The organism is Microbacterium sp. 22303, assembly GCF_052045265.1.
Classification (GTDB): Bacteria; Actinomycetota; Actinomycetes; order Actinomycetales; family Microbacteriaceae; genus Microbacterium.
Map to the genome: position 1 here is coordinate 222,873 of NZ_JBQEOQ010000002.1, position 54,627 is coordinate 277,499.

Genomic DNA, 54,627 nt, shown 5'->3' on the forward strand with positions numbered 1-54,627 from the left:
GTCGTAGCGGCGGTAGCCGTTGGCGGCACGCGGAGCGAGTGGGAGCACCCCGAGGCGTTCGAGATCGCGCACCTGCTGCGGGGAGTATCCGGCGAGCCGCCCGACGTCCGCCGTCGACATCTGCTCTGGAGGGTTGACCGCGTTTCGCCCCGATGAATCCCCGCGTCCCGGATGCATGAGTCCACATAAGCACGTCAACCTCACGATGGAAGGATGGAGATGCAGCAGATCGTGGATCATGTCAGGACGTTCGAGGGCGTCCTCGTCCTCGCCCCGGAACCCGGAGGCCCTCATCCGGAGATCGCGTGGGGTGACGTGTTCTTCTACTACGCGCCCGATGGCGCCGTGCCGGAGCGCACCCAGCCTTACGGCACGATCGTCACGAAGGACTATCCCGAAGACCGGGCATCCGCGCTGGACGCGCCCGCTCGCTTCCGGGTCAACATCCAAGTCGGCAGGGAGCGTGCCGCGCAGCTCGCGCTCGGAGAGGATCCGGCCGCGAGCGACGCCCTCGCACCGCACCCGCAGTACGGCGATGCCGGCTGGGTGAGCGTGGTGAACCCCGGATCCCGGACGGCGGGGCTGGTCCTCACGCTGCTGCGCGAGGCGCACGATGCCGCTCGCGCCCGCACAGAGCGCCGAGATCGGGGCGGGCGATGAGCCGGGCACTCTCCGCACAGACGCTGTCCGAAGAGGACCGGCGCCTCCTCGCGGGGTGGGCCGCGACCTGCGCTGAGCATGTGCTGCCGCTCTTCGGGGCGGAGGCACCGGACGACGATCGCCCCCGTGACGCGATCGCACGCGCGCGGGCCTTCTCGCGCGGCGAGCTCGACGCCGCGGGAGAGATCCGGCGCCGGTTCGTCGCTGGCCGGGCAGCGCGCGCGGTCTCCTCGGTCGGGGCCGTGTCTGCCGCCCGGGCTGCGGCGCAGGCTGCGGGCGTCGCGCACATGGGAGCGCACGCCCTCGGCGCCGCGGCGTACGCCGCACGTGCGGCTGGTGCGGCTGAGGAGCGCGCGGGGGCGGTCGCGGCCGAACTCGCGTGGCAGTGCGACCGGATGTCTGCTGAGATCGCGGCCGCTCTGCGCCGGCTCCCTCCGGTCGGCAAAGACGGCGCAGGCCCGCTCGGACAGGGCCTGCTCGCCTCCGGAGAGCTCGGATCGATCATCCGCGAGCTCCAGGCGGCTCTCGGCTGAGGGCGCCGCCGGATCAGAGCCTGCCGAGCACGTCCGGCGGATCCGCGTCGAGCGCGAGCGTCTCGAGCACGCCGAGCAGCTGCCGTTCCTCGAAGGCGAAATGGCTCTCCATGATGGCGCCGACGCCGTCGAGGTGGCGATCGATGTCGTCCGGCGGCACCCCGCCGTCGACGGCCGTGCTCAGCGCTGTGAGCAGCACGTCGATCATGGCGTGATCCTCCGAGAGCTTGCGCAGTACCGGGGCGAGCTCGGGATGCGCGGCCTCGATCGCCGGGAACAGCGCACGATCCTCGCCGCGATGGTGCTGGTCGAGGGCGGTGCAGAATCCGCGGCAGTACAGCAGCAGATCCCGGGCCGGCCGCTGCGGATCCGGTCCGTGCACGCCGGCGCGCACGACCCCGAGGGCCTCTCGCAGCCGGGCGTGCGCCTGTCGGAGTTCATTGCTCCAGGCGATGAGCCTGGTCGTCTCGCGCTCAGTCACGCGAGAACGAAGGGTGGGACGAGAGCATCGTCACGCTCCTTCAATCCGGCGCCTCCATGCCTGACACGGTCTGCCACCAGCACGCGACGCTCGGGCCAGCATATCCGTCGGTCCCACCCTGTTCGCGCGGACAGCCGACGCTGTCGCCGGATCCGAGGAGCCTTACCGCCACGGGCCGTCGGGCGTAGGGTGACGGCGAAGCCCACGAATGCTGAGGAGACGTCATGTTCGGAGAGAAGCGACGCGAGGAGAAGCGCGAGGAGGCGGCGCTCGCAGAGGCGAAGGAGCAGGCTGCGGCCGCGGTCGAGGAGAGCGAGACGGACGACGCCTCGTTCGAATCCGACGAGCGGCTCGAGGAGCAGTTCGAGCCGGACAGCGGCGACGTCCGCAAGTAGGGACGCGTTCTGAAGGACCGACTCCGGCACCACGGTGGTCCTTGAGCGAGGCGAGGAAGTGAGACAAATGGCCCGCGGGTCGGGCGCTTCGAAGGCTTCCGCGACCGACGTCACCGACGGCTGGATCTTGTGATCTGTTCGTGATCTTTTCTGGATCTGATCTGGTCCTTTTCGGCCCTGGAATGTCGGTGCCCCCGGGTTGAATGGGAGGTATGACGAGCTCGACCAGCACGGTGGTGGATCCTGGGGTGGACCCGGTGGATCCGGCCGCCGTGCTGGCCGCGCTCGTGGACGGGTTGGCGACCACCGAGGCGACGATCACCCGCCTGCAGGCGTTGAAGGAAGCGCACCTCGCCGTCGCGCAGCGGCTCGCCGAGGACCTCGCCGCCGTGGACGGTGCGTCCGGGATACGGGGCGAGTCAGCCGATCTCGCATCACGATCCGTCGCCGCCGAGCTCGCGGCAGTGCTGCACATGTCAGACCGGGTCGTGCAGGGACGGATGGTGCGGGCCGCGGAACTGATGACGAAGTTCCCCGCCACGATGCAGGCATTCACCGACGCGCGGATCAACGCCGCCCACGTGCGCCTCATCCAGGACGCGGGGGCGCGGCTGGACGATGCGGTGCGGGCGGAGTTCGAACAGGCGGCGGTCGCCGCATGCGAGGGTGAGACGCCGCACCGGGCCAAGCGGGTCGTGGAACGCGTCGCCGAGCGGCTCGCCCCGCGGTCGTTGACGGACCGGCACCGGGAGGCGCAGGAGAAGCGCACCGTGTGGCGCGAAGAACTCCCCGACGGGCAGAAGATGCTCGGACTGATCCATGCGGCCGCCGTGATCGATGGGATCTACGACCGGCTCACCCAGCAGGCCCGGGCGGTGCAGGTCGCGAACACGGCAGCCGTGAAAGACGCCACTGCGGGACGGACACCGGATCCGGACGCTCTGGGCGATTCGGACGATGACCGCAGCATCGACCAGCTCCGCGCCGACCTCTGCGCCGACACCCTCCTCACCGGCGCCCCGTCAGGGCACGACACGACCGCGGGCCTGCTCGCCGCGATCCAGGCACGGGTCGAGGTCACGATCCCCGTGTTCACCGCGATGGCCGCCGACGTGGTTGGCGCACGCGAGCACAGGTCAGGGACGGGCGCAGGCACGGACACCACGGGTGCGAGCCTCGGAGCCGCGTTCGGTGTCCGCACCGAGCAACCCGGAGAGCTCGCCGGCGGACAACCCATCGACACGGACACCGCCCGGATCCTTGCCGGTAACGCCGTCGCTTGGGAACGCGTGCTCACGCATCCGATCACCGGGGCGATCCTCGCCGTCGACCACTACCGGCCCAACACCGACCTGCGACGGCTCCTGCACGCCCGCGACTCCCGCTGTCGATTCCCGACCTGCGGGCTCCCACCCGCCGCCCAGGACCTGGACCACACCATCGACGCCGCCTACGGCGGCGCGACCGAAGAAGGCAACCTCGGCGGACTCTGCCGACGTCACCACGTCCTCAAACACCAGACCGCGTGGAAAGTGAAGCAACGGGGAGCCGGGGTTCTGGAATGGACCAGCCCCGCCGGATCCACCTACATCGACAAACCACCCGCACCCGTCACCTTCACCACCGAAGACCCGGAACCGGATCCACCACTCATCGACGAAACCGCGCCGTTCTGATGCGGTCCTGAGTGTGTCGGCAGGATCCCGTGGCGGGGCGCTTCGACAAGCTCAGCGACAGACGGGCTCAGCGCCCCTCACCGGAGAATGACGCTGGCCTCGGACGTGTACGCCGAGAACGTCACCGACTCCTGCGCGTACAGCCGGATCCCGTCCGCGTCGTGTGAGAGGTAGCCGATCGCCACGTCCTGGCCGAGGGTGAGCCCGTAGTCGCCGCCGCGCATCGTGAGCACGATCGCACCGTCGAGCGCCGACGCGAACACGATGGTGCCGTCGTCACCGAGCAGCCGGCGCAGATGCTCGTGCACGGGGTAGCCGTGATCGACGGTCTCGGAGGCCGCGGTGTACAGCTCGGCCGAGAGCAGCAGCGCGTACGGGCCCTGCACACCGACAGTACGGAGCACCGTGAGCGCCCGCGCGACCGCCGCCGGCAGCTCGCGCGGATCCGCGGGCACCGGGATCGTCGCGTTCGAGCTGCTCGCGACGATGCCCTGCACGCCCGCCGCGTCGGAGCCGGCGAACACCAGGGTGTCCTCGGCGGTGGCAAGCGCCTCCACGGCATCCTTCACGGGCTGCCAGTCGGAGTCCTGCGCACCGCGGTCGACGTCGTCGACGGCGGCACGGGTGACGGTGAACTCTGCGCGCAGCTCGATCAGCGGCTGCACTCGCCGGCGCCGCGCCTGCACGGCGGGGGCGGGAGCGTCGATGGCCTCGAGGTGCCCCGTGCCGACGGCCGACAACGCGGTGCCACCCGGTTCCGGCACATCCACGACGCGGCGCCCCGCGATCCGCGTGATGAAGGTGCGCCGTGCCTCGTCGTCGATCTGGTCCCACGCGGCCGAGGAGATCGGCGCGAGCCTGCGGTGGAGGTTGTCCATGTCTGCGACCTTTCGCTGGGTGGGGGTCAGTGCGCGGCGGCGCTGCGGAGCCCGCCGATGCCCAGGTCCGCCTTCGCGTCGGCATCCGCCGGAGCGCCCACCGGAGCGACCGCCGGTTCGGCCTCCATCGTCGCCGATGCCGAACCGGGCCCGGGCGGCACGTCGTCGAGGAAGTCGAGGGTGGGCGTGAAGAACAGGGTGCCCGTGCGGGCGGTCGAGAAGTCCAGGATCCGGTCGGTGTTCCCGGGCGGGCTGCCCAGGAACATGTTGCGCAGCATCTGCTCGATCACTCCGGGATCCGCCGCGTAGCCGATGAAGTAGGTGCCGAACTCTTCGGTGCCGAGCCGGCCGAACGGCATGTTGTCGCGCAGGATCTGCCGCTGCACGCCGTCGGCGTCGATGACCGTGTTGAGGTGCACGTGGGAGTTGACCGGCTTGATCGCATCGGGCATCTCGACGTCCTCGAGCTTGCTGCGACCGATCACGCGTTCCTGCTGCTCGACCGACAGCTCTCCCCACGCCTCCAGGTCGTGCGTGTACTTCTGCACGATCACGTAGCTGCCGCCGGCGTATTCCGGATCCTCGTCGGCGACGAGCACGGCGGCCGGGGCGGCGGCGCCCTCGGGGTTCTCGGTGCCGTCAACGAAGCCGAGCAGATCGCGCTCGTCGAAGTACTTGAATCCGTGGGTCTCGTCGATGACCACGGCGTGGCCGCGCAGCCGGTCCATGACCTGCCGGGACAGTTCGAAGCAGATGTCCATGTGATGCGCGCGCACATGCAGCAGCAGATCCCCGGGCGTGGCCGGGGCGCGGTGGCGCGGGCCGTCCAGCGGCACGAACGGGTGCAGACCTCTCGGACGCGGCAGCGCGAACATCCGGTCCCAGAACTCGGCGCCGATACCGAGCACGCAGTTCAGCTGATCGTCGGGGATGCGGAACGACACCGATCGCGTGATGCTGGAGAGGTCGGCGAGCACGTCGCGCACGACCTCCTCGCTGCCCTCGTTCACCGTGAGCACGAGGAACAGCGCCGCGCGAGCGGGTGGTGCGACGAACTGCTGAGTGACCACCGGATCCGTCCCCTCCGCGCGCGTTCGCGACGCACGGTCAGCCTGTCACGGGCTCGCATCCGCTTCAAGCCGGTTGTCGCCTGCGTCAGGTGGCCTTGGTGCCTGTCACAGGGCGAGCGACGTGCGGAACCTCCCCCGGAAGCGTCCTCACCCGTCGCTTCCGGAGGGGGCCTTCTTCGCCGGCCGATAGCAGAGCGCGAGCTGGCCGAGACCGCCCGCCACCCCCAGTCCGGCGGCGATCGCCAGCGCGGGCCAGCCCGAGAGCAGCGGGGCCAGCGGGGTGTGCGCCAGCAGGAGGCCGTCCCCGCTGTAGCGGCCGGCCCCGATCGTCGCGATCGCGACCGGAGCGACGGCGAGCACGAGGTTGTACTCCCAGCCGTTGGTCGTGACGAAGAACCCCTTGCGCCCCTGCACCGTCCAGATCGCCACCAACATCAGGGCGACGAATCCGGCCGCCGGAAGCGGGGTGAGCACGCCCGCCGCGAGCCCGAGGCCCGCGAGCACCTCGAGCGATGCCGCCGCTCCGGCATTGAGCAGGCCGGGGCGCATGCCAACGCTCTCGAACCAGGCGGCCCGTCCACGGATCCCACCCTTGCCGAAGAACTTGTCGAGCCCGTGCGCGGTCAGCGTCAGGCCCAGCAGCAGCCGCAGGATCAGCACCCCCGCATCCACCGCCGTCGCGTCCCCGATCATCGGCCCCGCTCCCTCCGGTCTGCCCGGCCCGCAGATGTCACCGCTCGGCCTCGTCGTCCTCCGCTGCCCAGCGCTCGCTGTTGGCGCGGAGCACCTCGGGCGCGCGCTCGGCCTCCTCGCGTGTCGCGAAGGGGCCGACCCGCACCAGCGACGGGGACTCGAGGCCGTACTCCACGGCACCCGTGCGGGAGTTGTACCAGTACGAGTGCTCGCCATCGGGCATCCGCACGGTGTGCGCGGCGCCGGGATCCGCCGGGAACACGCTCCACTCGGGGCGCAGGAACGGCTCCGCCAGGTCGGCGCCGTCCACCTGGAAGAGGGCCTCGTCGTCGGTGAGGGTGCGCAGGAACACGGCGGCGTGGCGCGCCGCGCCGCTGCGCAGCTCGTAGGTGCGGTCGGCGACCAGGCTCGACCAGTCATGGATCTCGTTCGCGTCCGCAGACGTCGGTTCGGAAGTCATGCGGGAGATCCTAGGAGCGGATCGCCGGGCACGTCGAGGTAGCCCGCCCTCAGTTCGTCGCGCAGCGCCGGACGTGTCGTGCGCCAGCCCAGCCGATCCCTGGCGCGGTCGGCGTGTGCGTGCTGATCGAGCAGCAGCACCCCGGCGAGCGCCGCGCCGAGGCGCTCGGCCGTCTCCTCGGCGGACTCGGCGCGCACCGTCGCTCCGGCCGCGGACGCCGCCGCGGCGGCGAGCTCGGCGACCGTCTCGTCTGCCTCCGATGCCGCGATGTAGACGTCGTTCTGGTGCGATTCCGCGCCGATGATCCGCACGTACAGGTCGGCGAGGTCGTCGATGTGCACGGTGGCCCAATGCTGGGATCCGTCGCCGATCGACGGCAGCACCGGCTCCTGACCGCTGCGGTCGAGGTCGTCGACGAACCGGCGCGGGATGCCCTGACCGTGCCCGTAGACGATGCCCGGCGCGACCACGACCACCCGCATGCCCTCGCTGTCGTCGGAGAGGAGCCGGCGCGCGGTCTCGTCCATCCAGGCCACGGCGGCGGGCGGCGCAGCGGGCGACTCCTCGGTGAGGTCGAGTCCCGATCCGTACGTCCACAGACTGCTCGTGTAGACGAACGGCTTGTCGCTCGTGAGCAGGCCCGGCATCACTGCGGCGATGAAGTCCGCATCGTCCGCGCGCGAGGTCGCCGTATGGATCACCCCGTCCGACTCGAGCGCGAGCTCGGATATCGTGCGGGTGTCCTCCTCCGACGCGAGGAACGGATCCGCTCCCGCGGCGCGGACCTGATCCGCGTCGTCCTGGTCGTCGACCAGGGCGGTCACCCGGTAGCCCGCGGCGACGAGCGCCGTCAGGACCGCTTGCCCGATGAAACCGGTCGCGCCGGTCAGCAGCACGCTCATCGATCCTCCTCGTCATCCGATCCCGGATCCGCGGCGATGTCCTCGGGCACCTCGTAGGAGAGCACATACGAGAACAGCTGCCCCTCGCGCTCCTCCGGCTCGACCTCGTAGACCTTGATCCAGCGCCGGCCGTCCTGCTCCACGTGGCGACGGAGCACCTCGTCGGGTCGTCGCTCGATGAGGAGCAGTCCCTCGAGCCGCTCCACCACGGGGCCGAAGGGCCGGTCGCGCAACTCCGCGGTGTACGTCTCCGGGCTCATCATCGTCGTGTCGCGATGGTCATGGCAACCCCCTTGTGGCACGCCACGCTAGCCCGCCCGGCGCCCCCTCGGCAGGGGTCCGGCCACGGACCTGTCCGCGGGCACAAGAGGCCCTGTGCCGCGGACAGAGCTGACCGAACACGCCGCTCCCTCGGGGCGACCGGATCACGCGGACGGGCTCGCGGCGTAACCTCGCTGTCAGCGACGCGCTGAAGGCAGGACGGAAGCCGCGCAGGATCGACAGGAGTGGACATGACCGACCTCACGGCGGCGGACGCATCCGGCGCAGGGGTGCGATGAGCACGAGCGATCGCGACGAGGGAATCGCCTGGGTCGAACACCACCTGCCCGGCCTGATCGAGAGGGTCTACGCCCGCAGCGTCGAAACACTGGCCGTCTATCAGGACGAGAAGCACGTCTCCACCGGGGAGCTGCGGCGCTCCATCGAGGACAATCTGCGCTTCCTCGTGCACGCTCTTGGGCACCCGGAAGCTCCTCTCGACCCGACCGTGCCGAAGCAGACCGGACGGCGCAGGGCGCACCAGGGCGTGCCACTGCCCGAGGTGCTCCAGGTGTACCGGATCGGGTTCGGGATCCTGTGGGGAGCGCTGGTGGAGCGCGCCACGAAGGACCCGCGCACCGAGACGCTCACGCGCCTGCTGAGCACCTCGACGCGGATCTGGGACGTCGCCGAGGAGCACGCGACCGTCCTCACCGAGGCGTACCGGGCAGCGACCGCGGAGATCATCATCGCGCAGGAGCATCGCCGCGCCGCGTTGGTGGAAGTGCTGCTCACCGGGCATGTCAGCAGGGACGCCGGGCCGTGGGAGGCGGCTTCGCTGCTGGGCTTCCCCTCGGACGCCGACCTGATCGTGGTCGCCGCGCAGACCAACGAGGTGGCCGCGGAGTCGCTGCCGGGGATCGCCCGTCGGCTCGCCGAACAGGGCTGCGTCTCGGGGTGGCGGCTCACCCCGGCCCTGCAGCTCGGAGTGGTCGCCCTCACCCGGCCCGAGGCGCTCGAAGAGGTGCTCACCGTGCTGCGCAGCTACACGGGAGCTCGGGTGGGCGTGAGTCCGCCCTTCCCCGTGCGCACCGACGCGCCACGCGCACTGCGGCTCGCCCGTGCCGCGCTGTCGATGACGGCACGCGGCACGTCCGCCGTGCGCGTGTTCAGCCCGAGCCCGATCGCCGCGATGATCGCGGCGGATCCGCACGAGGCCGAACGCCTCACCGAGGATGTGCTCGGGCCGGTGCTGCACCTGCCCGAGGGCGACCGCGATGTCATCCTGGAGACGCTCGAGACCTACATCGACACCGGCGGATCGGCAGCAGACGCCGCGGCGCTGCTGCACTGCCACCCGAACACGGTGCGGTACCGGCTGCGGCGGATCGAGGAGCTCACCGGGCGCAGCTTCACGCGCCCGAGCGACATGGCCGAGCTCTCGGCCGCGTCGTACGGCCTCGAACTGACCCGCATCGCGCAGCACCGCGGAGCCTGAGCCGACGCGCCGTCGGGGTTACGGGCGATATGCCCGGGGCGGGTGCGGCGTGCGGGAGAATTGAGTCATCCCCTCTTCTCCCCCGACCGAGGATCTGCGTGAGCGACTCTTTGAACGCCTTGGGCCGCTATGTCCGCGCACGACGCGGGGTCGTGCTGCCCGAGGACGTCGGGTTGGTCCGACAGCCGGGGCGGAGAGTCACCGGGCTCCGCCGGCAGGAGGTCGCCGAGCTCGCCGGGATCAGCGCCGAGTACTATCTGCGGATCGAGCAGGGGCGCATCGGGCGCCCGTCGGAGCAGGTCCTCTCGGCCCTGGCCCGTGCGCTCCGCCTCGACGACGAGTCGATCGCGCACCTGCACCGGCTCGTCGCAGGACGGCCGCCCCAGCAGGTGGAGCCCGACCCCGCGGTCGCGGAGCGCCTCGCGCGCACGCTGTCCCGCTGGTACCGCACACCCGCGTACATCTCCGACCCGCACCGGGACATCGTCGCCGCCAACGCGCTGGCCACCGCGCTGGGGCACGGGGGACTCGCCGTGGGCTCCAATCAGATCGCCGGGCTCTTCAACGACCGCATGAAGAGCACCCTGGTGGAGTGGGAGGCCATGACGCGCTCAGCCGTCGCCACGCTCCGCCGGGACTCCCATCCTGACTCGCCGCGCCTGGCCGCGCTGGTGCGCGAGCTGTCCACGGATCCGGACTTCGTCCGCATCTGGGCGCGGCACGACGTCTCCGGACCGGAGGACACCACGTTCCACATCGTCATCGAGGGGTTCGGCGAGGTCGCCATCGATGCGCACAACTTCGCCGTGCGCAGCCTCCCGGGCTACCAGCTCACGGTGCTGTCCGCGGGCCCCGGAGGCAAGGCCGAGACGCTCTTCGCCGGAATCGCGGCGTCTGTGCCGCTCTCGACGGGGACGATCCCCTCAGCCCCTCCGACGAGCCCGATCCCTCCGGCGAGCGCGACGTCCGCCGGAGGGTAGTACTACGCGGGCCTCCCTCTCCGGTGCCGGCCGGGCCTAGCGTGTGTCTCGCGGCTGCGCGGCGATCCGTCGCCGTCCGCGTCGCGCCCCCTCCCCCAGGAAAGGACACACGATGCCCTACATCACCACGCCCGACGGCACCGAGATCTACTACACCGAGCTCGGCGAGGGCCGCCCCGTCATCTTCAGCCACGGCTGGCCGCTGAGCTCGGACGCCTGGCAGAAGGAGCTGAAGATCTTCGCCGACGCCGGGTACCGCGCGATCGCACACGACCGCCGCGGTCACGGCCGCTCCTCGCGCACCTACCGCGGCAACGACATGGACACCTACGTCGCCGACCTGGCCTCGCTCGTCGAGCAGCTCGACCTGCAGGACGTCCTTCTCGTGGGCCACTCCACCGGCGGCGGAGAGGTCGTCCGCTACGCCGCCACCCTCGGCGCAGGACGCGTGTCGAAGGTCGCGACGGCCGGTGCGGTCCCGCCGATCATGCTCCAGTCGGCCACGAACCCCGAGGGCACTCCGCTCGAGGTGTTCGACGGCATCCGCGCGGGCGTGCTCAACGACCGCTCGCAGTTCTACAAGGACCTCGCGGAGTCGTTCTTCGGTTTCAACCACCAGGCGGACAAGCGTTCGCAGGGCCTCGTCGACGACTTCCAGCGCCAGGGCATGATGGCCGGCCTCAACGCCGCCTACGACTGCGTGAAGGTCTTCTCCGAGACCGACTTCACCAAGGATCTGCAGGCGCTCGACGTCCCGATCTTCCTCGCGCACGGCGATGACGACCAGATCGTCCCGATCGCGGCGGCTGCGGAGAAGGCGATCACCCTCGTCTCAAAGGGAACGCTGAAGGTCTACCCCGGCGCCTCGCACGGCATCTGGGGCGACTACCAGGTCGCCCTGGACGACGACATCCTCGCGTTCTTCGCCGAGTGACGTCGAAGCGGCGGGGGTCTCGGACCCCCGCCGCTCTCGTCGCATCGGACCTCGGGAATCGGTCAGAGCCGATCGAGGCCCTCTTCACGACGCTCGTCCTGCGAGCCCTCGTCGTCGACGCCGCCGGTCTCATCGAAGGCTTCGTCGCGACGGTGCTGCCGATGCTCCTCCTGAGACTCTCGCTCCTCGCGCAGCTCGTCATTCTTGTCGTGACCCATCGGATCCCTCGCTCGTCATCATGCGCAGCGCCGGTTCGCGCCTTGCGCGCCTGAGGTCAGCATGCTCCTCCCGCCCGCGGAAAGCACGGGTTCTGTGCGCCAGGACAAGCAGGACGGGTGCGATGCGGGACCGTTCAGCGTCCGGGTGGGCCCTCGAGCACGGTCGGCACGTACTCGAGCAGCTGCAGACGGCCGTCGAAGGTGCGCGACGCGATCAGGTCGAGGCGCACATCGGGGTATCCGTCGAAGATCCGATCCTGTCCCGTCGCCCCGGTGATCACCGGGAACAGCACCACGCGATAGCGGTCGACCAGGCCGGCGTTCAGCAGCGACCGGCACAGCGCCAGACTGCCGAGCGTGCGCAGCGGACGATCCGCGTCCTCTTTGAGACGCCGCACGAATTCCACGGCGTCGTCACGGACCAGGATCGAATTCGCCCAGGTCAGCGGCTCGTCCAGCGACGACGAGAAGACGTACTTGGTGATCCCGTCGAGCACGTCGATGCCCTCCTCGCCGGCGGCGGCGAATGCCGACATGAGCCGGTAGGTCGTCGCGCCCATGAGGATCGGATAGTCCTTGTCGGGCGCGGTGGCGAGCCATTCGAAGTACTCGGGCCCGCCCATCCCCCACAGCCCGGGCCAGCCCTCCGCAGCGCCGTAGCCGTCGAGTGAGCAGATGAAGTCGATCGTCAGGTTCTGCATGTCTTCTCCTCCCGCTCCGCCGGGGCGCCGAGGATCTCCGGTGCGTGCGGAGGCTTCGCGCTGGAGTCTAGGCTGCGGCGGGTGCCGGCGGAAGCCGTCGGCGGGTTACGGTCTCCGGGCGAACGTGAGATAACAGAGCCATGCAGATCCCGCGACCCTCAGAGGACTCCAAGGAGTTCTTCCACGCCGTCATCCCGGCGACGCCCGGTGTCGAGGTCAAGCCGATGTTCGGCAACCTGGGCGCCTTCGTGAACGGCAACATGTTCGCCGGGCTGTTCGGCGATGACCTCGGTGTGCGCCTCATCGACGAGAGCTCGCTCAGCGCCCTGCGGTCCGTTCCCGGCACGGGCCCGTTCGGCCCCGCCGAACGACCGATGGGCGGCTACCTCGCTCTGCCCGGCGAGTGGCGGAACGATCCGGAGCGGGTCACCGAATGGGTCACCGCCGCGCTCGAGCAGGTCGGGGCCCTCCCACCCAAGAAGCCCAAGACGCGCGCCCCACGGAAGAAGGCATGACCATGAGCGCGACGTTCCCCGGGTGGTCGGAGCGCGCGAGCGCCTTCTACGTCGGCTTGGAAGCCGACAACACCAAGGACTACTGGACCCGGAACCGTGCGGTCTACGACACCGAGGTGCTCGCCCCGATGCAGGCCCTGCTGGATGACCTGTCCACGGAGTTCGGCGAGGGAAGGATCTTCCGCCCGAACCGAGACATCCGCTTCAGCGCGGACAAGTCGCCCTACAAGACCTCGATCGCCGCGACACTCGGCCAGGGATACATCGAGTTCTCGGCGCGCGGCATCGGCACGGGCGCGGGCTGCCACATGCTGGCGCCGGACCAGCTGACGCGGCTGCGGACCGCCGTCGCCGATGAGGTGACGGGCCCCCGGCTCGAGGCCGTCATCGGCGAGCTCGAGGCCTCGGGCATCGACGTCACCTCGCACGACCGCCTCGCCACCGCGCCCCGCGGATACGCGAAGGATCATCCGCGCATCGCGCTGCTGCGCAACAAGGACCTCGTCGCCCGATCGCACTGGGGCGAGGAGACGCCGTGGCTGCACTCCCCCGAGGCCGCCGAGCACGTGGTCGCCGTACTGCGCGCCGCACGTCCGCTCGTGCAGTGGCTGGACGAGAACGTCGGCCCGAGCACGATAGAAGGGCGCCGCTGAGGAAGCCCGGTGCCGGCAGGTCGGAATCGGCGGTGCTCAGCCGCGGGCGACGACGCGCGGGTGGTCGCGCCAGGCCGGCATCGTCGCCATGTAGTCCAGGGTCTCGCGTTCGAGCTGGTCGCGCGACGCGCCGGGGTTGCGCCGCGTCTGCCATGACACCATGCGCTCGAACCGCTCGTCGAACGACGTCAGGTTGCCGGCGGCATCGGTGCAGTGCTCACAGTACCGACCCGTCTCGATCGGCATTCCACAGCTTTCGCAGTGCGCGGATTCGGTGTTCATGATCCATCCTTTCGTGGTGATTGCGGAGAGGCCGACCGATCGACGAGCAGCTCGGAGAGCGTTTCGAGCATCGCGTGCGCCTGGCCGGCCGGGAGCCGCGAGAATGCGTCTCGCAGCCTGCTGACGTCGAGCACCTGCTGTTCCTCGTGAACGCTGCGGATGCCCTCCGCCGTGAGCCAGACGAAGGTGCGTCGGCGGTCGGTCGGATCCGATTCCCGCTCGAGCAGGCCGCGGCGTTCGAGGCGGGTGACGATCTCGCTGACGACGGATTGCGTACGCTTCAGGTGCTGCGCGGCTTCCCCGATCGTGACCGGGCCGGTCGCCGCCAGGTGCAGGAGAACGGCCCGCGATGGACCGGAGAGCGCGCTCCTCGGCCCTGTCCGACGGTGAAAGGACAGGTACGTCTCCATGAAGAGCGCGGCGAACCGCTCCGCTTCGTCCTGGTGACTGTCTGCAGCCATGCTGGCATCCTCGCGAGCACGAAATACATCGTCAAGCCCGATGGATCCGGGTCGATGCGAGGACCCGCGGGTGCCGGGCACGTCCGCCGCGAGGTCAGACGATTTGTCCCGCGCCGAAGCGGATCAGCGCACGACGAAGACCCGGATGCAGATCTGGTCGTCCTCCTCGCGCGCGAGACCGAGGAACTGGTGCTCGGCGAGCCAACGGTGCTCGGGCGCATCGGTCTGGAACACCGGCGCCGTGCGATAGTACGGGGCCTCCGGATCCGCCGTGGGGCGGTAGTACCCGCGGTTCACGATGTCGATGACCGCTCCGCCCTCTGCGCGCAGGAGGTAGCGAGCGTCGAGCTGGCAGGTGGAGCCCCGCTCGACATACCAATCGCCCCCACCGGGCAGCACCTCCCCGCGCAGCATCGGCCCGTCGACCGTGCCGCCGACGATCGGCGCGAAGGTGAGGCGTTCGTCCGGACCTCGCCCGACAGGCAGATCCTCCGCGACCGCGACGCGGATCTCGAAGGCGAACTCCAGCACCGGTTCGCGCAGGGCATCGGCAGTCATGGATCGTCTCCGCTTTCGTCGCACACGTTGGCTTTGGTGCGCCGCATGAGAGGGTCGGCGCTCATGTCGATCCTGCCCGATGCGACCGGCGCGCACGTTCACACGAGGTCCCGGTCCCAGGCTCGGCGTCCGTCGTCGGGATCAGAGCGTCTCACGCCCGCGCAGTTGTCGCGGCTCTTCCCCGCAGCGCGGATGCGAGCCGCTCATCCTTGAGCCGGGCGCCGGCCTCACCCAAGGACACGTCGTGTCCGTCGGCGCAGCGCACCGTCGCCTCGAGCGACGCGCCACAGCCGACATGCACCAGCTCTACACCGGTGTCGTGGTCGTCACGCACCCCTTCACCCCACTGCATGAGGGCGACGAGGAGCGGGTAGAGCGCCCTGCCGCGCTCGGTGAGGACGTACTCCTTGCGGGTGCGCTTTCCCGGATCCTGATACGGGCGCTGCTCGACAAGACCGTCCGCGTGCAACTGCTTGAGCCGACCGCTCGCGACCGCGTCGCTCAAGCCGGTGCGACGCGCGAGCTCGTCGAAACGCGATCCGCCGTAGAAAAGCTCGCGCACGATCAGCATCGCCGACTTCGTGCCGACCACCTCCAGCGCGCGCTCCATCCGGCACCAGCCGGTCGACGGCCAGAGGTCGCGCTCGGCGAAGGCGCCTTCGAGGTTGATGACGTCCGCTCCTGGTGTGGCCATGCAGACATTCTACCTCTCACTATGGTTTTACGTAGTCAGCGGTGTATCGTCCTGACTATGGATCTCAAGAGTCAGGCAGAACCCACCCTGAAGAATGCCGTCGTCCTGATCACCGGAGCCAACGGAGGGCTCGGCACCGAGTTCGTGCGCCAGGCTCTCGAGCGAGGCGCCCGCAAGGTCTACGCCACTGCACGCACGCCACGGGAGTGGGGCGACGAGCGCATCGTCCCACTTGCTCTGGACGTGACCGACGCCGCGTCGATCGCCGCCGCGGCCGCCGCCGCGCCCGACGTCACCGTCGTGATCAACAACGCCGGCGCGACCAGTCCGCATTCGAGCCTGCTCGACGCCGACCTCACCGAGACCCGGGCACTGTTCGAGACCAACTTCTGGGGACCGCTGGCGGTCGCGAACGCCTTTCTCCCGGCGCTGACCGCGACGAAGGGCGCGCTCCTCAACGTTCACTCCGTGCTGAGCTGGCTGGCGATCGGCGACGCCTACAGCGCCACTAAGGCCGCGCTCTGGTCGGCCACCAACACGCAGCGCCTCAGGCTCGCACCTCTCGGCGTCCACGTTGCGGGTCTGCACCTGGGCTACGCCGACACCCCGATGACCGCGGGCGTCGACGCGCCGAAGCTCGCCCCGGCCGATGTCGTGCGGGACGCGTACGACGGCATCGAAGCACGGGAGTACGAGATCCTCGCCGACGACCTGAGCCGACAGGTCAAGGCGGGACTGGCGGCCCCGATCACCGCGCTCTATCCGGACCTGCTGCCCGTGGGCTCGACCCTCGCACGGGCATGAGCCGAACTCGCACGTACTCATGGGGTGACGCCGAGGTGCTGGCCCGAGCGGCCCGCGAGTCGGACGGGCTGGACTTCCTCAGCCGAATCGGATCCGGCGAGCTGCCGGAAGTGCCCGCCGGCGTCACGACCGGGATCCACCCCGTCGAGGTCGGCGACGGGTGGGCGATCTTCGAGATGACACCCGAGGAGTGGCACTTCAACCCGCTAGGCACGGTGCACGGCGGGATGCTCGCGGGCCTTGCCGACTCGGCGCTCGGCTGCGCCGTGCACACGAAGCTCAAGGCGGGCGTCGGCTACACCTCGCTCGACCTCACCATCAAGTTCACCCGCCCCGCGACCCTCGACAGCGGAACCCTGCGCTGCCGAGGGGAGGTCGTCACGATCGGGCGACGCACCGCCAGCGCCGAAGCCCGGATCACCGATGGATCGGGCCGCGTGATCGCCCATGCCATCGCGACCTGTCTCCTCCTCGCCTGACCAGGCAACGGCCTTCGACGATCGGAGAGGGACGGACCATCCGCGAGACCCGGGAGTATCTGGTCGCCGTCGGCGAGCTTCTCGCGATCCACGACAACGCCCTCGACTTCTTCACCGCGATACTCGACCGATACCCGGATCGGCTCAACCCCGGCGCGCTGTGGGGCGGAGCCGTCGCGCTCCACCGCTGACCGAGTGCCGTTCCGCCCTCAGGTCAGTTGAAGTCGCCGCCCCCCTGGAAGTCGCTGGCCATGTCGGCGAAGCGGGAGAAGTGGCCCTGGAATGCGACCTGGATGGTGGCCGTCGGACCGTTACGGTGCTTGGCCACGATGAGGTCGGCTTCGCCAGGACGCACGTCCTTGTCGTAGACGGAGTCGCGGTGCAGCAGGATCACCATGTCGGCGTCCTGCTCGATCGAGCCCGACTCACGCAGGTCGCTGATCGCGGGCTTCTTGTCCTGGCGCTGCTCAGAGCCACGGTTCAACTGTGAGAGCGCGATCACCGGGACCTGCAGCTCCTTTGCGAGCAGCTTCAGGGCACGGGAGAACTCCGAGACCTCCTGCTGACGCGATTCGACCTTCTTGCCGCTGGTCATCAGCTGCAGGTAGTCGATGACGACCATCCTCAGACCGACGCGCTGCTTGAGCCGACGGCACTTCGCGCGGATCTCGACGAGCGTCATGTTCGGGCTGTCGTCGATGTACAGCGGTGCGTCGTTGATGCGCCCGCGCGTCGAGGCGACGGTCGTCCAGTCGCGCTGGTCGAGCTTGCCCTTGCGGAGGTTCTGCAGGGGCACCGCGCCCTCGGCGCTGAGCAGGCGCATGGCGATCTCCGCCTTGCCCATCTCGAGCGAGAAGAAGATGGAGGGCTGGTTGTGGGATATGGAAGCTGCCCTAGCAAAATCCAGAGCCAAGGTCGATTTTCCCATCGCCGGCCTCGCGGCGACGACGATCATCTGGCCGCCGTGCAGGCCGTTGGTGAGCTCGTCGAGTTCGCGGAACCCGGTCGGCACGCCGGTCATGGATCCGTCCCGGCCGCTCGCGGCCTCCATCTCCTCGACGGCGGCATCGACGGCGACGGTGAGCGGGACGTAGTCTTCGGCGGCCTCGGTGCCGGTGACCGCGTAGATCTCGGCCTGGGCGCTGTTGACGAGGTCGGTGGCGTCACCCTGTCCGTCGTAGCCCATCTGCACGATGCGGGTGCCTGCATCGACGAGCTTGCGCAGGAGCGCACGCTCCGACACGATCCCCGCGTAGAAGCCGGCGTTCGCGGCGGTGGGCACGATCGACGTCAGCGAATGCAGATAGTCGGCCCCGCCCGCGCGCGACAGGTTGCCGGTCTTGATCAGCTCGTCGGTGACGGCGATGACGTCGGTCGGCTCGCCATGCGAGTACAGCGAGAGGATCGCGTCGAAGATCAGCTCGTGCTTGGGGATGTAGAAATCGGCCCCGCGCAGAGACTCGATGACGTCGGCGACCGCGTCCTTCGACAGCAGCATGCCGCCGAGGGTGCTCTGCTCGGCCATGAGGTCGTGCGGCGGGGTCCGCTCAGGCCCACGTCCCGAACCGAGCCGCTCCTCCGCGATGTCCGCGATCGACACGCGCGCCCCCTCTTCCTCCACCGATTGCCGAGCACATCACCGTCGGATCCGCGCCTCGGGCGGGATGATCATCCCGCAGCACAAAGCACACCACCAGGGTCCGACATCGGGATGCTCGACAACGCTACCTGCAGCGCTCGGGAGCCTGTGGATAACTATGTGGAGAGGTTGCGGGTAACTCCGGAGTGTCTGTGCAGAGTGCCTGGGGATAACTGTGGGGAACGTTCGCCTTCGGAACTTTTTTGCTCAGCCTGATCAGGCATTTCTCTCCTCCCCACCCTGTGGATGAGAATCTGTTTAAAGTCCCCCTTTAAGGTTCGCCGTCGCGTGGTGGGATGTGCACAACCTGGGGACACCCCCCACGTGGGCCGCCTTTTGTCAAGTCGGCCATTCGGCGGGTGTGGCGCTGCTCATCCGCGCACTCCAAGGCGGCGCGTGCGCTCAAACAGCCGGATCCTTCGCCGCGTCGCACCACTGCTCCAGACGTCGCTGTGCGAACGTGCTGCTGAGCTCGCCCCGGTGCGCCGGATGCTCGAGCCAGAACCGCAGCGCGCAGTAGATCACCCACGGCGGCGTCGGATACTCGTCGACTCCGATCCGCCACAGGTCCTCGCCTTCGCGCTCGATCAAGATGCTCCGGGAACCCTCGGTGTCGGAATCCTCCCGTCCCACGGCGGTGATCGCGCGGATGTCCTCCCAGCGGACGGACTCGATCGCGTCGAGGTAATACCGGGAGATGCCGTTGCGACCGATCGAGAGCCCGATCGGGATGCGGGCGAACGACGCGCTGCGGAACGCGATGATCAGCGCGATCACCCCGCACAGCACGAGGACGGCCGCGCACAGCCCGAGAGGAACGACGAGCAGCAACCATCCGCCTGCGTCGACGGCGACCGCACGTGCGCCCGCCATCACCAGAAGCACCGCGGATCCGGCTCCGCCGAGCAGCAGCCCCCAGCCGAGAGTCCATGACCCGAGCCCCTCGCGGAAGAAGTGCACCCAGGAGTCCGGAGGGGCCGAATCCGCCCGCGTGAGGGTGACCGCGTTCATCAGCACGGGGCCCCTGATCCGCCGTCGGCCGCCTTCACGGGAGACCGAGACGCCGGCCATGAGCGCACCGTAGAACACGCTGGCCAGAATGGCCCCCAGCACGTCTCCGCCGAGAGCGCGCAGGGCGCCGAACGCCAGCAGTCCCGCGGCAACCACGGTCATGATCGCGATCGCCGTCACCGGCATCGGCCCCATCCCCCTGTCCTGCCAGTTGCGGGGCAGCGGATACGGCAGCACCCCGCGGGCATCCGTGCTCATGCTCCCCCCACGCCTCGACAGTAGCGCGCCCTTCCTCGTCGGCGCACAAGAGTGCCGCCACCCCCTGGACGTGCGGCGCCGGCGAGCGTACAGTCGGCGCCAAGCGAACGTCGTCCCCGCGACGTCACTCGGGATCCTGGGGAGGTGACCGTGGACGTGACCGTTTGGAGCGGTCACCGGCTCCGTGTCGGTCTGCTCTCGGGCGCCTGTCTCGCCCTGGGCTGGGCGGCGCTCTCCGTGATCCTCGGCTCCTCGCCGGCCCACGCGGATGATTCCGGGAGCCTGCTCGGCGATGCCGGGGGTCTGCTCGGCGGCACCTCCACCGTGATCGCGTCCACCGTCAGCGACACGGCGACCGCCGTCGCCGGCACCGCGGATGCGATCGTCGCGCCGGTGCAGAGCATCGTCCAGGAGGCCGCACCGGCGGTCTCCGACGCCGCGGATGCGTCACAGCCTGTGCTCGACGGCGTCGCATCGGCGCCTGCCGGCCCTGGTCCGGTCGAGAACGCTGTCACGGATCCCGGCGGCACCGTTTCGGGCGTCGTCCCCGACGTGCTCGCGCCGGTGTCCTCCGTGCTCGCATCGTCGCCGCTGTCGTCGCTCACCGCCCCCATCGCCGACGCCGTGACGTCCGTCCCGATCGTGGGTGTCGTGAGCGGCGAGCTCAGCGTCCCCGCTCTGCTCGGCCGGCTCAGCGACACCATCGACGGCGTCACGGGCACCCTTACTCCCCCATCGGGCGGTGTGATTCCCTCGGATCCTCTCGTCGTCTCCCCTGTGGTCGGGCGCGGCACCGACGGTGCCGGTGGGCGCGGAACGGATCCGCTCCCTCCCGCTCCGATCACCGTCTCAGGCTCCGCGGCCGGTCCGCCCTTGCGACTCGACGACCGTTCCCACCGTGTCTCCCATGACGTTGCGGGAGCCGGAGCGGGCAGTACTGCGCCTCCGCTCCCGTCCGCGCCGCCGCCTCCCCGCGCGCCGGAGCCCTGGGCGGCCGGGGCGGGGTTGGCATCATCCTCCGCCGGATCCGGCGGGAGTTCTGCTTCCTGGTTCGCGGCCTTCTCGACGCTGCATGCCGCTGCGCCGTCCCTCGGCGCGCCGTTCGGCGCCGCTGCCGACGACGCCTTGCCTTCCTCGCCGGTGTTCCCCACCGACGTCTCTCCCGACTGAATCGGTCCGGGCTGCCCGTCAGGGGCAGGAAACCGACGCGCGTTTCCGCGCGTTCCCTCATCGATTCACTGTCAGGAGAACAAACACCATGCGCACTTTCGTGAAGCACGCCCTCTGGGGCACGCTCATCGCCGGCGGGATCACCCTGCTCGGCGCCTCGGCTGCGAACGCGGCCGACAACACCTCCGGAGACGACGGGATCGGATCCGGCACACAGATCATCGCCCCGATCTCGGTCCCTGTCACCGTGACCGGAAACGCGATCTCGATCCTCGGATCCTCCACGGCGACCGGTCCCGCCCCGACCGCCGCACCCGCACCCGGCCCGGCACCGGCTACGACCTCCGGAGACGAGGCCATAGCGTCCGGCACGCAGGCGGTCGTCCCCGTGAACGTGCCGATCACCGTGGCCGACAACGCGATCAGCGTGCTGGGAGAGTCCGACAGCACGGCGACTGCGCCACCCGCCGCGCCAGCGGCAGCGACACCGGCACCGGCACCGGCCACGACGACCAGTGGCGATGACGGAGTGCTCTCGGGCACGCAGGCGGTCGTCCCGGTGACGGCGCCGATCACGGTCACGGGCAACGCGGTGAGCGTGCTGGGCGACAGCACCGCTACCTCGGGCTCGCCGACCACCGGCACGACGCCACCCGCCGGCACCCCGCCCGCGGCAACCGGTCCGAGCACCAGCGGCGACGACGCGATCCTCGGCGGCACGCAGGTCGTCGCCCCGATCACCGCGCCCGTCACCGCGGTCGGCAATGCCATCGCCGTCCTCGGCGACAGCACCGCCACCACGACGGGATCCAGTCCTATGACGGGCGGAGCCGGTAGCGGTTCCGGCGCGACGACCTCAGGGATCGGATCCATCCTCGGCGGCACGCAGATCGTCGCCCCGATCACCGCTCCGATCACGATCGGCGGCAACGCCATCGCGGTGGGCGGCACCAGCACGACGACCACGGGAACACCCGGCACCCCGGGCACACCCGGCGCCCCCGGAACTCCGGGCACTCCCGGAACCCCCGGGACCCCGGGCACTCCGGGAACGCCAGGAGCCCCCGGTACGCCCGGAACCTCCGGCGGTCACGGTGCCGCGTCGATTCCCGTGTCGAACCTGGGCGCCGCGCAGAGCGGGCCGCGTCTCGCACAGACGGGCGAGGCTTCCCCGGCGCCGCTGATCCTGGTGGCGCTGCTGCTCGTGATGATCGGAGGCGGGATCCTCACCCGGCGCGCACTCGCCCGATGACCGGTTCGGCGGTGCGGCGTCCGAGGGAGGGTGCACGCAGCGCCGCCGGGCCCCGCCGGGTCGGCCCCGTCCCCAGCATCGGCCGGCCGGCAGAGAAAGGGGGTCGCCTCTCCAGGAGGAGGCGACCCCCGACGGGCGCGCCAGGGCGACCGGTCACGACACGCGTTCGGCGGTCACGATCCAGTTGTCGACGGAGTGCCCGTCGATGTGCGGCGCGTCGAGGTCGCAGGAGAACAGCGACAGCGCGCGCTCCGGCGCATCCGACTGCCACACCCACTTGTAGGTGGTCGCCGCCTGTGCCACGACATCCTGCTTCGGCGCGGATCGGGCGTCCTGCGTGACCGTGAAACCCGCGGTGGCGTATCCGCCCACCTGCAGCGCATAGGTGAGCACCACGCTGTCGCCGGCCCGCACCTGCCCGAGATCGTAGAACACGTCCTTCGTGCCATAGCCCGTCACGTTGTGCCCGACGATGATGCCCCGGTAATCGGAGAGGTCGCCCGGCACCGTCTCCCACTGCGGCGGTCCATACCACCCCGCCTGCCCCTCGTCGGGGCTCAGCCAGCCGTCGCCGTTGAGCTGGATCTGGTTCACATCCGCGTCGATGAGCGGCACTCCCTGCTGGAGCACGGTCACGTGCACGGGAATGCCGGCGATGTCCTGCAGCGGCGCGGGAGTCGGCGCGGCCGGCGAAGCAACCGGGTTCGGCGAAGGGGTCGGCGTGACGGGCGCGGCCGTCGGCGCCGACACGGGCGCGGTGGACATCGGTACGCCACCGAGGGCGGATCGCGTCGCGCTCCACAGCAGCACCGCGGCCGCCCCGGCGACGAGCCCGACGACGAGCAGGGCCACCGCGAGGCGGCGGCGCCGCGCGGTGGCCCTGTCGTTCATGGCGTGGAGTGATTAGCGCGACTCAGTTGCGACGCGAACGGGCGAGCAGTCCTGCGCCGGTCAGCGCCCCGGCCGCGAGAAGGCCGAGGCCGCCCGAGAGCACGAGCACCGCGGTCTGATCGGCGTCGGTCTGCACCGTGGCGGGCACGGTGTGCGTCTCGGGCTCGGGTGCGGGCGCGACCACTGGTGGGGCCACGACCGGCGGTGTGACGACGGTCACGGGGCAGGCCACGGCGTCGTGGTGAACGGTCTTCGTCACCGCCGGCGTGCCCTCGGTCGGCGGGACGGCAGGCTGGCCTTCGACGTCGATGATCTTCTCAGCCGACCAGTAGAACCAGTCGGCCTTCCCGGGCGTACCCGCCTGGAAGATCTGGTTGATCGGATCCGTTCCATGCCCGGCGCCCTCGTAGTTCGTGGTGTTCGCCTGCCAGTTCTCCCCCGGCGGAACATCCCCGGGGGCCGGACCGTCAGGACCGCCGGTCCACGAATAGCGCTGGAAGTTGCCCCAGTGCCAGACCTCTTCAACCGCAGGCGTTCCCGGGGCCCCGGGAACGGCCGGCGTCACGACGACGGTCTCGTCGTACGCCGCCATCGGCGTGCACGGCGCGGCGTCGTCTGCAGACGCGCCCGGCACCGTGATCAGGATTCCCGCGACCGCGAGCGACATCGCGCCCGCCGCGTACGCGGCCTTGCGGAGCACCCCAGCGCCCCTGTTGACAGAAGACATGTCCCCAGCTCCCCAGCTCGGTGATCGGTGATGATCACACGCTCCGGGTGCGCGGAAGTCTGCGGAGTGCACTGCGCCGCGCCGATCCCCAAGATCACCGGGTCCCACCCCGTCGACGGTTGCCCACGCCCCAGCCCGTGCAACCTTTGGGACTGACGATACCGATCTTCCGGTATGAGGGCAATGGATCGAAGAGCACCCCTGAAGGAGCGGCACCGCGGATCCAGACACGCGAAAGGGGCCGCCTCCCGAAGGAGACGGCCCCTGACAGGCAGTCGGCGCGTGAGCGCCTGCCGGATTACTTGGCGGCGACGACCTGCAGCGTGATCACAGCGGTCACGTCGTCGTGCAGACGAACCGTGGCCTCGTGCTCGCCGACCGACTTGATCGGCGAGGTGATGTGCACCTTGCGCTTGTCGATCGCACCGATGCCGGCAGCCTCGACGGCGGCGGCGACATCGGCGGTCTTGACCGAACCGAACAGACGGCCCTCGGCGCCGGCCTTGACGGCCAGGCGCACCTTGGCGGCCTCAATGGCGTTCTTCAGCGCCACCGCGTCGTCGAGGTCATGGATCGCACGCGCCTTGCGGGCGGCCTGGATCTGCTCGACCTGCTTCTCGCCACCGCGCGACCACGCGACAGCGAAACCCTGCGGCACGAGGTAGTTGCGGGCGTACCCGTTCTTGACCTCGACCACGTCACCGGCGCTACCGAGCCCGGCGACCTCATTCGTGAGAATCAGCTTTGCCATGTCGGTACCCCTTAGCGGCCAGCGCCGGCGTAGGGCAGGAGCGCCATCTCGCGCGCGTTCTTGATCGCCTTGGCGATCAGACGCTGCTCCTGCACCGAGACACCGGTGATACGACGGGCGCGGATCTTTCCACGCTCCGAGATGAACTTGCGGAGGGTCGCGACGTCCTTGTAGTCGATGACACCCACGCGGATGGACTTCGCGGGAGCGGTGGGCTTGCCACCCTTCCGCGGCTTGCGGCGGTCGCCGCTCGACTTTCCAGCCATGAGTCTTCCTTACGAGAAATGGTTTTCGGATCCGTCAGGATCCGCAATCTTGTTGATGCTCCGGCCCCTGTGCGGGACCGACGACGGCCTCAGAAAGGCGTGTCGTCGCCGAAGCTGCCGGGAGTGCTCCACGCGTCAGCGCTCGAGGAACCGGGGGTCGACCACGGCTCGTTCGAGGACTGCTGCTGCGGACGTCCACCGCCGCTGTTGCCACCGGAGAAGCCACCGCCGTTGCCGCCGCCGTTGGAGGCGGCACGGGTGACCTGCGCGGTCGCGTAGCGGAGCGAGGGGCCGATCTCGTCGACCTCCAGCTCGATCGCGGTGCGGTTCTGCCCCTCGCGGTCCTGGTAGGAGCGCTGACGCAGACGACCGGTCGCGATGACCCGCATGCCCTTCGTCAGGGATCCCGCCACATGCTCGGCGAACTCGCGCCACACGGACGCACGAAGGAACAGCGCGTCGCCGTCCTTCCATTCGTTCGCCTGGCGGTCGAAGGTGCGCGGCGTCGAAGCGATGGTGAAGTTCGCCACCGGCAGCCCGTTCTGCGTGTAGCGCAGCTCGGGGTCGGCAGTGAGGTTTCCCACCACGGTGATGACGGTCTCGCCGGCCATGATCCTTAGACCTTCGCGGCCTTGGGCTTGCGGGCGGCCTTCTCCTCGGCACGCTTGGCCTCGGCTGCGACCATCGCCTGCGCCTCTTCGGCACGCAGAACCTTGGTGCGGAACACGAGCTCCGACAGGTTCAGCTGGCGGTCCAGCTCGTTGGTGGCGTCGCTGCTCGCGGTGAAGTTCACGACGGCGTAGATGCCCTCGGTCTTCTTGTTGATCTCGTAGGCGAAACGGCGCTTGCCCCAGATGTCGACCTTGTCAATCGAGCCACCATCGTTGGTGATGACCTTCAGGAACTTGTCGAGGTTGGGGGCAACCTGGCGCTCGTCCAGCTCGGGGGTCAGAATGACCATGAGCTCGTACTGGTGCGTCACTTACCCACCTCCTTCGGACTAGAACGGCTTCCGGGACTTTCCCGGAAGCAGGAGGGTGTTGTGCACGTGTCAGGGCACAGATGTACCCAGACAACCTGAACAGCTTAGCGGATCCGACAGGGTGCCGCGAACCGGCCGGTCGGCGGACCGCTTCCGTCTTACCCCGCCGGGTAGCCTGGCGGCATGCGGTGGGAGAACGACGTCGAGGTCGGCAGCTGGATCCGGGATCGTCTGGATCCCGGCTTCACGACGATGCACGGCGTCGTGCCGCACGGGTTCGAGGCGTACGCCAGGATCTTCCATCCGGCGTCGGTGCGGAGCCTCCTCGGTGGCGGCGTCGTTCCGACCTCCGACGAGCTGCGCGCGATGTCGGACGACGAGTTCGACCGCACCGTCGCATCGTTCCGGGACGAGGTCGTCACCTGGGCGGACACGGCCGCAGCCTTCGGCACGGTGCTGCACCCGTTCGCGCAGTGGAGCCGGATCGTGCGCACCCCTGCGGGCGAGGACTGGCGGCACCGGCACGCCCCCGACGGGCGAGAGTTCAGCGCGCCGATCGAGGGCGATCTGCCGCCCGCGATCCTGGCTCATGCGGCCGAGCACCTTGTCGCGCACACGACGACGCCCGGCGAGGGCGTCGCAGGAGTGTGGGAGGGGTGGGGCGGTCTGCTCGGCGGGTACGGCTCCTCGGGGTTCGTGACGCTGACGGCGACCGATGACGCGGCGAGCGCGCACGCCGCGATGCTCGCCGAGAGCATCCATGACCCCTTCAACAACCCGTATCAGAAGGCGGTGTGGCACGACGGGATCCTGTCCCGCGAGATCTCCGAGGGCGCGCGCCTCGAACTGCCGATGCGCGACCACGTGCTCTTCGCCGCCCCGCCGCAGGCCTTCGCGGATCCGGACTGGGTGGCGTTCGCACCCTGGCGCGACCCCCGGCACGAGCAGTTCGGGACACCGCCGAGCGCCCAGCACCCGAGCCTGATCTGGCCGGCCGACCGCGCCTGGATCCTGGTCAGCGAGATCGACTTCGACTCCACGGTCGTCGCCGGATCCGCTGCTCTCATCGCCGCACTGTGCGCGGACGAGCGGATCGAGGCTCTGCCCCTCGCCGAGGGCGCGAACCTGCAGTGGGACGCCGACGAGCTGAACCGCTGAACGCCCGCCGCCGTCCGGCCAGGATGCGAGCCATGGGGGTTAGCGTGGACGCGTGACCGTGCCGACGAACCGACCAGCGGGCTCGTATCCCTTCGATGCCACCCCGCTCACCGCGCCGATCGACCGCGCCGCGCTGGCCGCCTTCGCCCGTTCGGCGCCCGCCGGAGGCTCCGGAGCGAGCGCGCCCCAGATCATCGGCATGGTCTTCGGCGCCATCGCCGTGGTCTTCATCCTCGGCGTCGCGGGCAGCATCTTCAGTGCGATGCTGAGCGCCTCCCTGGGCGTCGGCGTCAGTCTCATCATCACGCCGCTCTTGATCCTGGTCCTCGCGGCGGCCATCACGGTGGGGGTCGTGTTCTGGGTGCGCGGCCGGAGGATCCGGGCCTACCGCCTCGCCGCATTCGCGGCCGCCAACGGCATGAGGTACCTCCCCGAGCTCGCCGATCCGCAGCTTCCAGGCATGATCTTCGACCTGGGTCATGCTCGGGTGTCCCGCGACCTGGTGCGCGGCACCACCCCCCGCTTCGTCGAGTTCGCGAACTATCAGTACACGACCGGATCCGGCAAGGAAGCCGAGACCCACCATTGGGGCTACGTCGCGATCCGGCTCGACGTGCCGCTGCCGAACATCGTGCTCGATTCGCTCGCGAACAACGGCTTCCTCGGCTCGAACCTGCCCGCGTCCTACGGCAGGCATCAGCGCCTGTCCCTTGAGGGCGACTTCGATCAGTACTTCGCGCTGTACTGCCCCGAAGGCTACGAGCGCGATGCGCTCTACCTGTTCACCCCGGACGTCATGGCGCGCCTCATCGACAACGCCGCCTCCTTCGACATCGAGATCGTCGATGACTGGCTGTTCCTGTACGCGCAGAAGGCGGAGGTGACGACCCTGGATCCGGCGGTCTGGGCGCAGCTGTTCGGCACCGTGGGGGCGGTCATCACCAAGCTGCAGCAGTGGGCGCGCTGGCGCGACGACCGGCTGCGCGCGGCGGGCGCGAGCCCCGGCGCCGGCCCCGCGGCCGCCCCGTCCGCGTCCCCGGTGCCGGCCACGTCCCCTGGCGTGCCGGTCGCCCCGCTCGGATTCCTCGCCGGCGCTGCGGCACCGAGCGCCGACGCCACCGGCTTCGCCGCACCAACGCCGGCGGATCCGGCCCAGCCCTGGTCGCCACCCCCGGGTGTCGCTCCCGGCGGGCGCCGGCTCAAGCGCGCGTTCCCCTGGGTGTCGGTGCTCATGTTCGGCATCATCGCCGTGGCATGGTTCGTGTTCCGGGTGCTCCTGTTCGGGCGCTGACCCGGTCACCGCACCCTCGGCGAGGACCCCGCGGATCCTGCGGCGGTTCGGGCTAGCGTGGGGGCGTGAGCACCCCACTGCCCCCGGGATACTTCGATCCCCGGCCGCTGACCGACCCGGTCGATTCCGGTGCCGTCGCCGCGTTCGCGCGGCAGCAGCGTGCGCAGCACCCCACGTCGGGAGGCACGATCGTCGGGATCGTGATCGCCGCGGTCGTGATGGCGATCCTCGTGGTTCCGGTCATGTTCGTGATCGCGATGGGCATCGGCCTCACGATCGGCTCCGCAGTGGGCCACGGCGCGGGCGCGAGCGCAGGCGCCGCGATCGGCGGGTTCGGAATGCTCGTCCTGATCGGGGGGATGGGCACCGGCGCCGGTCTCCTCATCGCCAGGGCCCAGCGCGATCGACGGATCGCGCAGTACCGCATCGCCTGCTTCGCCGCGGCGAACGGCATGTCGTACATCGGGACGATCGCGGATCCGCCCCTTCCCGGCATGATCTTCGGGCACGGCTCGGGGCGTGCAACGACCGACGCGGTGCGCGGCACGCAGCCGAGGTTCGTCGAGTTCGGCAACTACCGTTACACCACCGGCTCGGGCAAAGACGCCCACACGCACCAGTGGGGGTACATCGCCGTCAAGCTCGACGTGCCCCTCCCGCACATCGTGCTGGACGCGCTCGGCAACAACGCGCTGGGCAGCAGCCTGCCCGCGTCGTTCGACAAGCATCAGCGGCTCTCGCTCGAGGGCGACTTCGACCGCTACTTCACGCTGTACTGCCCGGCCGGCTACGAAACCGATGCGCTGTACCTGTTCACGCCCGACGTGATGGTTCGGTTCATGGACAGCGCGGCCCTGCTCGACGTGGAGATCGTCGACGACTGGCTGTTCCTGTACACGCAGCGCCCCGTGTCGACCCTGGATCCGAACAGCTGGGGCTGGCTGTTCGGTGCCGTCGCCGCCGTGCTCGGCAAGCTCGACCAGTGGGAGCGCTGGCGCGATGACCGGCTGCGGCTGGGCGCTCCCGCGGACGCGACCGCTCCTGCCCTGGCGAGCTCCGCCGACGCCGTCGGCGTGGTTTCGCCGTCCCCGGGGCCGACCGCCGGGCACGCACTGCCCTTCGCGGCGCCCGTGAACCTGCTCACCCCGCCGCCGCCCGACGTGGCGCCGCCAGGCCAGCGTCTGCGCCGGCGAGGACCGTGGGTGACGCTCGCGATCGTGTTCGGCGTGGTGCTGGGCGTGCCGGTGATCTTCATCAGCGCGCTCGGCGTCATCACCCTTCTCGTGGTGGGCCGCTGAGCGCACGCCAGAGATGGAAAACGTCGCTGCAGAGTGGTCTGCAGCGACGTATTCCATCTTTACGGGCGATCACGACGGGCGACCTTCACGGGCGACGCGAACGCCGCACCGGCCCGCCGAGCGACGGCACCGAGGGCGCGATCAGGCGCCGCGGCGCACCGCCTGCCAGAGAGCGCGGCGCTCGGCCTGCTCCACCGGATCCGGCACGGGAAGGGCCGCGAGCAGCTCCCTCGTGTAGGAGTTCGACGGATCGTTCAGCACCTGCGCGGTCGTGCCCTGCTCCTGGATCCGTCCCTGCCGCAGCACGATGATGCGGTCGGAGACGGCGTCGATCACGGCGAGGTCGTGACTGATGAACAGCGACGCGAAGCCGAGCTCGGCCTGCAGCTGTACGAACAGGTCGAGCACCTTCGCCTGCACCGAGACGTCCAGGGCACTGGTGGGCTCGTCCGCGATGAGCAGCTTCGGGTCCAGGGCCAGAGCGCGAGCGAGCGAGGCACGCTGACGCTGGCCACCGCTGAGCTCATGCGGGAAGCGGTCGCCGAAGCTCGTCGGCAGCCGCACCGCATCGAGCAACTCGTCCACGCGCGCACGTGCGGCGGCGACACTCGATGCCCTGCCGTGCACGACGAGCGGCTCCGCGATGCACTCGGCGATCGACAGCAGCGGATTGAAGCTGGTGGCCGGATCCTGGAACACGAACCCGATCTCGGGGCGGAGCGGGGCCAGCTGACGCTGCTTGACGCCGTTCATCTCCTGGCCGAGCACGCGCAGCGACCCGCCGACGACCGTGGTGAGGCCGACGACGGCGCGGCCGATCGTGGTCTTGCCCGACCCGGACTCGCCGACCAGGCCCACGACCTCGCCGGGGCCGACGTGGAAGTCGACGCCCTTGACCGCCACGACGCCGCCGCGGCCGAAGCGGCCCGGATACCCGATCTCGCACGCCCGCGCGACGATCAGGCTGCCTTCCGGGGCCTCGTCCGCGACGCCGGAGGCCGGGCTGGTCACCGCCGCCGCCTCCAGCATCGACTTGCCCTGGCCGACGTGCGGCACGGCGGCGAGCAGCTCGCGCGTGTACTCCTGCTGCGGGTTGGCGAAGAGCTCACGCACGGGGGCCTGCTCCACGATGTCGCCGCGGAGCATCACCACCACACGGTCGGCGAGGTCGGCGACGACGCCCATGTTGTGCGTGATGAGCACGATCGTCGCACCGAATTCGTCGCGGCAGGCGCGCAGCAGCTCGAGGATCTCGGCCTGCACCGTGACATCGAGGGCCGTGGTCGGCTCGTCGGCGATGATGAGCCCGGCGTTCAGCACGAGGGCCATCGCGATCACGATGCGCTGCTTCTGCCCGCCGGAGAACTGGTGCGGGAACTCGTCCACGCGCTGATCCGGATCCGGGATGCCCACCTTGCGGAGGATCTCGATCGCCTTCGCCCGCGCCTCCTTCTTGGAGAGCCGGCCGTCGTGATGCGCACGCAGCCCCTCGGCGATCTGCCAGCCGACGGTGTAGACGGGGTTCAGCGCCGTGGACGGCTCCTGGAACACCATCGCCGCGTCGCGGCCTCGCATCGCGCGCAGCTTCGCGGCCGAGGCGTGCACGACGTCGGTCTCGCCGCCGCGGCCGCGCACGATGACCGCGCCCGACATGGTCGCGGTCTCCGGCAGCAGGCCGAGCAGGGCGTTGGCGGTGACGGTCTTGCCGGATCCGGACTCGCCGACGATCGCGAGAACCTCACCCGCATGCGCCTGGATGTCGATGCCCTTGACCGCGTCGACGGGCTCGGCATCGGTCGCGAAGCGCACCTTGAGACCGCGGAGCTCTGCCACATCGGGCAGGCCGGTGTTCATGGTCGTGCCGGTCATGCCGCACCTCCCGCGCGACGGCGGGTGCGCAGTCGCGGATCGCTCAGGTCGTTGAGGCTCTCGCCGACGAGGGTGATGCCGAGCACCACCAGCACGATCGCGAGGCCGGGGAAGATGGACGTCCACCAGATGCCGCTGGTGACGTCCGCGATGGCGCGGTTGAGGTCGTAGCCCCACTCCGCGGCCGAGGTCGCCTCGATGCCGAAGCCGAGGAAGCCGAGCCCGGCGAGGGTCAGCAGCGCCTCGGAGGCGTTCAGCGTGATCACGACCGGCAGCGAGCGCGTGGAGTTGCGCAGCACGTGGCGGGTCAGGATCCGCCCGGTCGGCACGCCGATGACTCTCGCCGACTCGACGAATGGCTCGGCCCGGACGCGCACCACCTCGGCGCGGATCACGCGGAAGTACTGCGGCACGAACACCACGGTGATCGACAGAGCCGTGGCCATGATGCCCGACCACAGGTTCGACTGCCCGTGGCTGATCACGATCGACATCACGATGGCGAGCAGCAGCGACGGGAACGCGTAGATCGCATCGGCGATCACGACGAGCGTGCGATCGAGCCAGCCGCCGAAGTAGCCCGACACCAGGCCGAGCGCGATGCCGATGAAGATCGAGCAGGCGATCGCGGCGAGGATCACGAGCAGCGCGGTCTGGGATCCCCAGATCACACGGGAGAAGACGTCGAAGCCGCTGACGGTGGTGCCGAGAAGGTTGGTGGCGCTCGGCGGCTGCTGCGTGCCGAACTTCACGCCGTTCACGGACTGCTGCGCCCACGAGTACGGGGCGATGAACGGCGCCAGGATCGCGACCAGCACGAAGATGCCGGTGATGACGAGACCAGTCACCAGCATGCCGCGCTGCAGCCCAACGCTCTGGCGCAGCTGCGAGACCACGGGGATCCGCTCGCGCCAGCGTCGCTTGCGCGGCGCCTGGGCGGCGAGCGCCTCGGTCTTCGGAGTCGGGAGGTCGCGGTCGATCACGGGGTCGGGGGTGTTGTCGACGTTCATCTCAGTACCTCACCCGCGGGTCGATCATGGCGGCGACGATGTCGACGACGAAGTTGGTGACGGCGACGATCACCGCGATCATGACGACGATGCCCTGCACGGCCACGAAGTCGCGCGCCTTCAGGTACTCGCTCAGCATGAAGCCGATGCCCTTCCACTCGAAGGTCGTCTCGGTGAGGATCGCGCCGGCGAGGAGCAGCGCGATCTGCAGACCCATCACCGTGATGATCGGGATCAGCGCCGGCCGGAACGCGTGCTTGGTGACCAGACGGTACTCGCTCACGCCACGGGAGCGACCGGAGGTGACGTACTGCTGGCCGAGCGTGCCGATCACGTTCGTGCGGATGAGCCGCAGGAAGATGCCGGCGGTCAGCAGGCCGAGGGCGAGGGCCGGCAGGATCGCGTGCCACAGCACGTCGAGGATGGCAGGACCGTTGCCGAGCCGGATCGCATCGAGCAGGTAGATGCCGGTGGGGGTGCTGACACCGCTCATCAGCAGCTCGGTCTGGGTGCTCGCACGCCCGGAGACCGGCATCCAGCCCAGCCAGACCGAGAAGACGAGCTTCAGCAGCAGGCCGACGAAGAAGATCGGCGTGGCGTAGGCGAGGATCGCCATGATGCGCAACGACGCGTCCTGCCACTTGTCGCGGCGGTGCGCGGCGACGAGGCCGAGCGGGATCGACACCGCGAACGCGACGATGAGCGCGTAGATCGCGAGCTCGAGCGTGGCGGATCCGTAGGTCAGCAGCACCGTGGTGACCTTCTGGCCGTCGGTGATGGTCGTGCCGAAGTCCCCGCGCAGGATGTTGCCGAGGTACTCGAAGTACTGGATCAGGACCGGCCGGTCGTAGCCGGCCTCGTGCACGCGCTGAGCGAGCTGTTCAGCCGGCAGGCGGCCGCCGAGGGCCGCGGTGATCGGGTCGCCGGTGACCCGCATCAGGAAGAAGACCAGGGTGATCAGGATGAGGACGGTGGGGATGATCAGCACGAGGCGGATCAGGATGTAGCGCCACAGTCCTCCTCCGGAGGACTTGGGACGCGTCGCCACGGGATCTGCGGCGAGGACATCAACGGCCATGAGGAACCTTCGTGAGGATGGAGCGGATCCGGTCGCTTCACTGCGAACCGGAATCGGGCGGATCCAGACCCCGTGACGGGGTGTCGAGCCTGTCGTGGCTCAGGGACCGGATCTGCCCTGGAACGAGGACGGGGCACCGTCGCGTGTGCGGCGGTGCCCCGTCTGAGGGTGTGTTACTTCGTCAGCGGCGCGTAGCGGAACTTGAACGACGCGTCGAGCGTGGTGCCGTTCACGTCCTTGCCGACGACGGCGACCTGCTTGCCCTGCAGCAGCGGCAGGGTGGACAGGTCCTTCGCGACCATGTCCTGCACCTGCGCGAGGTCGGCCATGCGCTTGTCCTTGTCGGTCTCGGTCTGCGACTTCACGATGAGGTCGTTGACCGCCGTGTTGTCGTAGTGGTTGCCGAGGAAGTTCTTCGTGAGGAAGAACGGCGACAGGTAGTTGTCGGCGTCGGAGTAGTCCGGGAACCAGCCCAGCTGGTACGCGGGGTACACATCGGCCGTGCGGTCCTTGGAGTACTGCGTCCACTCCGTGCTCTGCAGGTTGACGGTGAACAGACCGCCCTGCTCGAGCTGCGCCTTGACCGCGGCGTACTCGTCACCCGAGGACGGGCCGTAGTGGTCGCCGTTGTACTGCAGGCTCAGCGTGACCGGCGTGGTGACGCCGGCGTCGGCGAGGACCTTCTTCGCCTTGTCGAGCGAGGGGCCGCCGTTGCCGTCGCCGTACATCGACTTCAGCGGCTGGGTGGCACCCGCCATGCCGTCGGCGACGAAGGAGTACAGCGGGCTGTACGTGCCCTTGTAGACGTCCTTCGCGATCGCCTCGCGGTCGACGAGGTCGGCCGCTGCCTGGCGCACGGCCTGAGCCTTGGCTGGATCGGCCTCGGGGGTCGTCGCGCCGAACGGCTGCGTGTTGAAGTTGAAGACGATGTAGCGGATCTCGCCGCCGGGGCCCTCGACCAGCTTGACCTTCTTGTTCTTGCCCAGGTCCTCGGTGTCGGTGGCCGACAGGCTGCGGAAGGCCACGTCGATGTCGCCGTTGCCGATCGCGAGCTTCAGGTTCGAGGCGTCGGCGAAGTACTTGACGTTGACCTGGCTGTTGGCGGCCTTGCCCAGCTCGCCCTGGTAGCCGGCGTACGGCTTGTAGGAGATGAGCTGGTTCTTCTTGTAGTCGGTGATCTCGTACTGACCGGCGAAGGCCTTGCCCTTGACGATGGCGTCGTCGTCGGTGACCTTGTCGGCCGAGAACACCTTCTCGTCGACGATGGGCGCTGCGGGGCTGGAGAGGATGAGCGGCCAGATCTGGTCGTTGCCGTTCTTCAGCGTGAAGACGACCGTGGTCGCGTCAGGCGCCGCGGTGCTGTCGAGGTTGCCGAGCAGCGAGGCCGGGCCGTTGGGGTCGTTGATCTTGACCATGCGGTCGAAGGAGAACTTCACGGACGCCGAGGTCAGCGGGTCGCCGTTGGCGAACTTCAGACCCTTCTTGAGCTTCACCGTGTACTCGGTCGGCGAGGTGAACTCCGCCGACTCGGCGATGTCCGGGGTGACCTCGGCCGTGCCGTACTTGCTGTTCATGAGGAACGGGTAGATCTGGTTCATCACCGCGAACGACCCGTTGTCGTACGAGCCGGCCGGGTCGAGGAACGTGATCTTGTCGGTCGTGCCGACGGTGATCGTGCTGCCGGAGGATCCCCCGGTCGAACCCCCGCCGCCCGTGCTGCTCGTCGCACAGCCCGCGAGAACGAGGGCCGTGGCGCCGAGCGCGCCGATGGCGAGGCCGAGACGGCCTCGAGTGCTGTGGAATGACATATACACCTCTGTATCGGTTCCGAGACCGCGCTTCAGCGCGGCCGCAACATCCATGGCCGTCAGGGTTCACGGCGCACGGGACACCCGATTGTAGGCATGGGTCGGCGATTCGCGGGAGTTCCGACGCCGAGACGTAACCTGGTCAGGAGAACTTCCTGGCCGGGGTGATGCGCCGGATCAGGCCAAGGCGAAGTGCTCCAGCTCGGCCTGATCGAGCATCCGCGAGCGGGTCAGGAACCGTTTGCCGGTCGGCGCCTCGACGCTGAATCCGGATCCGCGTCCGTCCACGACGTCGATCGTGAGGTGCGTGTACTTCCAGTACTCGAACTGCGACGCGGACATGTAGACCGGCACGGACTCCTCGAGGCCGACGTCGAGATCTCCGAGCATCACGTCGCCGGATCCCGTCAGGAACATCCCCACCGGATAGCACATGGGTGCGGATCCGTCGCAGCATCCTCCGGACTGGTGGAACATCAGCGGACCGTGCTGCGCCGTCAGTTCGCGCAGCAGCGCCGCCGCCTCCGCCGAGACCTCGACGCGGTGGAACTCGGGCATGGCCCGCTCCTCTCGTGTGTCGCCCCTCGGTCGTTGAGCGAGCGAAACGAGACGAAACGCGGCGCCCTGTCGAGCTCCCCGCGTTTCGTCTCGGTCGCCTTCGGCGTCCTCGCTCAACGACCGGTGGTGGGTATCCGGATCAGAAGAAGCCCATCGGGCCCTCCGCGTAGGAGACGAGGAGGTTCTTCGTCTGCTGGTAGTGGTCGAGCATCATCTTGTGGTTCTCGCGGCCGACGCCCGACTGCTTGTACCCGCCGAACGCGGCGTGCGCCGGGTACTGGTGGTATGTGTTCGTCCAGACGCGGCCGGCCTCGATCGACCGGCCGGCCCGGTAGGCGGTGTCGCCGCTGCGGCTCCACACACCGGCGCCGAGGCCGTAGAGCGTGTCGTTCGCGATCGAGATCGCGTCGTCGAAGTCGGCGAAGCTCGTCACCGACAGCACCGGCCCGAAGATCTCCTCCTGGAAGATCCGCATGTCGTTGGTGCCCTCGAACACGGTCGGGGCGACGTAGTAGCCCTCGCTGAGGTCGCCACCGAGGTCGACGCGCTCGCCCCCGGTGAGCAGGCGCGCACCGCCCTGCTTGCCGATGTCGATGTAGCTGAGGATCTTCTCGAGCTGATCGTTCGACGCCTGCGCACCGATCATCGTGGTGAGATCCAGCGGGTTGCCCTGCACGACCTTCTTCACGCGCTCGAGCCCGTCGGAGAGGAATCCGTCGTAGATCGAGCGCTGGATGAGGGCGCGGGACGGGCACGTGCAGACCTCGCCCTGGTTCAGGGCGAACATCGTGAAGCCCTCGAGCGCCTTCTCGTAGTACGGGTCGGCGGTGGAGCTCGCGACGTCCTCGAAGAAGACGTTGGGGCTCTTGCCGCCGAGCTCGAGGGTCACCGGGATGAGGTTCTGCGACGCGTACTGCATGATCAGGCGCCCGGTCGTGGTCTCGCCGGTGAAGGCGACCTTGCGGATCCGCTTGTGCTGGGCGAGCGGCGCACCCGCCTCGATGCCGAAGCCGTTGACGATGTTCACGACGCCGGCTGGGAGCAGGTCGCCGATGATCTCGAACAGGAACAGGATCGATGCGGGCGTCTGCTCGGCCGGCTTGATGACGACGCAGTTGCCCGCGGCGAGCGCCGGGGCGAGCTTCCAGGTGGCCATCAGCAGCGGGAAGTTCCACGGGATGATCTGGCCGACCACGCCGAGCGGCTCGTGGAAGTGGTACGCCACCGTGTTCTCGTCGAGCTGGCTGATGCCGCCCTCCTGGGCGCGTAGCACGCCGGCGAAGTAGCGGAAGTGGTCGACGGCGAGCGGGATGTCGGCGGCGAGCGTCTCGCGGATCGGCTTGCCGTTCTCCCACGTCTCGGCGATCGCGATGATCTCGAGGTTCTGCTCGATGCGGTCGGCGATCCTGTTCAGGACGTTGGCGCGCTCCGTGGGGCTCGTCTTGCCCCAGCTCGCGAACGCCTTCCAGGCGACGTCGACGGCGCGATCGATGTCCTCACTGGTACCGCGGCCGACCTCGGTGAACGGCTTGCCGTTGACCGGGCTGATGTTCTCGAAGTACTGGCCCTTGACGGGCTCGACGAACTCGCCGCCGATGTAGTGCCCGTAGCGCGGGCGGTAGTTCGCGAGCGCGCCCGGCTGCCCGGGTGCCGCATAGGCGGTCGACACGCTCTCCTCGATGATGGTCATCGCGTCTCCTTCGACGTACCGCGGCTCCGATGCCGCGCGGGTTGATGTGTGCCTTGACGGTAGGCGCGTGCACGTTGCACCCGGATGCGTCACGTTGCATCGGGTTGCACCCCGGGGGTCGTTGAGCGAGCACGCCGGAGGCGAGTGAGACGAAACGCCGGGAACGGCGGCGTCAGCCCTGCTCGAGGCGCTCGATGCGGCTGACGAGACCCGCGCGCTTCGGCGAGCGCGCAGGCAGCAGCTCCAGGCAGAGACGCAGGATCTCGGCGTCCTCGGATCCCTCGGGGATCTCCGCGTACGACAGCAGTACGTCGATGCTGGCCTCGGTGCGCATGGTCTCGCGCAGGATCGAGCGCACCGAGTCGCGATACTCCTCCACGCCCGGCGCCGCCGAATCCGGCAGCACGGGGCCGCGGTACGCCGAAAGCGCCACCCGGTGCGCACCCCGGTCGAGCAGCGACAGCACGTCCTGAGCGTCGGTCTCCAGCGGCACGGTCAGCCGGTACGGACGCGACTCGGGAACGAGCGCTGGCCAGATCCGCTCGAGCGCCCTGCGCAAGCGGACCATCTCCGGGCGCAGGGTGTCGGCCGAGGATCCTTCGCCGTACACGAGCTCGGCGAGACGCTCGGCGGACAGCCCCTGCCGGTGCACGGCCAGCAGCAGCAGGATCTCGGCGTGCCGCGCGCTGAGCTCGACCGAGCGCTCGCCGTCGTCGCTGAACACCTCGAGCCTGGCCCGATCACGGCCCAGCACGCGCAGGGCGGCGCGCTCGGGAATCGGACGCCGCCGCGGGGCCGGGGCGACGGGGGCCACCGGCTCGGCGCGGGCTCGCAGCCGTGCCACGAGCAACTCGGCCTCGACGGCGCGGGCGGTGGCGTCGACCAGCATGCGCGCCTGCGGGCTCGCCGCCTCGGCGCCGCCGGTCACATCGATCACTCCGAGGATGCGCCGGTCCTCCGGATCGAACACGGGGGCCGCGGTGCATGACCACGGCTGCACGAGACGGTTGTAGTGCTCGGCCCCGTGGATCTGCACAGAGGCGCCGAGTTCGAGCGCGGTGCCCGGAGCGGAGGTGCCGACCGCTCGCTCCGACCAGTTCGCGCCCTCCACGAAGCCCATCTCACCGGACAGGATCCGCTGATTCAGATCCCCTTCCACCCACAGCAGACGCCCCGCGTGGTCGCCGACCGCGACGATGACGCCCGAATCGTCGGCGGATCCGGGCAGCAGCAGGGAGCGGATCGTGTCCATCGCCCCGGCGAGCGGGTGCGCGAGCCGGTAGGCGTCGAGGGCGTCCGCGGTGAAGTCGAGCGGGGGCAGACCCTCGGCGCCGACGCGCTGCCGCCACGACCGCTCCCACGACTCCCGCACGAGTGAGCGCACGCTCTGCAGACGGCCGTCGTCGATGTTGCCCGCGACGAGTTCCTCGTGCGCGCGCTCGATGAGCAGGCGCGCGGGCGCCGGCTCGCGGGAGGGCTGCCAGCCAGAGGACACAGGGTCTCCGATCGTCGGCGACGGAGTGGGTCCAGTGTACGGCGACCGGACTCGGCAGTGCCGCGATCGGAGCATTGCGGCTCCCCGCGGCGTCAGGCCGGCGCTTCGTGCTCGTCGACCGTGCGCGCGTCGGTCAGGCTGAGCGCGCCGATGCCGGCGATGATGCCGACCGCCACGGCGAGCACGGCGAACACCACCTGCTCGCCGTGGAAGAAGGATGCGACGAGGGCGGGATCCCATGCGCCGACGGGGAGCGTCACGGTGACCAGGGCGGCGATGAGCGTGCCGACGACGGCCGTACCGACGCTGGTGCCCAGCTCCTGTGCGGTGTCGTTCATGGCGGCGCCCATCGAGGTGCGGTTCTCGGGCATCGCGCCGACCAGTGCCACCGCGCAGATCGTCATGACCGTGCGCAGGCCCGCCGTCATCACCACCATCGCGAGCGCTATAGCGAGGTAGTCCTGCTCGACCGCCCAGGCCATGATGCCGAGGCCCGCCGCGAGCAGGCCCGCGCCGATGAGACATGCGATGCGGTGCCCGAACCTGCGCACCAGCCACTCGGTGAGGGGTGTGGCGAGGATCATCGTCGCGATGAGCGGCAGATTGGCCAGGCCCGCCTGCAGCGGCGACCATCCCCACGCGTACTGGAAGTGCAGGATCAGGGCGAACATCACGCCCGCCATCGCGACCGAGGTGCCGATCTGGGCGATCGCCGCGCCGCGCACGGTTCCACGGCGGAACAGGGCCAGATCCAGCATCGGCGCCACCGCCCGTTGCTCGCGGAGGATGAAGAGCACGAGCGAGACTACGGCGCCGACCGCGACCGCCACGGTGATCGGAGATGTCCACCCGTTCTCGATGCCGCTGGTGAGCACGTAGCAGCCCAGACCGATCGTGAGGATGCTCAGTGCCGCGCCCGGCAGATCGAGCCGGTCCTTGGTGAGGCCGTCCGGGGCGTCGGCCGGCACGCCGAAGTGGACGCCGGCGGCGGCGATCAGGGCGATGGGCGCGTTCACAAGCAGCAGCCACTGCCAGGGCAGATGCGCGAGCATCGTGCCGCCGAGGAGCGGACCCAGGACGAAGCCCGACATTCCGACGACCATCATGAGCGTGATGGCGCGCATGCGCAGCTTGTCGTCGTCGAACAGCCGGAAGACCAGCGAGTTGGTGATGGGCGCCATGGCGGCTGCGGCGATCCCGAGCAGGGCACGCAACGCGATGAGCTCGCCCGTGCTGGCGACGAGCAGTACGGCCAGGCTGATCAGTCCGAACAGGCCGAGGCCGATCTGCAGTACGCGGCGGCGCCCGAAGCGGTCTGCGATCGAGCCGGCCGTCAGCAGCAGACCGCCGAAGGTGAGCGAATAGGCGCCGGTGATCCACTGCAGCGAGGTCGTGTCTCCCCCGAGCTCACGTCCGATCGTCGGCAACGCGATCGAGAGAAGCGTGTTGTCGACCATCTCGACGAAGAAGGCGAGGCAGAGGGCGGCGAGCGGGATCCATGCGGCCCGCAGGGATGAGTAGGTGCGTGAGGGGACGAGGACGGGTGCGTCGGTCATGGCGATTCCTCCGATCGACAGCTAATCGAACGACGTTCGATGACCGAACGCCGTTCGATAGAATAGAACGATGTTCGATGATGTGCAAGCGCCTCCGGCGCCGGGACGATTCGCATGGTGGGATGGAGCCATGGCAACCACACCGCAGCAGGCCGACGGGCCCGCACGCCAGCGCGGTCCGCGCACCCGCTCCCGCGCGTCCCATTCCCTGGAGTCGGTCCTCGCCGGCGCGGTGGAGATCCTCGACGAGTCCGGTGCGCAGGGACTGACGATCCGTGCGCTGGCCACACGGCTGGGCGGCGGCGTCGCGAGCGTGTACTGGTACGTGTCAGGGCGTGACGAACTGCTGGATCTGGCTGCCGACTCTGTGCTGGGCGGCGTACTCGAAGCGACGGCGGACGTCGGCGGCGAGGACCCGATCGAGGACCTCCACACCATCGCGCTCGCCATGTTCGATGCGATCGTCGATCGGCCCTGGCTCGGCGCCTACGCGCTCCGCGACACGACGAGCCAGATCCACTCGCTGCAGCTCTACGAGCGCATCGGGGAGCACGTGATGCGCCTAGGCCTCACGCCGCGCCAGGCGTTCCATGCCACCTCGGCGGTCGTGGGCTACGTGATCGGCACCGCCGCCGACCTCGGCCAGGAGCCGCCCGCCGCCGTCGTGTCGGGCGAAGTGAGCCGCGAGCAGTACATGGCCGAGGCCACCGCGCAGTGGCGCGCACTCGATGCGGCCGAGTTCCCCTTCATCCACCACATCCTGGACGAGTTCGACGGCCACGACGACCGCGACCAGTTCCTCGGCGGGCTCGACCTGCTCCTGGCCGGGCTCCGCCTGCAGGCCCAGCGCTAGACACGCGCGGGCGACGACCTCAGCCCCGCGCGGCCCACCAGTCGCGCAGACGCTGCTCGGCGGCCCCGGGGCCGATGACGCCCTCGTCGAGGCGCAGCTCGAGCAGGAAGCGGTACGCCTCGCCGACCTCGCGGCCCGGGGCGATGCCGAGGATGCGCTGCACGTCGTTACCGTCGAGCTCGGGGCGGATCGCGTCGATCTCCTCCTGCTCGCGGAGTGCCGTGATCCGCGCCTCGATGTCGTCGTAGGCCGCGGCGAGGCGGGAGGCCTTGCGCTTGTTGCGGGTGGTGACGTCGGCGCGGGTGAGGATGTGCAGACGCTCGAGCTGGTCTCCCGCGTCGCGCACGTAGCGGCGCACCGCCGAATCTGTCCATGCGCCCTCCGCATAACCGAAGAAGCGCAGGTGCAGCTCGATGAGCTTCGCCACCGCGTCGGTCGATTCCTTGTCGAACCGCAGCGCCTGCATGCGCTTGCGCGCGAGACGGGAGCCCACCACGTCGTGGTGATGGAAGCTCACCGCACCCCCCGGCTCGAGCTTGCGGGTCTGCGGCTTGCCGATGTCGTGCAGCAGCACGGCGAGACGCAGCACCGCGTCGGCCGGTTCGCCGGGGTGACGGGCGTGCTCCAGCGCGATCGCCTGCTCCAGCGCGGTGAGCGAGTGTTCGTAGACGTCCTTGTGGTGGTGGTGCTCGTCGACCTCGAGCCGAAGTGCACTGACCTCGGGCAGGAACTCGTCGACGAGACCGGTGTCGACGAGCACGCGGATGCCGCGCACCGGGTCGTCGGACTGCAGCAGGCGGATCAGCTCCGACTGGATGCGCTCCGGGCTCACGATGCTCAGCGTCGATCGCAGCTCAGCCATCGCCGCGATCGTGCGTTCCTCGATGCCGAAGCCGAGCTGGGCGCTGAACCGGGCCGCGCGGAGCATGCGCAGCGGATCGTCGCCGAAGCTCACCTCGGGGGTGGTGGGAGTGCGCAGGAGTCCCGCGATCAGATCCTCCACTCCCCCGGTCGGATCCACGAGCCTCTGCTGCGGGACGAGGAAGGCCATGGCGTTGACGGTGAAGTCGCGGCGCACGAGGTCGCCGTCGATGTCGTCTCCGAAGGAGACGACGGGCTTGCGGGTGACGCCGTCGTAGGCGTCGGCACGGTACGTGGTGATCTCGACCTGCTCGGACGGACCGTCGGGCGAGGGCACCTTGGCGCCGATCGTGCCGAACTCGCGGCCGATGTCCCACTGCGTGGTGGAGATCGGCTTCACGATGCGGAGGATGTCGTCGGGGCGGGCGTTCGTGGTGAAGTCGAGGTCGTGCGTGGGCCGGCCGAGCAGCGCGTCGCGCACGGGGCCGCCGACCACGGCGAGGTCGAACCCGGCGTCGGCGAACGCCGTGGCCAGGGTCCGCACGACCGGATGCTCGGCGAGGGCGCCCAGGCGCGCAAGGGAATCGGCCATGTTGAGCATGGTCTCCAGGGTACCGGGGTGGGCTCAGCCGCTGCCGAGCGCGCGGTCGGGGCGCCCCTCGGTCGCTCAGTAGGATCGCGGCATGGTCAGACGCAAGAACTCCCCTGCCCCGGGCGGCGGATCATCCGACCCGGCCGGCGATCCCGCCGGTGCACCCGAGAACACGGCCGCCAGTTCGGACGACGGCACGGGTGACTCGGCGGGGAAGGGCCGCTCCCGGTCTCGCCGCGACTTCCTGCGACTCGGCGGGCTGACGGCCGCAGGGGCTGTCGTCGGCGGCGGTGCAGGGGCTGCGGCCGGCTATGCGCTCGGCCAGCACAACGGCTTCGCGGAGGCGCTGGACGACTACGGCGCCCTCGCACCCCGGCACGCGCCCGGATTCGACCACATCGTGGTCGTCATGGGCGAGAACCGGTCCTTCGACAACCTGCTCGGCTACCTGTACACGAAGGAGAACCTGCCGGAGGGCAAGGACTTCGAGGGCCTCGCCTTCGGGGAGTACCACAACGAGCTCGACGGCGTGCGCTACGACGCGCACGTCTACGAGGGCCCGACCGACCAGATCATGACGTGGCCGGATCCGGATCCCGGCGAGATGTATCCGCACGTCAACACACAGCTGTACAACGTGATCAATCCGGCGGAGAACGCCGACCTGTACGACGGCGGCTTCCATCCCCCGTACAACCATCCCGAGGACGGCCAGGAGCCGACCATGAGCGGCTTCGTCACCGACTACCAGGTGAACCTCATGCGCCTCAAGCACGGCAAGGAGCCGAGCGAGGACGAGCGCAAGCGCATCATGGGCTCGTTCTCACCCGAGATGCTGCCGACGGTGTCGACGCTCGCCCGCGAGTTCGCCGTGTTCGACCACTGGTTCTGCGCCGTGCCCTCGCAGACGTTCTGCAACCGCACCTTCTTCAACGCGTCGACCTCGCACGGCTTCGTCACGAACCACGAGGGCGGCGACTACGACAAGTGGCTGAACGCGCCCAAGTCGCCGACGATCTTCAACCGCCTCGAGGATGCGGGCCTGAAATGGAAGGTCTACTTCGACGAGCTGCAGATGGTCTCCTTCACCGGCGTGCTGCACGCACCCGTGCTGGAGAAGTTCTGGCGCACCGAGCACTTCGGCACGATGGACGACTTCTACGCCGACGTCGAGCACGGAGAGCTTCCCGCGTACTCCTTCATCGAGCCGCGCATGATCTACAACCACAACGACTTCCACCCGCCGTTCGGGGCGCGACGGGAGAGCGACGTGGACGGATCCGACATCATCAACAGCGCGTTCTCCGATGTCCGCGCCGGCGACGACCTCGTGCACGACATCTATGACGCGATCCGCACGAGCAAGTCCACGAAGGGATCCAATGCGATCAACACGCTGCTGCTGATCACCTTCGACGAGCACGGCGGCACCTACGACCACGTCGTCCCGCCGAAGGCGACTCCGCCCGACGATTCCGGTACGGGCGAGATGGGGTTCGAGTTCGACCGCCTCGGTTGCAGGGTGCCGGCGATCGCCGTGTCCGCCTACACGCGCAAGGGCACGATCGTGAACGACCAGATGCACCACGGATCCGTGATCGCGACGCTCACCCGCCTGCACGGCCTGAAGCCGCTCACCCGCCGCGATGCGACCGCCAACGACCTGTTCCAGATCATCAACCTGGACAAGCCCCGCCACCCGTCGGACTGGCCCGTGACGAAGTCGCTGTACACGCCCCCGAACCCCGAGGCGAAGCCGCCGCATCCTGCGCATGCGCATGCGGGAAAGCCGTTGACCCCGCCCGCCCAGGGCCTGCTGGGCCTGCTGCTCGCCCGCTACGGCCTACCGGAGGACCAGCAGCCGCAGACCTTCATCGACGCTTACAACCTGCTGCACAAGCACGGCAAGGGACTGTTCGGCGCACCGGACGAGGACTGACCCCGCAGGGCCCCGCGACCCGGACTAGGCGGTGGGGACGACGACGCGTTCTCCGAGCCGCTCGGCCAGGAAGACGCCGGCGCGATCGAGAGCGCGATCGGCAGCAGGAAGCCTTCCCACCGCCGTCTGATAGTTGTGCGGTGCCCGCGCGGCGGACTCCAGCGTGACATCGACGTCAGCGTGGGCGGCGTTCACCGCCAGACGGAGAGCGTCATCATGCAGCAGCTCTCTGCTGCCCACCTGGATTAGCAGCGGAGGAAGCCCGCCCAGATCCGCGAACACGGGACTCGCGAGCGGCGAGCGTGCCGCATCTCCGGGGTCGTGCTCCGGAAGATACCGCCGCCCGTATCCGGCGATGTCGTCCGGCTGGAACAGCGGATCGTCGCCGTCCCTCGCGGTGAAGGAGGCGCCGCTGAGGGTGAGGTCCGTCTGCGGGGAGAACACGGCGGCCGCGACCGGCATCTCGAGACCCGCCTCCCGCGCGGCGAGGAGCGTGGCCACCGCGAGTCCGCCTCCCGCCGAGTCGCCGGCGATGAGCAGGCGGTCGGCACCGTGACTCTCGACGAGCTCCCCGTAGGCAGCGAGGGCATCGTCCACCGCCGCCGGGAACCGGTGCTCCGGCGCGAGCCGGTAGTCGAGCGAGTACGCCGTCGTGCCCGTGCGCACCGCGAGGCCCGCTGCCATACCGACGCCCGTCTCCGCGGATCCGATCACGTATCCGCCGCCGTGCAGGTAGAGCAGGATCCCGTCCCCGGCGCCGTCGGGACGCAGCTCGATCGCGGGCCGTCCGCCCAGCTGCCGGCGCGCGGACGCGACCCCGGTCGGCGGTGGGACCGCGCCCTGCTCGAACGCCTCCCTCATCTCCTGAACGGTCGCGTCCGCCGGGAAGCGGTTCTTCGCGTAGTTCTCGGACAGCTGATCGAACTCGGCTCGCGTCTGCATGGCTCCCGAATGTAGCCGGGGGTTCAGACAGCGTCCCCCTGCACCAGGCCCTCGGTGTTGGGCTTCCAGCCCAGCGCCGGCGCCACGTGCTCGGCGAACGCCTGCAGCACATGCAGGTTGTACTCGGGTCCGAGCTGGTTCGGGATCGTCAGCATGAGGGTGTCGGCGGCCATGACGGCCTCGTCCTGCTTCAGCTGGGAGATGAGCACGTCGGGCTCGGCGGCATACGTCTTGCCGAACGTGGAGCGGAACCCGTCGATCACGCCGATCTGGTCGCCGTTCTCCTCGCTGCGCAGCCCGAAGTAGGCCCGATCCTGATCCGTGATGAGCGGGAACACGCTGCGGCTCACCGACACCCGTGGTGCGCCGGTGTGACCGGCCTCCTTGTAGGCGGCGCGGAACAGGTCGATCTGCTCGCGCTGCAGCTCATGGAACGGCTGGCCCGTCGCCTCCGTGAGCAGCGTCGAGCTCATCAGGTTCAGGCCCTTGCGTCCGGTCTCCTCCGCCGTAGCGCGGGAACCCGCTCCCCACCAGAGGTGGTCGCGCAGCGTCGGGGACTGGGGCTCGATCGCCAGGTAGCGGCCGGCGCCCACCAAGCGGGGGTCGCCGGGCGCCACGCCCGCCCCGTCGATCACCTGCAGGAACAGGTCGAACTTCTCGCGGGCCATCACGCCGCCGCGCTCCGGATCCTCCTCGTCATGGAAGCCGAAGGTCTCGTAGCCCCGCAGCGCGGTCTCGGGTGAACCACGGCTGACGCCGAGCGCAATGCGCCCATCGGCGATCCAGTCCAGAGCCGCTGCCTCCTCGGCGAACTGGAAAGGGTTCTCATAGCGCATGTCGATGACGCCGGTGCCGACCTCGATGCGCTTCGTGCGCGCGGCCATCGCGCTCAGCAGTGGCATGGGCGACGCCGCCTGGCGCGCCCAGTGATGCACGCGAACATATGCGCCGTTGACGCCGATCTCGTCGGCGCCCTCCGCGAGCTCGATCGTCTGGCGCAGCATGTCGCCGGCGGTGCGGGTCGTCGACCCCGGCACATCGCCGTAGTGCCCGAACGAGAGGAATCCGAAAGCCTTCATGATTTATTCAAACGCATGGATCCGGACATGCATTCCCTTTCAGTGCTCGGCGGGGATCAGGAAGCCGTCGGTCACGAGTGCGCGCAGACGCGGCTCGAGGTCGGCCCAGAGGTCGGTGAGGGACACCTCGAACAGGTCGGCGAGCGCGGACACGATCTGGACGACCGTGAGGTCGCCGTCGCACGCGCCGACGAAGCCGGCGAGCGCCGGGTCGACCGAGATCGTGCGGCCGAACCCTCCGCCCTGGCGCAGCTCGATCACGCTCGGCGCCTCCTGACCGGGCAGGTGATGGCGGGCCTCGGTCACGTCGGGCGCGACGAGCAGTACCTCGGGGATGCCGTCGGCGAGAGCGTCGTGCCCTGTCAGCCCGTCGCGGAACGCCCTTCCGGCGCTCGTCACGGGCTGGGTGAGCGTCTCGAAGCGGCGCAGCGGACTCACCGAGGCACCGGAGTCGGCCCCGACGGGCCGGCGGATCAGCACGTACCCGAACCCGATCTCGGTCACGCCGCGGCGGGCGAAGTCGGCGAGCCAGGCGTCCAGCAGCGGCTCGAACGCAGCGTCACGGGGCGTCGTACCGCCGTCGCGGATCCACAGCTCCGCATAGCCGAGCGGCGACAGCGTCTCGCGCTGCACGACCCAGACGTCCAGTTCCGGGGCGATCCACGACTCCAGGCGGCGGAGCCCCAGAACGGCACCGCGGGACTCCCAGTTGCCGAGCAGCTGCGCGGATCCGCCGGGGACGAGGTGTGCGGGGGCCTGCGTCACGAATGCCTCGACGAGCGCGTCGCCCACGAGCCCGCCGTCGCGGTACTCGTACTCGGGCACGTCCGCGCCGCGCGGCGTGATCACGAACGGCGGGTTCGACACGATGAGCCCGAAGCTCTCGCCCGCGACCGGCTCGAACATGCTGCCTTGGCGGAACTCGATATTGTGCACGCCCGCGAGCATCGCGTTCAGCTCGGCGTAGGCGAGGGCGCGCGCCGAGATGTCGGTGGCGATGACGGATCCGGCGTGCCGGGAGACCAGCAGCGCCTGGATGCCGCAGCCCGTGCCGAGATCCAGCGCACGCTCGACCTCGACCGGCATGACCAGAGATGCCAGGGTGCGCGAGGCGCCGCCGACGCCGAGCACATGGTTGGACGGCAACGCGCCGCCGCCTTCCATGTGGTGCAGGGCCAGCTCGTCGAGGTCGCTCGCGATCCACCATTCGCCGACTCCGTCAGCATCGACGAACGACTGCGGGCGGATCAGGGCGGCCGGCACCACCGCGCCGTCCTCCCGGTAGCCGAGGCCCAGCGCCTCGAGCCCGTCGAGGCCGGTGCGCGCGAGCGCTGCCGCGACGTGGGCCTCCGGCTGCGGCATGCCCAGTACGAAGAGGCGCCCGAGCGTGGCCAGGGCATCGGTGCGGCCCTCGACCGCCGCGAGCAGCGGCGAGCGGATGCCCCGGGCGAGAGCGTCGTCGGCCTCCGCGCCCCAGGCGGCGCGCAACGGCTCCGAGCGAAGGTCGGCGGCGTCGAGATCGGCGGCGAGCGCCGCGCACAGCACGGAGTCGGGAAGGGGCAGCAGGTGTCGGACCACGGCGCCAGCCTACGCGGGGCGCTGCGCGGTCTCCGCGGCGCGCTCGATGGTGCGCATCGGATGTCCCGCACCCTGCCCGCCTCCAGGGATCGGGCCTGTGCGCCGCCTAGAATCTCAGGGCCAGCACTCCCCTGCGCCCCGCGCGCCCGACGGATCCCCCGATGACTGCGACTCAGACCGAATCAGCCCCCCTGCGCCTGCGCGTGCGACGCGCCGCCGGGGCCTTCGCCGTCGCGCTGGGCCTGCTGCTCCCCCTTGCCGCTTTTTCACCTGCCGCGGCGGAGGAGACCCCCACCCCCAGCCCGACGCAGACACCGCAGCACGCGGGTGTGCAGCTCTCGCTGCAGCCGGACGGAAACGGATCCTATGCATCCGGATCACCGCTGACCGCGACGCTCACGCTGCATAACGATGCCACCACCGGTCTCGGCGCGGGCACGGTGCACCTGGAGCTGGGGCGTGCTCCGCTCGGCGATCGCCGCACCGTGAGCGCCTGGCTGGACGGATCCGGCGACGCACCCGCGCTCAGCCCGATCGGCGACGTGCGCACCACGGTGCTGGACGCCGAGGGCACCTCACGCACCCAGGTCGTGGTGCCGGCGGGCGACGTCGGCGCGCTCACCCCCGGCGTCTACCCGCTGCAGGCACGGTTCGAGGCGACCCCGGCGGCGGCCGATGCAAAGGCGCCGGCTCCCGCACGCAGCGCCCTCGTGGTCGCGCAGGGGGCGCCCGCCACCGTCGTCACTGTCGTGCCGATCACGGCGAACCCCACCGGCGACCTGCTGAGCGCTGCCGAACTCACCGCTCTCACCGCGCCGGCCGGGGCGCTCACGGCGCAGCTGAACGGCGTCGCCGGCACCCCTGCCGTGCTCGCCGTGGACCCGTCCATCCCTGCCGCGATCCGCGTGCTCGGTGCGGGGGCACCCGCCACGGCGACAGCGTGGCTCGCGCGGCTCGAGGCGCTGCCGAACGAGCGCTTCGCCCTGCAGTTCGGCGACGCGGACGCCACGGCGCAGGCGGCAGCCGGGCTGACCGCGCCGCTCACCGTCGACGACTTCGAGCCGTTCCTGAACCCCGCCGGCAAGACCTCGACGACACCCGCGCCGACATCGACATCGACCGCGAGCCCCTCGCAGGACCCTGCCGCACCCGACGCGATCGCGGGCGCCCGCACCGACATCCTGTGGCCGCGCGGCCAGGTCACCGCCGGGCAGGTGGCGACGATGTCGCATTACGGCCCTGCGGGTGCCGGAACCGTGCCGATCCTGCCTTCCACATCCTTCACCGCGGGTGCGCAGGATGCCCCGGTCTCGTCGCGCGGTGCCGTGGGCGGCACGGCCGTGCTCGTCAGTGACGAGGCCGTCTCGGAGGCGTTGAGCGCCGCGGCCGAGCAGTCCGATGCGGCGGCCCGCGGGGACGCACTGACCGAGGCGAACGCGATGCTGTGGTTCGACGCGCCCGGGTCCACGGTGCTCGCCGGTCTCTCCCGCACCGGGACGCGATCGGAGGAGGGACTGTCCAGCGCTGTCACCGCATTCAGCGGCGGGCAGGACGGGCGCCTGGATCGCGTGCTGTCCGGCGCTGCGACCGAACTCGCGGTCGCCATGGGGTCCGCCCAGGACCGCGCAGAGGCCGTGACCGTCCTGAATGAGGACGCCGGTCGCCTGGCACAGTTCGCCACGATCCTCGAGCGCCCCGCCGATCTCACGGTGCGCGAGCGCATCTCCATGCTGCGCCTGCTCGGTGTGGGCGTGCACACGACTGCCGAGGACTTCGGCACGGCTCTCGCGTCGCATCGCGCCGTGACGCGAAAGACCATGGAAGCAGTCGGGATCCAGCCGTCCAATCCGATCCTGATCAGCCCGAAGGTCGACGTTCCGGTGTGGGTGCGCAACGAGCTCCCTTATCCCGTCCGCGTGAGGCTCAACGTCTCATCCAGCGACAGCCGCATCGACGTGCCCGCGGCAACGGACGTCGAGGCGCAGCCTTCGAGCACCACGCGCGTGCGCCTTCCCCTCGAGTCGCACGTGGCCAACACCGAGCTCACACTCACCATGACCTTGACGAGCCCGACGGGCGTCGCGATCGGCCCGGCGCAGACCGCGCGCCTCACGATCCGGGCCGAGTGGGAGACCATCGGGCTCATCGTGTTCGGAAGCCTGGGCCTGCTGCTCATCGGCGCCGGGATCTTCCGCACGATCCGCCGCCGCAGGATCACCGCCGCAAAGCATGCCGCAGACGGCATGGAAGGATCCGACGGCGCGGCGGACGAGAGCGACCGGGAAGAACTCGCGGTCGCGGACATCCCCACCGAGAAGACCGGATCCGCTTCGGCCGACAAGGAGACGAATGAGTAGCCTCGGTCGCGCCAGCGCCCTGCTCGCGGCGGGCACGATGGTGTCGCGCATCACGGGACTGCTGCGCACGATCGTGTTGGTGGGCGTGATCGGTGCGGTCGGCAAAGCGCCCGATGCCTTCGCGCTCGCCAACCAGCTGCCGAACGACGTGTTCTCCATCATCTCGGTAGGTCTGCTGACGGCCGTGCTCGTGCCCCAGATCGTCAAGGCCGTTGCCGGGGAAGACGGTGGCAGTGCCTTCATTTCGAAGATCTTCACCGCGGGTACGGTCGTGTTGCTCGCAGCCACGGCAGCCGCCATGCTCGCGGCCCCCTGGATCATCAGCGTCATCATGAAGGCGGGCACGAGCGTCGAGCAACAGCAACTCGCCCTCGCTTTCGCGTACTGGTGCCTTCCTCAGATCTTCTTCTACGGCCTCTATGCCCTCATCGGTGAGACGCTGAACGCGCGCAAGATCTTCGGCCCGTTCACGTGGGCGCCTGTCGTGAACAACGTGGTCTCGATCGCGGGATTCCTCGTCATCGGGTTCCTGTTCGGAACTCCGCTCACCGAGGTCTCCGATTGGCCCGCCGACCGGATCGCCTGGCTCGGCGCCACTGCCACCCTGGGTATCGCCGTACAGGCGGGTGTCCTCCTCGCGTTCTGGCCACGCACGAAGCTGGCGCTGCGCATCGATTTCCGCTGGCGGGGGGTCGGTCTCGGCAACGTCGGCAAGTTGGCCGGCTGGACCATGTTGATGGCGTTGTCGAGCCTCATCGCCGGCTTCTACCAGCACAGTGTCGCCCTGGCCGCATCGGGTTCCAACGCATCGTTGACCGTGATGAACAACGCATGGCTGATCTTCATGCTCCCCTACTCGGTGATCGTGCTGTCGATCGGGACGCCGTACTTCACGCAACTCAGCGAGCACGCTCACGCCGGACGCCTTGAGGATCTGCGAGGCGATATCGCACGCAGCATCCGAACGCTCGGCTTCTTCCTCACGGGCGCGCTGGCCGCGGTGGTCGCCGCGACCGTTCCCGCCTCGCGCATCTTCACCGACAACCGTGATGAGGCCCAGGCCGCGGCCCTCGTTCTCGTCGGTTACCTGGTCGCACTCCTCCCCCTGGCAGTGCTCTTCATCGTGCAGCGCACCTTCTACGCCCTTGGAGACACTCGCACGCCCTTCGCATTCACGATCTTCCAGTGCATCCTCATCGCCGCCACGGCGTTCGGGACGCAACTCCTCCATCAGGCCGGCATCATTCCCCTGTCCGCTCTGGCGGCGACGCTGGCGCTCGGCCAATCCGTTGCCAGCGTGCTGCAGACCATCGTCGCGACCGTGCTGCTTCACCGCCGCCTCGACGGCATCGGGACGAGTCGCTGGATCCTCGCATTGGGGCGCTTCGTGCTCGCCGCCATTCCCGCCACCGCCGCGGGGTGGGGAGTTTTCCTTCTCCTCGGCGGCCCACACGGATGGACGACGGCAGACCGGATCCCGGCGGCGGTCGGCTGTCTGATCATTGCCGCGGTGGTCATGGTCGTCTACATCGGTCTGCTCGCCCTGCTGCGTGCACCGGAGCTCGACGCCCTGAAGGGTCTCGTGCGCCGCTTCGTGCCCTCGCGCTGAGCCGTCACGGATCCGGACCTCGCCTCAGATGACCACGCCCAGCCGTTACCCCGACACGATCGCCACCCCCATCACGCGTGAGCTGGTGGTGAAGAAGTCGCGCTTCATCGCCCACCTCGTCCCGGTCCGCTCCGTCGCGGAGGCGGAGGAGGTCATCGCCTCTGTCCGCAGGCAGTACTGGGACGCACGCCACAACTGCAGCGCGATGGTCACCGGGCTGAACGGCGATCAGGCGCGGTCCTCCGATGACGGGGAGCCCTCGGGCACGGCCGGGATCCCCATGCTCGAGGTCCTGCGCCGCCGCGGACTCACCGACCTGGTCGCGGTCGTCACGCGCTACTTCGGCGGCGTGAAGCTCGGCGCCGGCGGGCTGATCCGCGCCTATTCGACTGCGGTCTCCGAGGCGCTGGACGACGCCGCGCTGCTGCACCGCCGTGAGTTGCTCGAGGCGCGTGTCGACGTGCCGCACGCCGATGCCGGCCGCATCGACAACGCTCTGCGCGAATGGGCCACGGCCCACGGTGCGTCCTTCGGCGATGTCACGTACGGCACCTCGGCCTCCTTCGCTCTCTGGATCCCGCCCGCGATCAAGGAGGAGTTCGCCGCTGATCTCGCCGCGGTGTCGGCCGGATCCCTCCTCCCTGTCTACGGTTCGACGCGCATCGTGGACGTCCCAGGCGACTGACCCGGGATCACGCGCCACCACCTTGCCCTCCGAGCCCGCTCTGCTCCGACCTCGGAAGTCCTGACGGTTCAGCCGACCCGCGCTGTGATGCGTGGATCCCGCCACGTTCACCACAGCGGGGCCACGCCCTCGCCCAGGAACGGCGGGTAACGCCCAGGCCCGCGGAATGCCGCGCCGGTACCATGTGTTGAAGCGTGCGAAAGCAAGGAGAAGCAATGCGACAGGTCATCATCATCGGTTCGGGACCTGCGGGATTCACCGCGGCGATCTACGCGGCCCGCGCGAACCTGAATCCGGTGCTCGTGGCGAGCTCGGTCGAGGTCGGCGGCGAGCTGATGAAGACCACCGAGGTGGAGAACTTCCCCGGGTTCCCCGAGGGCATCCAGGGTCCGGACCTGATGGCCAAGATGCAGGAGCAGGCGGAGAAGTTCGGCACAGAGGTGCTCTACGACGACGTCACCGAGCTCGAGCTCGACGGCGAGATCAAGAAGGTCACGCTCGGCAGCGGCACCGTGCTCGAGGCCGCGTCCGTGATCTACGCCACCGGATCCGCTTATCGCACACTCGGCATCCCGGGCGAAGAGCGTCTCTCCGGTCATGGCGTGTCCTGGTGCGCGACCTGCGACGGCTTCTTCTTCCGGGAGCGCACCATCGCCGTCGTCGGCGGTGGTGACTCGGCGATGGAGGAGGCGACATTCCTCACCAAGTTCGCCTCGAAGGTGTACGTCATCCACCGCAAGGACTCGCTCCGCGCCTCCAAGATCATGCAGGAGCGCGCCTTCGCGAACGACAAGATCGAGTTCATCTGGAACAGCGCCGTCGAGGAGGTGCTCGGCGAGGACGCCACCACCGGCGTGCTGCTGCGCAACACGGTCGACGGCATGACGAGTGAGCTCCCCGTGGACGGCCTGTTCATCGCGATCGGCAACGACCCGCGCACGCATCTCGTGCACGGCAAGCTCGACCTGACCGCAGAGGGCACCATCTGGGTCGACGGCCGCAGTTCGCGCACCTCTGTTCCGGGTGTCTTCGCTGCCGGCGATGTCATCGACCCGACCTACCGTCAGGCGGTCACGGCTGCCGGATCCGGCACGGTCGCAGCGCTGGACGTCGAGCACTTCCTCGCCGCGCTCTCGGATGGAACCACCGCCGAGTCGGCTCTCGTCTGAGCCTCGGGAACACTTCAGCCCCAACCGCTGTTGACGCCTCTGAGCGTTTCACGCTTTCACAACAAGGAGAATCATGACTGCCAAGGCAACCAGCCAGGCGACCTGGGAGCAGGATGTGCTTCAGGCCGATGGCCCCATTCTGGTCGACTTCTGGGCCGAGTGGTGCGGTCCGTGTCGCATGGTCGCGCCCGTGCTGGACCAGATCCAGTCCGAGAACGGCGACAAGATCACCATCCTCAAGCTCAACGTGGACGAGAACCCCGATCTCGCCATGAAGTACCAGATCACGTCGATTCCGGCGATGAAGGTCTTCCAGGGCGGCGAGGTCAAGACCACGATCATCGGCGCCAAGCCGAAGTTCGCCCTCGAGCAGGATCTGGCCGCTTTCCTCGGCTGATCCCGCCCACACGGCCTCGAAG

57 protein-coding genes (1 of these 57 cut by a window edge) are annotated in these 54,627 nt (G+C 69.6%); 23 read left to right on the forward strand and 34 right to left on the reverse strand.

What is annotated here, in order from left to right; all coding sequences use genetic code 11:
- On the reverse strand, positions 1 to 120 hold the 5' end (the start) of the coding sequence (locus tag ACTJI8_RS06765; protein WP_440732657.1) for a MerR family transcriptional regulator. 591 nt of this gene lie to the left of the window's left edge; the window shows 120 of its 711 coding nt (coding positions 1–120); its start codon is at positions 118 to 120; its stop codon lies beyond the left edge, outside the window.
- A gap of 99 nt (positions 121 to 219) precedes the next feature.
- On the opposite strand from ACTJI8_RS06765, the gene ACTJI8_RS06770 reads away from it, so the two are divergent.
- Both ACTJI8_RS06770 and ACTJI8_RS06775 read left to right on the forward strand, forming a co-directional pair.
- The gene (locus tag ACTJI8_RS06770) at positions 220 to 660 is read left to right on the forward strand and encodes a DUF6194 family protein (protein WP_440732658.1); all 441 of its coding nucleotides are present in this window, start codon (positions 220 to 222) and stop codon (positions 658 to 660) included.
- Positions 657 to 1,193, forward strand: coding sequence for a putative immunity protein (locus ACTJI8_RS06775; protein ID WP_440732659.1), 537 nt, complete (start codon positions 657 to 659; stop codon positions 1,191 to 1,193). The genes ACTJI8_RS06770 and ACTJI8_RS06775 overlap by 4 nt, the downstream gene beginning before the upstream one ends.
- Before the next feature lie 13 nt (positions 1,194 to 1,206).
- Here the strand turns inward: ACTJI8_RS06775 and ACTJI8_RS06780 are convergent, their stop codons facing one another.
- On the reverse strand, positions 1,207 to 1,674 hold the full coding sequence (locus tag ACTJI8_RS06780; RefSeq protein ID WP_440732660.1) for a hemerythrin domain-containing protein: 468 nt from the start codon (positions 1,672 to 1,674) through the stop codon (positions 1,207 to 1,209).
- Between the two features lie 224 nt (positions 1,675 to 1,898).
- Here ACTJI8_RS06780 and ACTJI8_RS06785 point away from each other — a divergent pair, with 224 nt between their 5' ends.
- Together ACTJI8_RS06785 and ACTJI8_RS06790 are read left to right on the forward strand one after the other, a co-directional pair.
- Entirely contained in the window at positions 1,899 to 2,069 is a 171-nt protein-coding gene (locus tag ACTJI8_RS06785) for a hypothetical protein (protein WP_440732661.1), read from the forward strand.
- A 212-nt stretch (positions 2,070 to 2,281) separates the two neighbouring features.
- Positions 2,282 to 3,745 (forward strand): DUF222 domain-containing protein, encoded by a 1,464-nt coding sequence (locus tag ACTJI8_RS06790; protein WP_440732662.1) that lies wholly within the window; start codon positions 2,282 to 2,284, stop codon positions 3,743 to 3,745.
- A gap of 77 nt (positions 3,746 to 3,822) precedes the next feature.
- On the opposite strand, the gene ACTJI8_RS06795 is transcribed toward ACTJI8_RS06790, so the two are convergent.
- The 6 genes from ACTJI8_RS06795 to ACTJI8_RS06820 all read right to left on the reverse strand — a co-directional run bounded on the left by ACTJI8_RS06795 (position 3,823) and on the right by ACTJI8_RS06820 (position 8,011).
- Positions 3,823 to 4,623, reverse strand: coding sequence for a family 1 encapsulin nanocompartment shell protein (locus ACTJI8_RS06795; protein WP_440732663.1), 801 nt, complete (start codon positions 4,621 to 4,623; stop codon positions 3,823 to 3,825).
- A 26-nt stretch (positions 4,624 to 4,649) separates the two neighbouring features.
- On the reverse strand, positions 4,650 to 5,693 hold the full coding sequence (locus tag ACTJI8_RS06800) for a Dyp-type peroxidase (protein WP_440732664.1): 1,044 nt from the start codon (positions 5,691 to 5,693) through the stop codon (positions 4,650 to 4,652).
- Between the two features lie 147 nt (positions 5,694 to 5,840).
- Positions 5,841 to 6,386: a DoxX family protein gene (locus tag ACTJI8_RS06805; RefSeq protein WP_440732665.1), complete on the reverse strand. Its 546-nt coding sequence runs from the start codon at positions 6,384 to 6,386 to the stop codon at positions 5,841 to 5,843.
- A 37-nt stretch (positions 6,387 to 6,423) separates the two neighbouring features.
- Positions 6,424 to 6,846, reverse strand: a complete 423-nt coding sequence (locus ACTJI8_RS06810) for a hypothetical protein (protein ID WP_440732666.1) — start codon at positions 6,844 to 6,846, stop codon at positions 6,424 to 6,426.
- Positions 6,843 to 7,748 (reverse strand): NAD-dependent epimerase/dehydratase family protein, encoded by a 906-nt coding sequence (locus ACTJI8_RS06815; RefSeq protein ID WP_440732667.1) that lies wholly within the window; start codon positions 7,746 to 7,748, stop codon positions 6,843 to 6,845. The genes ACTJI8_RS06810 and ACTJI8_RS06815 overlap by 4 nt, the downstream gene beginning before the upstream one ends.
- Positions 7,745 to 8,011: a hypothetical protein gene (locus ACTJI8_RS06820; protein WP_440732668.1), complete on the reverse strand. Its 267-nt coding sequence runs from the start codon at positions 8,009 to 8,011 to the stop codon at positions 7,745 to 7,747. Before ACTJI8_RS06820 ends, ACTJI8_RS06815 begins: the two co-directional genes overlap by 4 nt.
- 293 nt (positions 8,012 to 8,304) lie before the next feature.
- Between ACTJI8_RS06820 and ACTJI8_RS06825 the strand changes: the two genes are divergently transcribed.
- From ACTJI8_RS06825 to ACTJI8_RS06835, 3 genes are all read left to right on the forward strand, one after another.
- Positions 8,305 to 9,507, forward strand: coding sequence for a PucR family transcriptional regulator (locus tag ACTJI8_RS06825; protein WP_440732669.1), 1,203 nt, complete (start codon positions 8,305 to 8,307; stop codon positions 9,505 to 9,507).
- A 98-nt stretch (positions 9,508 to 9,605) separates the two neighbouring features.
- Positions 9,606 to 10,487 (forward strand): helix-turn-helix transcriptional regulator, encoded by an 882-nt coding sequence (locus ACTJI8_RS06830; protein WP_440732670.1) that lies wholly within the window; start codon positions 9,606 to 9,608, stop codon positions 10,485 to 10,487.
- A 112-nt stretch (positions 10,488 to 10,599) separates the two neighbouring features.
- Entirely contained in the window at positions 10,600 to 11,421 is an 822-nt protein-coding gene (locus ACTJI8_RS06835; protein ID WP_440732671.1) for an alpha/beta fold hydrolase, read from the forward strand.
- A gap of 62 nt (positions 11,422 to 11,483) precedes the next feature.
- Here the strand turns inward: ACTJI8_RS06835 and ACTJI8_RS06840 are convergent, their stop codons facing one another.
- Positions 11,484 to 11,639, reverse strand: coding sequence for a hypothetical protein (locus ACTJI8_RS06840; protein ID WP_440732672.1), 156 nt, complete (start codon positions 11,637 to 11,639; stop codon positions 11,484 to 11,486).
- Positions 11,640 to 11,773: 134 nt separating this feature from the next.
- Positions 11,774 to 12,340, reverse strand: coding sequence for a dihydrofolate reductase family protein (locus ACTJI8_RS06845; protein ID WP_440732673.1), 567 nt, complete (start codon positions 12,338 to 12,340; stop codon positions 11,774 to 11,776).
- A gap of 140 nt (positions 12,341 to 12,480) precedes the next feature.
- Here ACTJI8_RS06845 and ACTJI8_RS06850 point away from each other — a divergent pair, with 140 nt between their 5' ends.
- The gene (locus ACTJI8_RS06850; protein ID WP_440732674.1) at positions 12,481 to 12,855 is read left to right on the forward strand and encodes a TfoX/Sxy family protein; all 375 of its coding nucleotides are present in this window, start codon (positions 12,481 to 12,483) and stop codon (positions 12,853 to 12,855) included.
- A gap of 2 nt (positions 12,856 to 12,857) precedes the next feature.
- Positions 12,858 to 13,508: a DUF2461 domain-containing protein gene (locus ACTJI8_RS06855; protein WP_440732675.1), complete on the forward strand. Its 651-nt coding sequence runs from the start codon at positions 12,858 to 12,860 to the stop codon at positions 13,506 to 13,508.
- 36 nt (positions 13,509 to 13,544) lie between these two features.
- Here the strand turns inward: ACTJI8_RS06855 and ACTJI8_RS06860 are convergent, their stop codons facing one another.
- The 4 genes from ACTJI8_RS06860 to ACTJI8_RS06875 form a co-directional block, all read right to left on the reverse strand.
- Entirely contained in the window at positions 13,545 to 13,790 is a 246-nt protein-coding gene (locus ACTJI8_RS06860) for a hypothetical protein (protein ID WP_440732676.1), read from the reverse strand.
- A complete protein-coding gene (locus tag ACTJI8_RS06865; RefSeq protein WP_440732677.1) occupies positions 13,787 to 14,251 on the reverse strand; it encodes a MarR family winged helix-turn-helix transcriptional regulator in 465 nt (154 codons plus the stop codon). The genes ACTJI8_RS06860 and ACTJI8_RS06865 overlap by 4 nt, the downstream gene beginning before the upstream one ends.
- 123 nt (positions 14,252 to 14,374) lie before the next feature.
- Entirely contained in the window at positions 14,375 to 14,809 is a 435-nt protein-coding gene (locus ACTJI8_RS06870) for a DUF3237 domain-containing protein (protein ID WP_440732678.1), read from the reverse strand.
- Positions 14,810 to 14,960: 151 nt separating this feature from the next.
- Positions 14,961 to 15,503: a winged helix-turn-helix transcriptional regulator gene (locus tag ACTJI8_RS06875; protein WP_440732679.1), complete on the reverse strand. Its 543-nt coding sequence runs from the start codon at positions 15,501 to 15,503 to the stop codon at positions 14,961 to 14,963.
- 57 nt (positions 15,504 to 15,560) lie between these two features.
- On the opposite strand from ACTJI8_RS06875, the gene ACTJI8_RS06880 reads away from it, so the two are divergent.
- The gene (locus ACTJI8_RS06880) at positions 15,561 to 16,307 is read left to right on the forward strand and encodes an SDR family oxidoreductase (RefSeq protein WP_440732680.1); all 747 of its coding nucleotides are present in this window, start codon (positions 15,561 to 15,563) and stop codon (positions 16,305 to 16,307) included.
- Positions 16,304 to 16,786, forward strand: coding sequence for a PaaI family thioesterase (locus ACTJI8_RS06885; RefSeq protein ID WP_440732681.1), 483 nt, complete (start codon positions 16,304 to 16,306; stop codon positions 16,784 to 16,786). The genes ACTJI8_RS06880 and ACTJI8_RS06885 overlap by 4 nt, the downstream gene beginning before the upstream one ends.
- 214 nt (positions 16,787 to 17,000) lie before the next feature.
- Here the strand turns inward: ACTJI8_RS06885 and dnaB are convergent, their stop codons facing one another.
- Both dnaB and ACTJI8_RS06895 read right to left on the reverse strand, forming a co-directional pair.
- Positions 17,001 to 18,386, reverse strand: a complete 1,386-nt coding sequence (gene dnaB, locus ACTJI8_RS06890) for a replicative DNA helicase (protein WP_440732682.1) — start codon at positions 18,384 to 18,386, stop codon at positions 17,001 to 17,003.
- Between the two features lie 441 nt (positions 18,387 to 18,827).
- Positions 18,828 to 19,694 carry a hypothetical protein gene (locus tag ACTJI8_RS06895; protein ID WP_440732683.1) on the reverse strand — a complete coding sequence of 289 codons (867 nt, stop codon included), beginning with the start codon at positions 19,692 to 19,694 and terminating at the stop codon, positions 18,828 to 18,830.
- Positions 19,695 to 19,844: 150 nt separating this feature from the next.
- Between ACTJI8_RS06895 and ACTJI8_RS06900 the strand changes: the two genes are divergently transcribed.
- The gene (locus tag ACTJI8_RS06900) at positions 19,845 to 20,864 is read left to right on the forward strand and encodes a hypothetical protein (protein WP_440732684.1); all 1,020 of its coding nucleotides are present in this window, start codon (positions 19,845 to 19,847) and stop codon (positions 20,862 to 20,864) included.
- Positions 20,865 to 20,952: 88 nt separating this feature from the next.
- A complete protein-coding gene (locus ACTJI8_RS06905; RefSeq protein ID WP_440732685.1) occupies positions 20,953 to 22,116 on the forward strand; it encodes a chaplin family protein in 1,164 nt (387 codons plus the stop codon).
- Positions 22,117 to 22,269: 153 nt separating this feature from the next.
- On the opposite strand, the gene ACTJI8_RS06910 is transcribed toward ACTJI8_RS06905, so the two are convergent.
- The 6 genes from ACTJI8_RS06910 to rpsF form a co-directional block, all read right to left on the reverse strand.
- Complete coding sequence (locus ACTJI8_RS06910; protein ID WP_440732686.1) at positions 22,270 to 23,007, reverse strand: class F sortase; 738 nt, start codon at positions 23,005 to 23,007, stop codon at positions 22,270 to 22,272.
- Between the two features lie 22 nt (positions 23,008 to 23,029).
- A complete protein-coding gene (locus ACTJI8_RS06915; protein ID WP_440732687.1) occupies positions 23,030 to 23,734 on the reverse strand; it encodes a hypothetical protein in 705 nt (234 codons plus the stop codon).
- Between the two features lie 298 nt (positions 23,735 to 24,032).
- Positions 24,033 to 24,485 (reverse strand): 50S ribosomal protein L9, encoded by a 453-nt coding sequence (gene rplI, locus ACTJI8_RS06920; protein ID WP_440732688.1) that lies wholly within the window; start codon positions 24,483 to 24,485, stop codon positions 24,033 to 24,035.
- Between the two features lie 11 nt (positions 24,486 to 24,496).
- Complete coding sequence (gene rpsR / locus ACTJI8_RS06925; protein ID WP_071641238.1) at positions 24,497 to 24,751, reverse strand: 30S ribosomal protein S18; 255 nt, start codon at positions 24,749 to 24,751, stop codon at positions 24,497 to 24,499.
- A gap of 89 nt (positions 24,752 to 24,840) precedes the next feature.
- On the reverse strand, positions 24,841 to 25,362 hold the full coding sequence (locus ACTJI8_RS06930) for a single-stranded DNA-binding protein (RefSeq protein WP_440732689.1): 522 nt from the start codon (positions 25,360 to 25,362) through the stop codon (positions 24,841 to 24,843).
- Between the two features lie 5 nt (positions 25,363 to 25,367).
- The gene (gene rpsF / locus ACTJI8_RS06935) at positions 25,368 to 25,733 is read right to left on the reverse strand and encodes a 30S ribosomal protein S6 (protein WP_440732690.1); all 366 of its coding nucleotides are present in this window, start codon (positions 25,731 to 25,733) and stop codon (positions 25,368 to 25,370) included.
- Positions 25,734 to 25,916: 183 nt separating this feature from the next.
- On the opposite strand from rpsF, the gene ACTJI8_RS06940 reads away from it, so the two are divergent.
- The 3 genes from ACTJI8_RS06940 to ACTJI8_RS06950 all read left to right on the forward strand — a co-directional run bounded on the left by ACTJI8_RS06940 (position 25,917) and on the right by ACTJI8_RS06950 (position 29,480).
- Entirely contained in the window at positions 25,917 to 26,891 is a 975-nt protein-coding gene (locus ACTJI8_RS06940) for a hypothetical protein (protein ID WP_440732691.1), read from the forward strand.
- Between the two features lie 52 nt (positions 26,892 to 26,943).
- Entirely contained in the window at positions 26,944 to 28,182 is a 1,239-nt protein-coding gene (locus tag ACTJI8_RS06945) for a hypothetical protein (RefSeq protein WP_440732692.1), read from the forward strand.
- Between the two features lie 65 nt (positions 28,183 to 28,247).
- Positions 28,248 to 29,480, forward strand: coding sequence for a hypothetical protein (locus ACTJI8_RS06950; protein WP_440732693.1), 1,233 nt, complete (start codon positions 28,248 to 28,250; stop codon positions 29,478 to 29,480).
- 141 nt (positions 29,481 to 29,621) lie between these two features.
- Here the strand turns inward: ACTJI8_RS06950 and ACTJI8_RS06955 are convergent, their stop codons facing one another.
- The 8 genes from ACTJI8_RS06955 to ACTJI8_RS06990 all read right to left on the reverse strand — a co-directional run bounded on the left by ACTJI8_RS06955 (position 29,622) and on the right by ACTJI8_RS06990 (position 40,544).
- Complete coding sequence (locus ACTJI8_RS06955; RefSeq protein WP_440732694.1) at positions 29,622 to 31,349, reverse strand: dipeptide ABC transporter ATP-binding protein; 1,728 nt, start codon at positions 31,347 to 31,349, stop codon at positions 29,622 to 29,624.
- Positions 31,346 to 32,359: an ABC transporter permease gene (locus ACTJI8_RS06960; protein WP_440732695.1), complete on the reverse strand. Its 1,014-nt coding sequence runs from the start codon at positions 32,357 to 32,359 to the stop codon at positions 31,346 to 31,348. Before ACTJI8_RS06960 ends, ACTJI8_RS06955 begins: the two co-directional genes overlap by 4 nt.
- Before the next feature lies 1 nt (position 32,360).
- Positions 32,361 to 33,437 (reverse strand): ABC transporter permease, encoded by a 1,077-nt coding sequence (locus ACTJI8_RS06965; RefSeq protein ID WP_440732696.1) that lies wholly within the window; start codon positions 33,435 to 33,437, stop codon positions 32,361 to 32,363.
- 173 nt (positions 33,438 to 33,610) lie between these two features.
- Positions 33,611 to 35,245: an ABC transporter substrate-binding protein gene (locus tag ACTJI8_RS06970; protein WP_440732697.1), complete on the reverse strand. Its 1,635-nt coding sequence runs from the start codon at positions 35,243 to 35,245 to the stop codon at positions 33,611 to 33,613.
- A gap of 177 nt (positions 35,246 to 35,422) precedes the next feature.
- On the reverse strand, positions 35,423 to 35,803 hold the full coding sequence (locus ACTJI8_RS06975) for a DUF779 domain-containing protein (protein ID WP_440732698.1): 381 nt from the start codon (positions 35,801 to 35,803) through the stop codon (positions 35,423 to 35,425).
- A 139-nt stretch (positions 35,804 to 35,942) separates the two neighbouring features.
- Positions 35,943 to 37,493 carry an acetaldehyde dehydrogenase ExaC gene (exaC, locus tag ACTJI8_RS06980; RefSeq protein ID WP_440732699.1) on the reverse strand — a complete coding sequence of 517 codons (1,551 nt, stop codon included), beginning with the start codon at positions 37,491 to 37,493 and terminating at the stop codon, positions 35,943 to 35,945.
- Between the two features lie 172 nt (positions 37,494 to 37,665).
- Positions 37,666 to 38,988, reverse strand: coding sequence for a GAF domain-containing protein (locus ACTJI8_RS06985; protein WP_440732700.1), 1,323 nt, complete (start codon positions 38,986 to 38,988; stop codon positions 37,666 to 37,668).
- A 92-nt stretch (positions 38,989 to 39,080) separates the two neighbouring features.
- On the reverse strand, positions 39,081 to 40,544 hold the full coding sequence (locus ACTJI8_RS06990) for an MFS transporter (protein WP_440732701.1): 1,464 nt from the start codon (positions 40,542 to 40,544) through the stop codon (positions 39,081 to 39,083).
- Positions 40,545 to 40,674: 130 nt separating this feature from the next.
- On the opposite strand from ACTJI8_RS06990, the gene ACTJI8_RS06995 reads away from it, so the two are divergent.
- The gene (locus ACTJI8_RS06995) at positions 40,675 to 41,397 is read left to right on the forward strand and encodes a TetR/AcrR family transcriptional regulator (RefSeq protein WP_440732702.1); all 723 of its coding nucleotides are present in this window, start codon (positions 40,675 to 40,677) and stop codon (positions 41,395 to 41,397) included.
- 19 nt (positions 41,398 to 41,416) lie between these two features.
- Here the strand turns inward: ACTJI8_RS06995 and ACTJI8_RS07000 are convergent, their stop codons facing one another.
- A complete protein-coding gene (locus ACTJI8_RS07000) occupies positions 41,417 to 42,859 on the reverse strand; it encodes a CCA tRNA nucleotidyltransferase (protein ID WP_440732703.1) in 1,443 nt (480 codons plus the stop codon).
- Positions 42,860 to 42,941: 82 nt separating this feature from the next.
- On the opposite strand from ACTJI8_RS07000, the gene ACTJI8_RS07005 reads away from it, so the two are divergent.
- Positions 42,942 to 44,789, forward strand: a complete 1,848-nt coding sequence (locus ACTJI8_RS07005; RefSeq protein ID WP_440732704.1) for an alkaline phosphatase family protein — start codon at positions 42,942 to 42,944, stop codon at positions 44,787 to 44,789.
- 24 nt (positions 44,790 to 44,813) lie between these two features.
- On the opposite strand, the gene ACTJI8_RS07010 is transcribed toward ACTJI8_RS07005, so the two are convergent.
- Genes ACTJI8_RS07010 through ACTJI8_RS07020 form a run of 3 tightly spaced genes read right to left on the reverse strand, consistent with a single transcriptional unit; the run spans position 44,814 to position 48,388 of the window.
- Positions 44,814 to 45,731: an alpha/beta hydrolase gene (locus ACTJI8_RS07010; protein WP_440732705.1), complete on the reverse strand. Its 918-nt coding sequence runs from the start codon at positions 45,729 to 45,731 to the stop codon at positions 44,814 to 44,816.
- A gap of 23 nt (positions 45,732 to 45,754) precedes the next feature.
- Positions 45,755 to 46,810 carry an LLM class flavin-dependent oxidoreductase gene (locus ACTJI8_RS07015; protein WP_440732706.1) on the reverse strand — a complete coding sequence of 352 codons (1,056 nt, stop codon included), beginning with the start codon at positions 46,808 to 46,810 and terminating at the stop codon, positions 45,755 to 45,757.
- A 39-nt stretch (positions 46,811 to 46,849) separates the two neighbouring features.
- Positions 46,850 to 48,388 carry a DUF7059 domain-containing protein gene (locus tag ACTJI8_RS07020; RefSeq protein WP_440732707.1) on the reverse strand — a complete coding sequence of 513 codons (1,539 nt, stop codon included), beginning with the start codon at positions 48,386 to 48,388 and terminating at the stop codon, positions 46,850 to 46,852.
- Positions 48,389 to 48,549: 161 nt separating this feature from the next.
- Here ACTJI8_RS07020 and ACTJI8_RS07025 point away from each other — a divergent pair, with 161 nt between their 5' ends.
- The 5 genes from ACTJI8_RS07025 to trxA all read left to right on the forward strand — a co-directional run bounded on the left by ACTJI8_RS07025 (position 48,550) and on the right by trxA (position 54,605).
- Positions 48,550 to 50,745, forward strand: coding sequence for a DUF6049 family protein (locus tag ACTJI8_RS07025; RefSeq protein WP_440732708.1), 2,196 nt, complete (start codon positions 48,550 to 48,552; stop codon positions 50,743 to 50,745).
- Complete coding sequence (murJ, locus tag ACTJI8_RS07030) at positions 50,738 to 52,354, forward strand: murein biosynthesis integral membrane protein MurJ (protein ID WP_440732709.1); 1,617 nt, start codon at positions 50,738 to 50,740, stop codon at positions 52,352 to 52,354. Before ACTJI8_RS07025 ends, murJ begins: the two co-directional genes overlap by 8 nt.
- A gap of 28 nt (positions 52,355 to 52,382) precedes the next feature.
- Positions 52,383 to 53,039, forward strand: a complete 657-nt coding sequence (locus ACTJI8_RS07035; protein ID WP_440732710.1) for an IMPACT family protein — start codon at positions 52,383 to 52,385, stop codon at positions 53,037 to 53,039.
- Positions 53,040 to 53,254: 215 nt separating this feature from the next.
- The gene (gene trxB / locus ACTJI8_RS07040; RefSeq protein ID WP_440732711.1) at positions 53,255 to 54,208 is read left to right on the forward strand and encodes a thioredoxin-disulfide reductase; all 954 of its coding nucleotides are present in this window, start codon (positions 53,255 to 53,257) and stop codon (positions 54,206 to 54,208) included.
- 73 nt (positions 54,209 to 54,281) lie between these two features.
- The gene (trxA, locus tag ACTJI8_RS07045) at positions 54,282 to 54,605 is read left to right on the forward strand and encodes a thioredoxin (RefSeq protein WP_292717765.1); all 324 of its coding nucleotides are present in this window, start codon (positions 54,282 to 54,284) and stop codon (positions 54,603 to 54,605) included.
- Positions 54,606 to 54,627: the final 22 nt, after the last annotated feature.

What these genes read in the sequence shown, in the direction of transcription:
- ACTJI8_RS06820 (WP_440732668.1), bottom strand. Translation starts at nt 8,011, where the DNA reads ATGATGAGCCCGGAGACGTACACCGCGGAGTTGCGCGACCGGCCCTTC.
- ACTJI8_RS06880 (WP_440732680.1), top strand. Translation starts at nt 15,561, where the DNA reads ATGGATCTCAAGAGTCAGGCAGAACCCACCCTGAAGAATGCCGTCGTC.
- ACTJI8_RS06885 (WP_440732681.1), top strand. Translation starts at nt 16,304, where the DNA reads ATGAGCCGAACTCGCACGTACTCATGGGGTGACGCCGAGGTGCTGGCC.
- exaC (WP_440732699.1), bottom strand. Translation starts at nt 37,493, where the DNA reads ATGACCATCATCGAGGAGAGCGTGTCGACCGCCTATGCGGCACCCGGG.
- ACTJI8_RS06855 (WP_440732675.1), top strand. Translation starts at nt 12,858, where the DNA reads ATGAGCGCGACGTTCCCCGGGTGGTCGGAGCGCGCGAGCGCCTTCTAC.
- ACTJI8_RS06845 (WP_440732673.1), bottom strand. Translation starts at nt 12,340, where the DNA reads ATGCAGAACCTGACGATCGACTTCATCTGCTCACTCGACGGCTACGGC.
- ACTJI8_RS06905 (WP_440732685.1), top strand. Translation starts at nt 20,953, where the DNA reads ATGCGCACTTTCGTGAAGCACGCCCTCTGGGGCACGCTCATCGCCGGC.
- ACTJI8_RS06975 (WP_440732698.1), bottom strand. Translation starts at nt 35,803, where the DNA reads ATGCCCGAGTTCCACCGCGTCGAGGTCTCGGCGGAGGCGGCGGCGCTG.
- ACTJI8_RS06785 (WP_440732661.1), top strand. Translation starts at nt 1,899, where the DNA reads ATGTTCGGAGAGAAGCGACGCGAGGAGAAGCGCGAGGAGGCGGCGCTC.
- ACTJI8_RS06910 (WP_440732686.1), bottom strand. Translation starts at nt 23,007, where the DNA reads ATGAACGACAGGGCCACCGCGCGGCGCCGCCGCCTCGCGGTGGCCCTG.
- ACTJI8_RS06865 (WP_440732677.1), bottom strand. Translation starts at nt 14,251, where the DNA reads ATGGCTGCAGACAGTCACCAGGACGAAGCGGAGCGGTTCGCCGCGCTC.
- ACTJI8_RS06960 (WP_440732695.1), bottom strand. Translation starts at nt 32,359, where the DNA reads ATGAACGTCGACAACACCCCCGACCCCGTGATCGACCGCGACCTCCCG.
- ACTJI8_RS06860 (WP_440732676.1), bottom strand. Translation starts at nt 13,790, where the DNA reads ATGAACACCGAATCCGCGCACTGCGAAAGCTGTGGAATGCCGATCGAG.
- ACTJI8_RS06955 (WP_440732694.1), bottom strand. Translation starts at nt 31,349, where the DNA reads ATGACCGGCACGACCATGAACACCGGCCTGCCCGATGTGGCAGAGCTC.
- ACTJI8_RS06895 (WP_440732683.1), bottom strand. Translation starts at nt 19,694, where the DNA reads ATGAGCACGGATGCCCGCGGGGTGCTGCCGTATCCGCTGCCCCGCAAC.
- ACTJI8_RS06835 (WP_440732671.1), top strand. Translation starts at nt 10,600, where the DNA reads ATGCCCTACATCACCACGCCCGACGGCACCGAGATCTACTACACCGAG.
- ACTJI8_RS06795 (WP_440732663.1), bottom strand. Translation starts at nt 4,623, where the DNA reads ATGGACAACCTCCACCGCAGGCTCGCGCCGATCTCCTCGGCCGCGTGG.
- murJ (WP_440732709.1), top strand. Translation starts at nt 50,738, where the DNA reads ATGAGTAGCCTCGGTCGCGCCAGCGCCCTGCTCGCGGCGGGCACGATG.
- ACTJI8_RS06815 (WP_440732667.1), bottom strand. Translation starts at nt 7,748, where the DNA reads ATGAGCGTGCTGCTGACCGGCGCGACCGGTTTCATCGGGCAAGCGGTC.
- ACTJI8_RS07015 (WP_440732706.1), bottom strand. Translation starts at nt 46,810, where the DNA reads ATGAAGGCTTTCGGATTCCTCTCGTTCGGGCACTACGGCGATGTGCCG.
- ACTJI8_RS06805 (WP_440732665.1), bottom strand. Translation starts at nt 6,386, where the DNA reads ATGATCGGGGACGCGACGGCGGTGGATGCGGGGGTGCTGATCCTGCGG.
- ACTJI8_RS06970 (WP_440732697.1), bottom strand. Translation starts at nt 35,245, where the DNA reads ATGTCATTCCACAGCACTCGAGGCCGTCTCGGCCTCGCCATCGGCGCG.
- ACTJI8_RS06870 (WP_440732678.1), bottom strand. Translation starts at nt 14,809, where the DNA reads ATGACTGCCGATGCCCTGCGCGAACCGGTGCTGGAGTTCGCCTTCGAG.
- ACTJI8_RS06930 (WP_440732689.1), bottom strand. Translation starts at nt 25,362, where the DNA reads ATGGCCGGCGAGACCGTCATCACCGTGGTGGGAAACCTCACTGCCGAC.
- rpsR (WP_071641238.1), bottom strand. Translation starts at nt 24,751, where the DNA reads ATGGCTGGAAAGTCGAGCGGCGACCGCCGCAAGCCGCGGAAGGGTGGC.
- ACTJI8_RS06790 (WP_440732662.1), top strand. Translation starts at nt 2,282, where the DNA reads ATGACGAGCTCGACCAGCACGGTGGTGGATCCTGGGGTGGACCCGGTG.
- ACTJI8_RS06775 (WP_440732659.1), top strand. Translation starts at nt 657, where the DNA reads ATGAGCCGGGCACTCTCCGCACAGACGCTGTCCGAAGAGGACCGGCGC.
- ACTJI8_RS06810 (WP_440732666.1), bottom strand. Translation starts at nt 6,846, where the DNA reads ATGACTTCCGAACCGACGTCTGCGGACGCGAACGAGATCCATGACTGG.
- ACTJI8_RS06965 (WP_440732696.1), bottom strand. Translation starts at nt 33,437, where the DNA reads ATGGCCGTTGATGTCCTCGCCGCAGATCCCGTGGCGACGCGTCCCAAG.
- trxA (WP_292717765.1), top strand. Translation starts at nt 54,282, where the DNA reads ATGACTGCCAAGGCAACCAGCCAGGCGACCTGGGAGCAGGATGTGCTT.
- ACTJI8_RS06990 (WP_440732701.1), bottom strand. Translation starts at nt 40,544, where the DNA reads ATGACCGACGCACCCGTCCTCGTCCCCTCACGCACCTACTCATCCCTG.
- rplI (WP_440732688.1), bottom strand. Translation starts at nt 24,485, where the DNA reads ATGGCAAAGCTGATTCTCACGAATGAGGTCGCCGGGCTCGGTAGCGCC.
- ACTJI8_RS06995 (WP_440732702.1), top strand. Translation starts at nt 40,675, where the DNA reads ATGGCAACCACACCGCAGCAGGCCGACGGGCCCGCACGCCAGCGCGGT.
- trxB (WP_440732711.1), top strand. Translation starts at nt 53,255, where the DNA reads ATGCGACAGGTCATCATCATCGGTTCGGGACCTGCGGGATTCACCGCG.
- ACTJI8_RS06915 (WP_440732687.1), bottom strand. Translation starts at nt 23,734, where the DNA reads ATGTCTTCTGTCAACAGGGGCGCTGGGGTGCTCCGCAAGGCCGCGTAC.
- ACTJI8_RS07010 (WP_440732705.1), bottom strand. Translation starts at nt 45,731, where the DNA reads ATGCAGACGCGAGCCGAGTTCGATCAGCTGTCCGAGAACTACGCGAAG.
- ACTJI8_RS06770 (WP_440732658.1), top strand. Translation starts at nt 220, where the DNA reads ATGCAGCAGATCGTGGATCATGTCAGGACGTTCGAGGGCGTCCTCGTC.
- ACTJI8_RS06840 (WP_440732672.1), bottom strand. Translation starts at nt 11,639, where the DNA reads ATGGGTCACGACAAGAATGACGAGCTGCGCGAGGAGCGAGAGTCTCAG.
- ACTJI8_RS07000 (WP_440732703.1), bottom strand. Translation starts at nt 42,859, where the DNA reads ATGCTCAACATGGCCGATTCCCTTGCGCGCCTGGGCGCCCTCGCCGAG.
- ACTJI8_RS06875 (WP_440732679.1), bottom strand. Translation starts at nt 15,503, where the DNA reads ATGGCCACACCAGGAGCGGACGTCATCAACCTCGAAGGCGCCTTCGCC.
- ACTJI8_RS06825 (WP_440732669.1), top strand. Translation starts at nt 8,305, where the DNA reads ATGAGCACGAGCGATCGCGACGAGGGAATCGCCTGGGTCGAACACCAC.
- ACTJI8_RS06940 (WP_440732691.1), top strand. Translation starts at nt 25,917, where the DNA reads ATGCGGTGGGAGAACGACGTCGAGGTCGGCAGCTGGATCCGGGATCGT.
- ACTJI8_RS07035 (WP_440732710.1), top strand. Translation starts at nt 52,383, where the DNA reads ATGACCACGCCCAGCCGTTACCCCGACACGATCGCCACCCCCATCACG.
- ACTJI8_RS06850 (WP_440732674.1), top strand. Translation starts at nt 12,481, where the DNA reads ATGCAGATCCCGCGACCCTCAGAGGACTCCAAGGAGTTCTTCCACGCC.
- ACTJI8_RS07025 (WP_440732708.1), top strand. Translation starts at nt 48,550, where the DNA reads ATGACTGCGACTCAGACCGAATCAGCCCCCCTGCGCCTGCGCGTGCGA.
- ACTJI8_RS07005 (WP_440732704.1), top strand. Translation starts at nt 42,942, where the DNA reads ATGGTCAGACGCAAGAACTCCCCTGCCCCGGGCGGCGGATCATCCGAC.